Raw genomic sequence first — 56,370 nt, forward strand, 5'->3', positions numbered from 1 at the left:
CCCACCGATCCGAAAACCGGATGGGGTTCAAAAATTGGCATTGAACATAGTGCACGCTGTTGAGTTCTCAAGGAACGGACGCACCCGAGTTTCAGCCACATGGCCTGCCCTCAGGGCAACCTATCTACCGTACCACTTCAATCGCCGGACCCGATCACTCGGATTCACACGGCTGTTGCTCTCACAACAAGAACACGACTCGAGAGCCATGTTCGTTCTGAAGTGGGGGTTTCATCTTAGGCTTGAAATCACCGAGTCGCAATGCGACTTCGAGGCTATTTGGCTAAGAATCTCGCCGTCTCGGCCGGGAAGCCCTGATCTCTCAGCCGCTTCCCGCACCGCCGTGGCGATAAGTAAGAATTTACGCGGATCCCCGCACCCCGGCAAATCCGGCGTACATCCCGGGCGTGTCGCGCCGAAACACGGGGATCCGAAGCATCCGCTCAGTTCACGTCGTCAGGGTGCGAGCCCACCCGGCCCTCGCGCTCGAGCGCGGTGATCGCCTGCACCTCGGCCTCGCTCAGCTCGAAGTCGAAGACGTCGAAGTTCTCCGCCATGCGCTCGCGCCGATTCGACTTCGGGAAGACGATGTGGCCGCGCTGGATGTGCCATCGGATCACGACCTGCGCAGGACTCTTCCCGTGCGCGGCAGCAGCGTCGGCCACCTCCGGCAGCTCGAACAACGGGTACTTGCCCTGGCCGAGCGGCCCCCACGCCTCGATCGCGATGCCGTGCGCCTCGGCGAACGCGGTGGTCGCCGGCTGCTGGTGCGCGGGGTGCATTTCGATCTGGTCCACCGCAGGCACGACGTCGGTCTCGGCGAGCAGCCGCTCGAGATGCGGAACGAGGAAGTTCGAGACGCCGATCGAACGCACCCGGCCGCTCGCGCGGAGCTGCTCGAACGTCTTCCAGGTATCGACGTACCGGTCGTTCGCCGGTGCCGGCCAGTGGATCAGATACAGATCGAGGTAGTCGAGGCCGAGCCGCTCAAGGCTCGCGTCGAACGCGTCGAGCACCGATTGTGTGCCCTGGTCGTCGTTCCACAACTTGGTCGTGATGAAGAGCTCTTCACGCGGGATGCCGGAATCGGCGAGCGCGGCGCCGACTCCCGCCTCGTTGCCGTAGATGCGGGCGGTGTCGATGTGGCGGTAGCCGACCTCAAGCGCATCCGTCACGATGCGCTCGGTCTCCTTCGGGTCGACCTTGAAGACACCGAAGCCGAGCTGGGGAATCGAGTGGCCATCGTTGAGCTGGATGCGGGGAATAGAAGTCATGCTCCATCCCACCACGCCATCCGAAGCATGCGACAGACCGGTTCGCTGCCCGCGAATCACGCCGCAGCGTCTTCGTCGGCGGCGGGCGCAGCGAGCAGTGGATGCCTCGTGGCGAGCCGCTCCCCCGCGCGCAGTGCGACCGGCCAGCCGACGACCTCGGTGCCCTGCACCCGCCAGCGACCGGGCGCACCGGTGAATTCGACCACGACCTCGCTCACGCCGCATACGATGGAGGGCTGTGCTTGCTGCGATCACCTACCCCGCCGAGCTGCCCGTCTCCCGGCAGCGTGAGGAGATCGCGCGCGCCATCCGCGAGAACCAGGTCGTCATCGTCGCCGGCGCGACCGGCTCGGGCAAGACGACGCAGCTGCCGAAGATCTGCCTCGAGCTCGGCCGCGAGGCCATCGGCCACACCCAGCCACGACGGCTCGCCGCACGCACGATCGCCGAGCGCATCGCCGAGGAGCTCGGCGAAGAGGTCGGCGGGCTCGTCGGCTACCAGGTGCGATTCACCGACAAGGCGACGGCATCGACCCGCATCAAGCTGATGACCGACGGCATCCTGCTGAACGAGATGCACCACGACCGGATGCTGCGCCGATACGACACGATCATCATCGACGAGGCGCACGAGCGCAGCCTCAACATCGACTTCCTGCTCGGCTACCTCAAACAGCTGCTGCCGAAGCGACCCGACCTCAAGGTCATCGTCACGAGCGCGACGATCGACCCCGCGAGCTTCGCGAAGCATTTCGCGGATGCTTCGGGCGAGCCCGCCCCGATCATCGAAGTGTCCGGGCGCACGTATCCGGTCGAGATCCGGTACCGGCCGCTCGTCGCTGAAGATGCCGGGTCGGACGATCCGGACGACGACCCGGTGGTTTCGACAAGCTCAACCAGCAAAGGGGCAGGCTCAACCAGCAGCGGGGCTTCGACCGGCCCGCCCAGCGGGAAGGCCGACGACAAGGACTACCTGCAAGGCATCATCGAGGCGCTCGACGAACTCGATCGGGAGTCGCGTGGCGACGTGCTCGTGTTCCTGTCGGGTGAGAACGAGATCCGCGACGCCGAAGAGGCGGTTCGCGGCCACTACGCCGGCGGCGGGGCATCCGTCACCGAAGTGCTGCCGCTCTACGGCCGCCTGTCATCGGCCGACCAGCACCGCGTCTTCCAGCCCTCGACGGTCGCCGGTGTGCGCCGGCGCGTCGTGCTTGCGACGAACGTCGCCGAGACGAGCCTCACCGTGCCCGGCATCAAGTACGTCATCGACGCCGGAACCGCCCGCATCAGCCGCTACTCGGTGCGCTCGAAGGTGCAGCGGCTGCCGATCGAGGCGATCTCCCAGGCCTCGGCGAACCAGCGAGCGGGCCGCTCGGGGCGCACGAGCGACGGCATCGCGATCCGGCTCTACTCCGAAGACGACTTCACGAGGCGCCCGGAGTTCACCGAACCCGAAGTGCTGCGCACCAACCTCGCCGCCGTCATCCTGCAGATGATCTCCCTCGGTCTCGGCGACATCGAAGCGTTCCCGTTCCTGACACCACCCGACTCTCGCGGCGTCAAAGACGGCGTCGAGCTGTTGCGCGAGCTGGGAGCGGTCGCCCCTTCGACAAGCTCAGGGAGCGGATCGACCGGGTCAGGGAGCGGATCGACCGGGTCAGGGCGCGGATCGACCGCATCGGGAGCCGGGCCGCGGCTGACGAAGGTCGGTCGCGCACTCGCGAAACTGCCGATCGAACCACGTTTCGGTCGCATGGTCGTCGAGTCGAAGCAGCACGGCGTGAGCCGTGAGGTGCTCGCGATCGTCGCGGGTCTCACGATTCAAGACCCGCGGGAGCGACCGCTCGAACGGCGCCAGCAGGCCGATGAGCGCCATGCCCGGTTCGTCGACCCGACGAGCGACTTCATCACGCTGCTGAACCTCTGGAATCACCTCGAGACGCAGCAGCGCGAGCTCGGCTCGAGCGCGTTCCGGCGCATGTGCAAGAACGACTTCCTGAACTACCTGCGCGTGCGCGAGTGGAACGACGTCTATCGACAGCTGCGGCAGATGGCGAAGCCCCTCGGACTCACGATCGACGACCCTTCGACAGGCTCAGGGAGCACAACAGGCTCAGGGAGCACAACAGGCTCAGGGAGCACAACAGGCTCAGGGAGCACAACGGGCTCAGGGAGCACAACAGGCTCAGGGAGCACAACGGGCTCAGGGAGCACAACGGGCTCAGGGAGCACAACGGGCTCAGGGAGCACAGCCGATCTCATCCACAAGTCGCTGCTCGCGGGCCTGCTCAGCCACATCGGGCTGAAGGATGCCGCGGCGAGCACCCAGCAGCCGGCGACACGAGGCGGAGCGACATCCGCTGGCCGGAAGCTCAGGGGCGAATACCTCGGCGCCCGGCAGTCGCGGTTCCTGATCTTCCCGGGTTCGGCGCTCGCGAAGAAGCAGCCCGACGCGATCATGAGCGCCGAGCTCGTCGAGACCAGCAGACTCTTCGCCCGCATGAACGCGGCGATCGACCCCGCGTGGGCCGAACCGCTCGCGGGTTCGCTCGTCAAGCGCAGCCACAGCGAGCCGCACTGGGAGAAGCGGCAGGGATCCGCGGTCGCCTACGAGAAGGTCACGCTCTACGGTGTGCCGATCGTGCCGCGCCGGCGCATCCAGCTCGCGCGCATCGACCAGGCGTACGCCCGCGAGCTCTTCATCCGGCACGCGCTCGTCGACGGCGACTGGCCGAACGACATCCGCCGCGACCGGCTCTTCGACTTCGACCGGCAGAACCGCAAACTCCGCGCCGAGCTCGAAGCAGTCGAGGAGCGCAGCCGCCGCCGCGACATCCTCTTCGACGACGAAGCCGTCTTCGACTTCTACGACTCGCGCATCCCCGCCGACGTCACGTCGACGCGTCTGTTCGAGACGTGGTGGCGAGCGACGAAGCAGGAGTCGCCCGAATTGCTGACGATGACCGCCGAGACGCTCGCTCCCGATGACGCGCCGGCGATCGACGAAGCCGCGTTCCCGCCGACCTGGCGGCAAGACGACCAGACGCTCACGCTGCGCTACCGCTTCGAGCCCGGGGCATCCGACGACGGCGTGACCGTGCAGGTGCCGCTCGTGCTGCTCGCCCGGCTGCGGCCGGAGGGCTTCGACCGGCAGGTGCCGGGGCTCCGCACCGAGCTCGTCACCGCGATGATCAAGGCGCTGCCGAAGATGATCCGCCGAAACGTCGTGCCCGCTGCCGACTGGGCCGCGAAGATCGTCGCCGAGTTGGGCGAGACGGATGCCCCGGCGGGCATGTCGTTCGCCGACGAGGTCGCCGCCGTCATCAAACGCCTCACTCACACGCCAGTGACCGCCGCCGACTTCGCGATGGACCGCATCCCGCCGCACCTGCGGATGTCGTTCCGCGTCGTCGACGGCCGAGGCAAGCAGCTCGCCGTCGGCAAGGACCTTCGCGCGCTCCAGGCCCAGCTCGCAGAGAACACACGAGACGCGATCGCCGAGACGTTCGCGAATCCCTCCCGCGGCGAGCGCGGGCCCCGCGGGCCGAAGCCCGTCGACGGCACCGGCGGGGTCACGCCGGGCACGATCGCGGCAGCGGGCGAGGCGCCCGGCGCCGGCATCGAGCGCAGCGGCCTCACGAGCTGGGACTTCGCCGAGTTGCCCCGTTTCGTCGACACGACCGTCGGCGGCAATCGGGTGCGCGCCTACCCCGCCCTCATCGATGACGGCGCGGTCGTGAACATCAGGCTGCTCGCAACCCCCGAGGAGCAGGCGCGGGCGATGCCCGGCGGCATCCGTCGCCTGCTCATGCTCGCGACCCCTTCACCGGTGAACTACGTGCAACAGCACCTCACGGGCAACGAGAAGCTCATCCTCGCCACGAGCCCGTACCCGAGCACGGCCGCCCTGTTCGCCGACTGCCTCGTCGCCTGCGTCAACGACGTGCTCTACCGCGTCAAGGAAGACGGCATGCTCTTCACGAAAGTGGAGTTCGACACCGTGCGCGACCGCGTCTCGGGCGTCGTCATGGACACGATGTTCGAGACGGTCGGACTCGTCGCCGGCACCCTCGGCGCGCTCCGCACTGCCGAGAAAGCGGTGAAGTCGGCGACCAGCATGGCGCTGCTGCCCGCCCTCAGTGATGCGAAGGAGCAACTCGCCGGGCTCGTGTTCCCCGGCTTCGTCGCACGCACGGGGCTCGAGCGGCTGCGGCATGTGCCGCGCTACCTCGAGGGCGTCACGATGCGGGTCGGCAAGCTCGTCGACAACCCGGGGCGCGACCGGGTGTGGATGAACGAAGTGCAGACGGCGCTCGCACGGTTCGCCGACGCCGGTGGCACGATCCCGCTCTCCCCGGATGCCCCGGCGAACCTCGTTCGCGCGCGCTGGCTGATCGAGGAGCTGCGCATCAGCCTCTTCGCGCAAGAGTTGCGCGCTGCCGAGAGCGTCTCGCTGCAACGCATCACGAAGCTGCTCGCGGGCTGATCCCGCTCGCGGAGCACGGACCCGAACGCGGCATTCGAACTCGCCGCCGCGGCGTTCGCGAGCGACGCGATTCTCCTCCGAGGCAGGTGCCTCCGCGGCATCCGCCTCGATAGAGTGATCGCACCGTGGGAAGCTACTCCGATCTACTGAAGACCTCGGGCGTCGCTCGCATCATCGCCGCCCAGCTGACGGCACGATTCCCGTCGGGAATGCTCTCGCTCGCGTTCCTGCTGCACGTCGAACAGCAGACGGGCTCGTACGGTTACGCCGGACTCATGCTCGCGGCCGCCTCGATCGGCCAGGCGATCGCCGGTCCGCTGACGAGCCGGCTCATGGGACGACTCGGCATGCGACCCGTGCTCATCACAACCCTCATCGTCTGCGTCGCGGCCGTCGTCGCGATCGGCGTGCTGCCGCTCACGGTGCCCCTCTACATGGCGGTCGGCTTCGTCGCCGGCATCGCGACACCGCCGGTGCAGCCGGCCGTGCGCACGATCTACCCGAAGATGGTGAACTCCCGTCAGCTCACCCCGTTGTTCTCACTCGACGCGTCGGCACAAGAGATCATCTGGGTCGTCGGGCCCGTCGTCACGACCTTCGTCGCGACGCAGGTCGGCACGGTCTGGGCGATCCTCCTCGCCGCCGTGCTCATGGTGATCGGCGGCATCTGGTTCATCTCCTCTCCCGAACTCGGGCGCGTCCGCATCCCGCGTTCGAAGCGGCGATTCGGCGTCGTGCTCGGCCGGCCGGCCGTGCTGCTCGCGACGATCGTCGGCTTCCTCCTGATCGGAGCGACCGCGGCGGTCGAGGCCGGCGTCGTCGCCGTGTTCGGTCACGACGGCGCCGAAGCGGGCATCGTGCTCGCGATCTTCGCGCTGGGCTCGCTCGCGGGCGGCCTCTTCCTCGGGCACGTGCCGATCGGCCCCTGGTCGACCGCGCGCCGCATGTTCATCGTGTTCGCGGGCACGGCGCTCGCAGCCGGGCTCATGGACTTCTGGTGGCTCTCCGCCACCCTCTTCATCGCGGGCATCGGCATCGCGCCCGCGCTCGCCGTGCTCTTCGCGATCGTCTCGGCGAGCGTGAAGTTCTCCGACACCGCCGAAGCCTACGGCTGGGTCGGCACCGGCCAGCTCATCGGCGCCGCCCTCGGCTCGGCCCTCGCCGGATTCCTCATCGACGGCTACGGCGCGCAGGGCGCATTCTGGGCAGCCGCGGCGCTCGCGCTGCTCGGGTTCATCGTGCCGGTTCTCGGTCGGCGATGGCACCCCGACCTCAGGAACCGCGATGCGAGCCCGATTCCCGACACCGAGCCCGTTCCACTGCAACCCAGCTAGACCAATTCAGAGAGGCGCTCCAGATGCCGCAACCACTCCCTCCCGCACCGCGCGTGCCGCTCGCCGACGGTGCGAGCATCCCGCAACTCGGCTACGGCCTGTACAAGGTTCCGCCGACGGATGCCGCACGCCTCTGCCTCGACGCGATCGATGCGGGCTACCGGCATCTCGACACGGCCGCCTTCTACGGCAACGAGCGTGAGGTCGGTGAGGCGGTGCGCGCATCGAGTCTGCCTCGCGATGAGCTCTTCGTCACGACGAAGGTGTGGAAGGACGACAACGGGTTCGATCGGGCGTTGCGCGCGTTCGACGACTCGATGCAGCGTCTCGCGCTCGAGCAGCTCGATCTCCTGCTCATCCACTGGCCGGTGCCTTCGACCGACCTCTACGTCGACACGTGGCGCGCGCTCATCCGGTTGCGCGATGACGGACGGGTGAACTCGATCGGAGTCTCCAACTTCCACACGCACCACATCGAGCGGCTCGTCGAGGAGACCGGTGAGACCCCAGTCGTCAATCAGGTCGAACTGCACCCGTGGCTGCCGCAGACGGCGCTGCGAGAGTTCGATGCTGCGCGCGGCATCCGCACCGAGGCGTGGTCGCCGCTCGCACGCGGGCGGGTGCTCGGCACTCCCCTGCTCGACGACCTCGCGGCCAAGCACGGTCGCACGCCCGCGCAGATCGTGCTGCGTTGGCACGTGCAGCTCGGCAACCTCGTGATCCCGAAGGCGTCATCGCCCGAGCGCATCCGCGAGAACCTCGACGTGTTCGGCTTCGAGCTCGACGCCGACGATCTCGCTGCGATCGCCACGCTGGAGACGGGCGAACGCATCGGGCGCGACCCCGACGACGACTGAGTCGGTCGTTGAGCCCGAGGCGACCCGGGTCTCGTTGCGCCCCTTCGACAGGCTCAGGGGGCTTTTCACAAGCTCAGGGAGCGACTGAACGGGCGAACCGCGCCGAACGTTGTGGCCGCCCGATCATTCACAGCGAAGCGCAATCCGATCGTGATCCGACTCCCAGTGGGCTTCCAGACATCGGGTTCCGGCCGCGGAATACAGTGAGCGCATGAGACGACGACTCGCACCGACAGCGGCAGCAGCGGCAGCGCTCACGGCCCTCCTTCTCACCGGATGCAGCGCCACCGGCACCAGCAGCCAGAGCGCCGATCACGGCGTCTCGACGGGCGAACTCGCGCCGGTTCCCGACGCGCCCCAGTCGTTCGAGGGCGGCGACGCCGCGGCCGACGGCCCCACGCTCAAGGCCGAGGCCGAGCGCAGCGTCATCACGACCGGATGGATCTCGGTCACCGTCGACGACCCCATCGCGACGGCCGAAGACGCCGCCGGCATCGCCGAGCAGTCGGGCGGGCGGGTCGACAGCCGCACCGAGACGCCCGCCACCGACACCCAGCCGCCGAGCGCATCGCTCACGATGCGGGTGCCCTCCGACGAACTCGACGGCGTGGTGGCGAAGCTCCGCGAGCTCGGCTCCGTGAACTCCGTGTCGATGAACGCGTCGGATGTCACGCAGCAGCGCCAAGACCTCGACGCGCGAATCGACGCGCTCACGGCGTCGGTCGATCGGCTACGCGAGCTCCTCGGCACTGCCACCTCGATCACCGACCTCATCGAGATCGAGTCCGAGCTCACGACCCGGCAGGCCGAACTCGACAGCCTCACCCAACAACGCGACTGGCTCGTCGACCAGGTCGACTACTCGACGATCACCCTCGAGCTCATCACCGAGGATGTGGCTCCCGATGCGGCGCCCGGCGATTTCTGGAGCGGCTTCGTCGCCGGGTGGGGCGCACTCGTCGCGTTCGCATCGTGGATCGGCGTCGCGTTCGGCGTGCTCCTGCCCTGGCTCGTCACGGCGCTCGTCATCGCCGCGATCGTCGTGGCGATCGTCGTGGCCTCGACACGCGGCCGGCGCAACGGGCGAGCGGATGCCGCGGCATCCGTCGAGCCTGAAGCGGTCGTCGACGACTCCGCCGCCTCGCCCCCGCCGCCCCGGTCGGGCACCACCCCTGAGGCGTAGTCTGGCGGCGTGAGCGCCACGCCGGAGACCCCGAGACCCGAGACCCTGCTGCACGACGATCTGCTTGAAGGCTTCCGCGAACGCGCGGCCGGCTACGACCGTGAGAACGCGTTCTTCGACGAGGATCTCGCCGAACTCCGTGAGGCGGGCTATCTGACCGCACTTGTGCCTGTCGAGCTCGGCGGGCTCGGCTGGGGCTTCGCCGACGCCGTTCGCGGACAGATGCGACTCGCGGGCGCGGCACCGGCGACCGCCCTCGCAGTGAACATGCACCTCGTGTGGACGGGCGTCGCGAAAGTGCTCCGCGACCGCGGCGACGACTCGCTTGACTTCGTGCTCCGCGAGGCGGGCGCGGGCGAGATCTTCGGCTTCGGCATCAGCGAGGCCGGTAACGACCTCATGCTCTTCGGATCGCGCACCGACGCAGACCCGCAGGAGGGCGGCGGCTACCGGTACACCGGCCGCAAGATCTTCACGTCGCTCTCACCGGCATGGACCAAGCTCGGCACGATGGGCCTCGATACGACCTCGGCTGACGCGCCGAAGATCGTCTACGGCTTCATCGACCGCGAAGACCCCGACGTGCGCATCCTCGACGACTGGGACACGATGGGCATGCGAGCGAGCCAGAGCCGCACCACCGTGCTCGATGGCGCGTTCGCGGCAGCCGACCGCATCGTGCGCCGGCTCGACCCCGGACCGAACGCCGATCCGCTCATCTTCGGCATCTTCGCGAACTTCGAACTGCTGCTCGCCTCGGTCTACGCCGGCATCGGCGATCGCGCGCTGCAACTCGCCGTCGCGGCGGCGCACCGGCGCACCTCGATGAAGAACGACGGCAAGCCGCTCTCGCAAGATCCAGACATCCGGTGGCGCATCGCCGACGCGGCGCTCGCGCAAGAGGCGATCGAGCCCCAGCTCCTCGCGATCGCGCGCGATCTCGACGGACTCGTCGACCACGGCGGCTTCTGGTTCGCGAAGCTCGTCGGGGTCAAGGTGCGCGCGACCGAGACCGCCAAGCACGTGGTCGACCAGGCCGTGCGGGTGTCGGGAGGATCGACGTACTTCGCGGGCTCTGAGCTCGGCCGCCTCTACCGCGACGTGCTCGCGGGCATCTTCCACCCCTCCGACGACGAATCCGCCCACTCGACCGTCGCGAACGCATGGCTCGGCCCGCTCGAATCGTGACCCCGTCGGGCGCGCCGCCCGAACGATAGACTTGGGCGGGCGGTTCGGACCGCCACCGGAATTCTGGAGGTCGCTGTGAACGTCGTCGCCTTTCTCATCTCGATGGGACTCTTCATCTTCGGCCTGTGGCTCATGGGCACGGCGCCCGTCGCGACCGAATTCCAGGCGCCGCTGTTCTTCGGAGGCATCGTGAGCGTGTCGCTCGCGATCGGGATCCCGTTCCACGTGCTCGGTCGCAGCGACGGCGTCTGAGCCTCGAGTTGCTTCCCTCGCGCGATACCCGCATCACGTACGCCGACGGCGCCCTCGAGGCCGAGTCGTTGGTGCTCCATGTGGAGACCGCTGGTGACGGACTCCTCGCCGTCATCACCGAGACGACGAGCTTCCATCCCGTCGACGCGGCCTGGCCTGACCAGCCGGCCGACACGGGTGCGATTCTCGCGGGCGGCACCGAGTTCCCGATCGTCGACGCCGTTCTCGCCGCGACCGACGGCAGTACTCTCTTCCTCGGCACCGACATCCCCGTGCGCAAGGGCACTGAGGGCTGGGTGTTCCTCGTCGCGCACCTCGTACGCGACGATGCCGCGATCGGCGAGGGTGATGCGGTGACGGTGCGAGCGGATGCCGCGACGCGACGCGCCCTCTCGATCGGACACACCGCCTGCCACGCTGCCTCCCTCGCGTTGAATCACGCGCTCGCAGGGCACTGGTCGAAGCCCGCCCGCGAAGACGCACTCGGCAATCCCGACTTCGACGGCATCGCGATCACCTCGAGCCGCATCCTGCCCGACGGCTCGGTCGACGTCTACCGGCTGAACAAGTCGCTGCGCCGCGCCGGGTTCGACACCGGGGCGCTCGCGGCCGACGGGCTCGGCGAGCTCGCGGCATCCGTCACCGCCGCCATCGCGGACTGGGCCGACGCCGGCGTCGCGGTGCGCGTCGAACGCGAGGGCGATGGTCTCACCGACCGCCGGTTCTGGGTGGCCGGGCTTCCGGGCGGCGATGCCCGCATTCCGTGCGGCGGCACGCACGCCGAATCGCTCGCCGAGCTGGGCACGGTGACGGTCGAGCTCGAGGCCGGCGACGACGACGGCACCCCCGTGCTGACCATGCGCACGCACGCCGAATCGCGCGGCTGAGCGCGGCGGGCCGCGTCACCCTCGCGCGGGGTTACGATTGCGACGTGGGTATTCGCATCGAAAAAGTCGACCTGCCCGGGATCGGCATTCGTCACGACCTCGTCACCGAAGGTGGACGTCGGGTCAGTGTCGTGTCTCATCGTGACGGTGAGCGCGACCTCGGGCTCTTCGACGAAGACGACCCCGACGCATGCCGGTACTCGATACCGCTGAACGACGACGAGGCCGCTGCGCTCGCCGACGTGCTCGGCGCATCGGTCATGCTCAGCCGCCTCACGAGCCTCAGCGATGAGACCGCGGGGCTCTACACCGAGCAGATCGCGCTGCCGACCGACTCGCCGTACCTGAACCGCACGCTCGGTGCGACGAAGGCCCGCACTCGCACGCACGCCTCGATCGTGGCCATCGTTCGCGACGGCACGATCATCCCCTCACCCACGCCGGCAGAGATGCTGCGCGCGGGTGACGTCGTCGTCGTCGTCGGAACTCGTGAAGGACTCGACGGAGTAGCCCGCCTGCTCGCCAACGGCCCCGACTGAGGCCCGGCGTATGCACGAGACCACGCTGCTCCTCATCGAAGTCGGCGCGCTGCTTCTCGGCATGAGTCTGCTCGGTCGCCTTGCCAACGCGCTCGGCATCTCGCCGGTCCCGTTCTACCTGGTCGTCGGCCTCGCCTTCGGCAATGGCGGACTGATCCGACTCGACGCGAGCTCCGAGTTCTTCGAGACCGGCGCTGAGATCGGCGTCATCCTTCTGCTTGCACTGCTCGGTCTCGAGTACACCGCTTCCGAGCTGTTCGGGAGCCTGAAGTCGGCGCGCACCGCCGGCCTCCTCGATGCGGCGCTGAACGCCACACCGGGCGCCGTGCTCGCGCTGCTCCTCGGGTGGGGGCCGGTCGCCGCCGTCGCCATGGCGGGCGTGACCTGGGTGTCGTCATCGGGGGTCATCGCCAAGCTCCTCCGCGACCTCGGGCGTCTCTCGAACCGCGAGACCCCGTCGATCCTCGCGGTGCTCGTCATCGAGGACCTCGCGATGGCGTTCTACCTGCCGGTGCTCTCGGCGCTGGTCGTGGGAGTGAGCCTCTTGCAGGGATCCATCGCGGTCGCGATCGCCGTCGGAGTCGTCGCTCTGCTCCTCTACATCGCGCTGCGCCACGGGCACATCGTGTCGCGCCTGTTCCCGGCCGACCAGCACGAGCCGTTGCTGCTCGGCGTGTTGGGGCTCACGATGCTCGTCGCCGGCCTGGCCGCCGAGGTCAGCGTGTCCGCCGCGGTCGGCGCGTTCCTCGTGGGCATCGCGCTCTCGGGCCGAGTCGCGGCCAACGCGAGCCAGGTGCTCACGCCCCTCCGCGATCTGTTCGCCGCCATATTCTTCGTCTTCTTCGGTCTCACGACCGATTCGTCCGCGCTGCTGTCGATGCTGCCCGCAGCCCTGGCTCTCGCGCTCGTGACGATCATCACGAAGCTCATCACGGGCGCGTATGCGGCCCGACGCGCCGGAGTCGGCACGCTCGGCCAGTGGCGCGCCGGGCTCACCCTCGCACCCCGGGGCGAGTTCTCGATCGTCATCGCAGGGCTCGCGGTCGGCGCAGGGGTGGCGCCGGAGCTCGCGCCGCTCGCCACCGGCTATGTGCTCATCACGATCATCGCTGGCACGTTCCTCGCGAGGCTGCCCGAGGCGACGTGGTTCAGGGCAGCCGTGCGCAAACGGCGGCCGTCAGCGGCGTCAAGCGCCGCGCCACCTCCCGTGTGAGTGCCGAAGCGGGCTGCGGGTCGAGCCCGTGGAGACCTCGAGCGGGCGGTAGGGCCGGTTTCGACAGGCTCAACCGGCAGGGCCCGCCGGTTCAGTCGAGCGGCCGGTCGGCGGATGCCGCGGCATCCGCTCGATCTGCAGCACCGAGGTCAGCGACCGCCGCGAGTTCGGCATCGGCGGCATCGGCGCCGGCGAGGAGTTCGCGAACGCGCGGAACCACGTCGGTGGCGTACAGCTCGATGCTGTGCATCATCGCCTCGTGCCCCAGCCCGCCGTTGGAGTACTTGAGATCGAAGCGGGTCGCCCCGATCGAGCGCATCGCCCCGGCGATCTTCACGGCCACCTTCTCGGGTGAGCCCGCGTACAGCGCGCCGTTCGGGCCAGCCTCGTCTTCGAAGTGCTCACGACTGACCGGCCCCCAGCCGCGTTCGCGGCCGATGCGATCGATGATGATCTTGTAGTGCGGCCAGAGCGTGTCGAGCGCCTCGTCATCGCGGTCGGCGATGAAGCCGGGCGAGTGGATCGCGATCGGCTGCAGCGGATTGCCGAACTGTGCGAGGGCACGGCGGTAGAGGTCGGCGAGCGGGGCGAACCTGGCCGGGCTGCCGCCGATGATCGCGAGCACGAGCGGCAGGCCGTAGCGCGCAGCGCGGACGACCGATTCGGGGCTGCCGCCGACACCGATCCAGGTCTTCAGCCGGCCGTGCTCGACGCGTGGAAACACGAGTTGCTCGGTGAGCGGCGCTCGGAGATCGCCGTTCCAGGTGACGGGCTCCTGCGGGAGCAGCGCGGCGAAGAGGTCGAGCTTCTCGTCGAAGAGCTCTTGGTACTGGTTCAGCTCGAAACCGAAGAGCGGGAACGACTCGATGAACGAGCCGCGGCCGAGGATGACCTCCGCCCGCCCGCCCGAGACGCCGTCGAGGGTCGCGAAACGCTGGAAGACGCGCACGGGATCGTCGGAGCTCAGCACGGTGACGGCCGAGCCGAGGTGGATGCGCTCGGTGCGCCCCGCGATCGCGCCGAGCACGACCTCGGGCGCCGAGACGGCGAATTCCTCACGATGGTGCTCTCCGATGCCGAAGAAATCGAGGCCGAGCCGGTCGGCGAGCACCGCCTCCTCGACGACGTTCCGCAACACCTGCGCGTGCGGCAAGGGGGCCCCATCGGGCCCGATCGTGATGTCGCCGAAGGTGTCGAGTCCGAACTCGTAGCGCTCAGGCATCCTGTTCCCCTTCCGTGGTTCCATGCCTCTGCATGCACATGGCGGAACTCCCGTGAGGTCGAGACTATTCCCCGGATCCCCCGCGGTCACGCCGCGGGAATGCACTCCGCGCAGCGCACGTTCCATTCCATGACGACGCATCGATCGAATGCGCCGATGGATGGGAGAATCGAAGCGTGACGGATCGGCCGATCATCGGAATCTACGGCGCGGGCAAGGTGGGCACCGCTCTCGCCCGGCTGCTCGTCGCATCCGGCCACCGCGTGCTCATCGCCGGCTCGCCGCGCCAGACCGCCCTCGAGCTGCTGGTCGAAGTCGTCGCTCCCGGCGCCGAGGTCACCACGCCAGAGAATTTGGCACACACCGCCGACGTCATCATCGTCGCCGTGCCGTTCAGCAAGGCGGGCACCGTGCCGTGGCCCGAGTTCGACGGACGCATCGTGGTCGACGCCATGAACTACTGGCCCCCGGTCGACGGCAACATCGCCGAGATCGACGACGACCCGCGCACGACGAGCGAGATCAACGCCGCCCGCAACCCCCGCGCCCGCGTCGTCAAGTCCCTGAACCACCTCGGGTACCACGAGATGGAAGATGACACCATGGAAGCCGGCTCCCCGCTCCGTCGGGCTCTCGCGGTCGTCGGCGACGACCGCGAAGCACGCGCCGTCGTCGCCGCGATCATCGACGACCTCGGGTTCGATCCGGTCGACGGCGGCGACCTCATCCATGGCGTCGCCCTCGAGCCGGGCCACCCCGCCTTCGGCCGTGAACTCTCCGCCGGCGAGCTCGCGGCTCTCCTCACGCCCGCCGCCCATCTGGCCGCTTGAGGCACAGGGAGGGTGTGATGCACCCATCGCGAAGGAGCCTCCATGTCGCGCGCTGTCAGGCTCCGACCCGTCGCCGCGATCGTCGGATTCCTCGCGTTCGTGCCGAACTCGCGTTCTCAGACAGCCCTGTCGCCGAGGCATCCGCCGCCGTACGCTGATCCCCGAAGACGGGAGGCGTCGATGACGGATGCCGCGGGGCTGATCGCGACGCTCGAAGGGCTCGCGAGCGACGAAGAGCGTGAGAAGTACACGAAGTACTTCCCGCCCGACCCCGACGCGCCGTTCATCGGGGTGCGCATGGGCGCGGTGTTCGAGCTCGCCAAGTCGGCCCTCGAGCTCGCGCCGGAAGAGCTCGAGACGTTGCTCGAGCAACCGACGCACGAAGTGCGCGCGCTCGCCTGCAGCATCATGGGCAAGTCGGCTGCACGTGCAAAGACCCCCGAGGCCCGGCGCACCGAGCTGTACGAGCTCTACCTCCGGCGACACGACCGCATCGACCAGTGGGACCTCGTCGACCTCGCCGCTCGCGATGTCGTCGGCGGCTATCTGCTCGAACTTGATCGGGCGCCGCTCGACGGGCTCGCGGCATCCGCGTTCTGGCCCGAACGCCGCACCGCGCTCGTGGCGACCTTCGCCTTCCTCCGCCGCGGCGAACTCGACGATGCGTACCGGTTCGCCGAGATGCTGGCCGACGATGCGGAACCGTACGTTCAGAAGGCGCTCGGGTGGGTGCTCCGCGCGGCGGGCGACCTCGACCGGGCACGTCTCACCGCGTTCGTCGACGCGCACGCGGCGACGATGCCGCGTTCCGCACTTCGGGCGGCCATCGAACACTACGACAAGCCTGAACGCACTCGAATCCTCGCTCTCCGCTGAGGGGATCAGGCATTCGGGCGGTCGGGCATCTGCACGGTCAGCCGTCTGCGCGGTCAGGCCTCGCCGATGTCCGCTCCGCCGAGTGCGCTGCGCTGACGCCGACGCGCTCCGAGATCGGCCACGCCGATCGCGAAGGCGATCGCGACGAGAATGGCCACAGCGAGCATGCCCACGCCGTAGGCGTCGTGGTAGACGGCGAGGTCGGGATCGCCGTCGGACTCGCGGAAGATCGTCGAGTAGAAGAGCGAGAGCGTCACCGCCGTGCCGATCGCCGTGCCGATGCGCTGGCCGAGCTGACCGACCGAGCCGGCCAAGCCGCCCTGCTTCACCGGGATGTCCATGAGCGTGAGCGTCTGGTTCGGCGAGACGACGAGACCACCGCCCGCACCGCCGACCACCATCGCACCCGCCATCGCCCACGGCGTCACCTCAGGCGGCGTCACGATCGCGAACAGCACGAGCAGTCCGATGCCGACGAGGAGCAGCGCGAGGCCCCACACGACCAGCGGCCGCCCGAGGCGGTTCACGAGCGTGCCGCCGACCCATGACCCGACCGCGCTCATGAGCGCGAAGCCGATGCTGACCATGCCCGCGAAGACGGCTTCGAGCCCGAGCCCGAGCTGCAGGTAGAGGGTCGTGAGCAGGAACATCGACGGCATCGCGGCGAAGTACACGCTCGCGAGCGCCGTGCCGTTTCGAAACGAGCTCACGCCGAAGAGCGTGAGCGGCACGAGCGGGTGCTTGCCGGATGCCGTGTAGCGCCGCTCCCACGCGATGAAGGCCGTGATCGCGAAGACGAAGACGACGAGCACCCACCATCGGGCCGGGTCATCGCTCGGCGAGCCCGTCGTGAAGAGGAATGGCCACAAGAGCGAGATGACGGTCACCGCGAACAGCGCGAGCCCGACCGGATCGAGCGACAACGGCTTCGTCGACGGATGCCTCGTGACCGGCAGCAGCCAGATCGCGGCCGCGATCGCGGCGAGCGCGAGCGGCACGTTCATCCAGAAGATGCCGCGCCAGCCGTCTTCGGCGCCCCCGATCGCGATCGCGAGGCCACCGAGCGTCGGTCCGAACGCGGTCGCGAGGCCGATCGTCGCGCCGAACAGGCCGAATGCCTTGCCGCGCTCCTTGCCGGTGAAGAGCTCTTGGATGATGCCGAGCACCTGCGGCATCTGGATGCCGGCGGCGACGCCCTGCAACAGCCGGGCGACGAGGAGTACCGTGACGTTCGGTGCGAGCGCCGCAACGAGACTCGTGATCGTGAAGAGACTGAGACCCACGACGAAGAGGGTCTTGCGCGAACGCTGGTCGCCGATGCGCCCGGCCGGCACGAGCGTCAGCCCGAAGGTAAGCACGTAGCCGGCCACGATGAGCTGAAGCTCGGTGGAACCCGCGCCGAAGGCCTCCTCGATCGCCGGGAGGCCGACGTTCACCTTCGACAGGTCGAGGATCGTCAGCGCCGCGACGGCGACGCACACCCAGTACGCGCGCCACCGGTGCCCCTCGGGCAATGTGATCGACCGGGTCTCAGGCGCTTGCGACATCCGTTCCACCATATGCCCGGTGTGCTCCGGCCCGCGCTCGGAGCGCGCGCATCGCTGAGATCGCCCGACGATCGCGAATGGTTCGTCGGTACCGGGCACCGGCTCCATGGTGTTGGCACGGGCGCGCTCGAGGATCGCATCGAACGTCTGCCCCAGCACCGTGCCACTGCCGGAGACGGCAACAGCCCTGCCTCTCGAACGGGGCAGGGCTGTCGCTTCGGATTGGTGGACCCAGGGGGATTCGAACCCCCGACCTTCTCATTGCGAACGAGACGCGCTACCAACTGCGCCATGGGCCCGAGCGAGAAAGAGCTTATCATCTCGCGAGTGGCGACTCGGACCAGTGCGGCCGTCAGCCTGCCTGTCGACGGCGGCGCAGCACGGCATCGAGATCGTCGATTCCTGGTCGCGTGTCATCGACGATACCCATGCGGGCATACGGACTCGCGGGAGCGTTCTCACGCAGTGCCCCCGCTACCTGCCGAGCACGGTCAGCGGATGCCGCAGCCGGCGCGACCGGCCTGATGGCGGGCACCTCGGGCACGAGCTCGGCGGCCCTGCGCGCGATGTCATCGCCGGCCCCGGCGCGCTTCAACTCTGCTGCGGCTTCGATGGAGGCCATCGCCGTCGCAGCGATCGTGCCGCGTGAGAGGTGCAGCGGTCGCGGGAGCGGCTGAGGGGTCCAGCTCTCGGTGAGCGGCTCTGTTTCGGGCAGATCGATCGGTTCGAATGTCGCAGCTTCGACGGTACGCGCGGGTCGCGACGCGCCGGCGACGGCCGGGCGCACGCGAGCGAGTCGGGCGACACCGGCGATCGCGAGTACGACACCGAGGGCGCCGACGGCAGGCACGATGAGCGTCGCGCCGAACGCAGCGGCGATGCCGCCGGCGACGAGCGTGACGAGCGAGACCAGCAACACGAGCGAGCACAGCGCTCGTTTGCGCCGAAGCGCACGGCGGGCGGCTGCGCCGGTGCGGACCGTGCCGCGTTCGCTCGTCGACGACTTGGGCGCTTCTGCAGCGGCGTGCGTGACCACGGAGATCGGCTCGGTGACAGCGGCCCTGGTGGCGAGCGCCTCGACCGCACGACCGCGCGCGGCATCCGCTGCCTCTTCTGCTGCGCGGAACTCGGCGAGTGCCTGCTGCTCGGCTGCTTCGGCGGTCAGCCTGGCCGTGGCTTCACGCTGCTGGAGGATGCGCTGCTGGGTGGCGACCTCGCGGGCCGTCGCTTCGACTCGAACGGGTTCGGGCGTCTCTGCGGTCTCGGCGAGGATGCGGAGGGTCTGTTGGAGGCGAACGGCATTGCGCTCGGTCGCGAGGTATTGGCGGCGCCCCAGCCAGCTCGGCAGGAGGTACGCGATCCACAGCGCGGCTGCCACAGCCACGAGCAGTCCCCCACCGATCACGTCCATGGGACAACGCTAGATCACTGCATGCCTTCAGCCGTACTCGACGCCCGCGTGTTCATCGATCGGCGAGCGGCAGGGGGTGGGCGGATGCCGCGCGGTCCTCTGCGTTCACCCGCGCGACCCCTTCGGTCACCCGCCCTTCACGCCAGCGCCGCAGGACTCCCCGGGGTACCTCTTCGGACACGAGCGCGAACGCGAAATGGTCGCTCCATGCGCCATCGATGTGGATGAAGCGCCGCCGGAATCCCTCATAGCGGAAGCCGAGCTTCTCGACCACGCGCAGCGACGGACCGTTCTCGGGGCGGATGCAGATCTCCATGCGATGCAGGCGAAGCACGCCGAAGCAGTAGTCGGTCGCGAGCGCGACGGCCGTCGGCGTGATGCCTCGCCCCGCCACGTCTTGCGCGACCCAGTATCCGATCGCCGCCGAGGAGAGTGAACCGTACGTGATCGACGACACGTTCAGTTGGCCGACCATTTCACCCTCGAATTCGATGATGAACGCGAGGGCATGACCGGAACGGGTATGCGCCAGGAGATTTCGAATGCTCGAACGTGTGTCGATGACCGAGCCGCCGCCCGGATACGTCGCCTCCCACTGCCGCAGCCATCCGCGATTGGCCAGCAGCACCCGTTCGAGCGACTTCGCATCGCGAACTCGGATCGGGCGCAGCGTGACGTCTCCGTCGCGCAACGTGGGAACGGCGACTGCGGGCATGCTCAGACTGTATCGAGTCCTGCAGCGTACTCGACGAGCCATGGGCGCAGCTCGGGGCCGAGATCGTCACGATCCACGGCGAGCTGGATGACCGCCTTGATGTAATCGAGCTTGTCACCCGTGTCGTAGCGGCGCCCGCGGAAGATGACGCCGTAGACACCGCCGGTGCCCTCGACATCGTTCGCCATCGTCATGAGCGCGTCGGTCAGCTGGATCTCGCCGCCCTTGCCGGGCGGAGTCTGCTCGAGGATCGCGAACACCTCGGGCTTCAGCACGTACCGGCCGATGACGGCGAAGTTCGACGGTGCGACCTCCTTCGCGGGCTTCTCGACCATTCCGGTGATGCGCACGACGTCGGGATCGTCGGTGGGCTCGACGGCGGCAGCGCCGTAGAGGTGGATCGAATCGGGGTCGACCTCGAGCAACGCGACGATCGAGGCATCCCTCGCGACCTGCTCGTCGAGCATGCGGGTGAGCAGCGTGTCGCGGGCGTCGATGATGTCGTCACCGAGCAGCACGGCGAACGGCTGGTCTCCGACGTGCATGTGGGCGCGGAGCACCGCGTGGCCGAGACCGAGCGGGTCTCCCTGGCGCACGTAGTGCATGTCGGCCAGGTCGGTGGACTCGTTCACCTTCGCGAGCTTGGCCGTGTCGCCCTTCGCTTCGAGGGTCGCCTCGAGCTCCGCCACTCGGTCGAAGTGGTTCTCGAGCGCATTCTTGTTGCGCCCCGTCACCATGAGCACGTCGGTGAGTCCGGCTTCGACCGCCTCCTCGACGACGTACTGGATCGCGGGTTTGTCGACGACGGGCAGCATCTCTTTCGGCATGGCCTTGGTCGCGGGCAGGAAGCGGGTCCCCAGTCCGGCTGCGGGGATGACGGCCTTCGTGATGCGTGAGGTCATGCATTCGAGCGTAACGGTCGGGACCGCGTAGCACACGGGGCGCGGGGCGAGCGCAGCTGCATCCGCCTAGGATGTGTGCCATGCCCGAGGATCCGGATGTCCAGAAGCGCGTACTCCGCGCGGAACTCCGCGAACGCCGGCAGAACATGCCTGCGCATGAGCGCGAGCTTGCGACCGAAGGCTTCACCGCTCGGCTCGAAGAGCTGATCGGATCGACCGAGGCCGAGTCCATTTCGTGCTACCTCTCGATGCCGACCGAGCCCGACACCCGACCGTTCGTGAACTGGGCTGAGGCCCGTGGCATCCGCGTGCTGTTCCCGGTGACGCGCGAAGACGGCCTGCTCGACTGGACGGTCGGTGAGGAGGAGACCGAGACGCCCGGCCTCTACGGCATGCCGGAGGCCGTCGGTGAACTGCTCGGCCCGATGGCGATCAACGACGTCGACCTCATCATCGTGCCGGCAGCGGCGATCGATGCGACCGGCATGCGGCTCGGCTGGGGTCGGGGCTATTTCGACAAAACCCTCGGATCAATGGGAAAATGTCCTCCGGTGTACGCCGTCGTCTTCGACAGCGAGTTCATCGAGACCGTGCCACGCGAAGTGCACGACCAGCCCGTGAACGGCGTCGTGACGCCCACACGCATCATCGCGTTCTGACCGGCCCGGTGCCGGCGCGCGCCCAGAAATCGGAAGAAGCTCCATGCCCACGTATTCCTACCGTTGCACCGAGTGCGACAACGCCTTCGACATCCACCAGGCGTTCACCGACGACACGTTGAGCGTCTGCGAGGTCTGCGGCGGCAAACTGCGCAAGCTCTTCAACACGATCGGCGTGACGTTCAATGGATCGGGCTTCTACAGCACCGATTCGCGGAGCGATGGATCCGGGTCGGGTTCGAAGGCCGGCTCCGGCGGATCGAGCGGCTCGTCGGAGTCCGGCTCGGGCTCCGGCTCGTCGGGGTCCGGTTCGGGCGGCTCCGGCTCGTCGGGCTCGTCGGGCTCCGGCTCGTCGGGCTCCGGCTCGTCGGGCTCGTCGGGCTCCGGCTCGTCGGGCTCCGGTGGCGGGTCCTCCGCAAGCGGTTCCGGATCGTCATCATCGACGGGCGGCAACTCCTCCGCTAGCGTGGCCTGAAGGAGGCCACCCACGCGGCCTCGACTCCAGGAGGAACCATGCTCAAGGGTTTCAGGGATTTCATCACGCGAGGCAATGTCATCGACCTCGCCGTCGCGGTCGTCATCGGTGCCGCGTTCACCGCAGTCGTGAATGCGCTCGTCGACAGCCTCATCAATCCGCTCGTCGGACTCCTGTTCAACGCCGAGAGCCTCAATGACGCGATGATCGTCGCAGTCGGCGACGCGCAGCTCAAATTCGGCGCCGTCCTCGCCGCGATCATCACCTTCCTCGCGGTCGCACTCGTCGTCTATCTCGTCTTCGTACTCCCGATGAACACGTTCCGAGAGCGTCAGGCAGCGAAGGCAGCGGCCGGACAACCGACCGACGAGCCACTCACCGAGGCCGAGCTGCTGACGCAGATCCGCGACCTCCTCGCCGAGGCGCGGGGTGGCAGCGGAGCCCACCGCGACTGATCAGGTCTGCTTCCAGTGAGGCGGCCGGTCCCGCGTCAATCGTTCGTCATCGGATGACGCGGGGCCGGCCTTCTCCGTCTGGGTCGGCGCTGGTCCCTCAGGGCGGTCGACCGGCACCTCCGGCGACGGATCTGAGCCCGGTGCCGGCGTGAGCTTGGCACGGCGTGCCCGGCCCGCCGCACGTTCGACGCGCTGACGTGGTTCCTCGGTCATCGGTGCGCGGCTGCGGCATCCGTCGACTGCTCGGCCTCGGGCCGTCCGAGCAGTGACGCGACCCTCGAGGCGACCGCCTCGGGGTCGCCGAAGAGTTCGAAGCTGTGCACCCGCAGATAGTGCCAGCCGAGACGGCGCAACACGTCGGGGCGCAGCCGGAGCGACTCGCGAAGGCTGAGACCGGTGAGCGCGTCGTCGGTCTCGACGACGACAGCCTTGCCTGCGCTCGCGGCGGCGAGCGCCAGCCGGCCACGGTGACCGACGCTCACCCGGATACCGCGGCGCTCGAGTCTCGCCGCGAGATCGTGCAGCATCGATGGCGCGTCGCCGGTCTCGTCGGCTTCCGCCGCGCGCTCTTCGGTCTGCGTGAGTACGTTCGCGAGGGCGAGCACGCCGTGGCTCTGCCGGTCTTCGTCGATGTCGTCGGGGCGGAACGCCGAGACGAGGTCCATCGATCGCCTGGCGCGGGTCATGCCGACCGCGAGCAGGCGGTCTCCACCCGGTTCGCCGAGCGAGCCGAAGCTCGAGAGCAGGCGGCCGTGCGGTGTGCGACCGTAGCCGACCGAGAAGATCACCCGGTCACGGCTCTGCGCCACGGCCTGCTCGAGGGTGAGTACGGTGAACGGTTCCGCCCGATCTTTCAGGATGAAATCGGAGAGGTCGGTGCGCTTGGCGAACGCGGCGAGCACCGACTGGTGCACGCGGGCGGCATGCCTCGTGCTCGCTGTGATGACCATGAGCGATTCGCGCGGGCGCTTCACCGCATGCTCCATGACGAGCTCGACGACCTTCGCGACCTCGGAGTCGATCGACTCGACCGTGCCCGTCACCGAGTCGGGCAGGCCATTGCCCGAGACGTAGTGCAGAGCGAGGCTGCCGTGGCCGAGGAAGCTGCCGGCCCACGGCAACGACACGATGCGCCCCGCGTAGAAGCGGTTGTTGACGAGTTCGGCGAGGTCTGCGCCGCCCGCCCGGTAGCTGCGAGTGAGCGTGAGCGTGGGCAGCAGCTCGCCGAGGCGGGCGAGGGCGGAATCGGCGTGGAGGGCGTCGACGCCGTGCTCCGTCGCCGGCGCGCCCGACTGCTCGACGTCGTCGATACCGGTCTCGAAGACGGTCGGCGTCTGAGTCACGGGGTCGCCGAACGCGACGACCTGCTTCGCGCGGCGGATCGCACCGAGGTTCTCGGCGATGCTCGTAGCGCCGGCATCGACGAGGATGACCGTGTCGAATCCGATCGAGTCGTCGATCGCAGCGACGTCGTAGGGCGATGCGAGCCAGACGGGGGCCAGCGCGCGGAAGAGGTGCGGTGCGTCGGCCTGCAGGGCCTCGGGGCGTACACGATCGCCACGGAGCATCCGCTTCAATCGACCTGCCTCGTCGGGATGGTCGACGAGCGCGACCTTCCAGTTTTCGGCGAGCCGCCATGCGAGTTGCGGCCCGGCGGCGGAGGCATGGGCTTCGTCGACGAGCCGGAAATCGCTTTCGAGCCGGTCGAGCACCGTCGTGTTCGCACCGAGCAGGGCCTTCTCGCCGGCGAGCACCGATTCCAGCACCGACTGCCACCAGGCCAGGTCGAGCTCGGCCGCGACGGCCCGCTCGGGCACATGGCGCTTGGCGAGGTCGAGCAGCAGCGGGTCGAGACCCAGGTCGCGAAGGCGCCCGAGCACCGCAGTGCGTTCCTGCAGGTTGGTCAGCACCTCGGACTCGGCGGCGAGTCCGGCGAGGGTCGAGATCAGCTCGCGCACCGGTCGGGCGGCGAGCTGCCGCGGCGTGCCGACGATGCCGAGCGGGGCGTCGAGGGCTGCGAGATCGGTGGCGACGTGCTGGTAGGCGACGTGCACGTCGTCGATGCCGACCGGCACGCCGGGGATCGCCCCTGCCTCCGAGTAGCGCTGCCAGAGCGTGCGCTGTTGCTGGATGCCGCGGAGGGCGGAGTTCAGGTCGGTGACGTGCACGCCGGGGCGCACGTATTCGAGCGCGTGCCGGCGCAGACGCCGGCGATTCGCACCCGACATGCCTGGCGAGTCGCGCCGCGAAGACGTCGCGGCGATGAGTTCGCCGAGCGGACGGTCGAAGACGGCGGGCTGGAACCGGTCGAGCGTCTCGCGCACGTCGAGCAGCAGCCTGAGGAACACCCCGAGCTCGGCCACCGACTCGAACTCGCGCACGCGGGTCTGCGCGATGAGAGCGCGGCCGCGATCGAGCAGTCGCGGCAGGTCAGTCGCCGAGAGGCGCTTCGCGAGACCGTGCGCAGTGCTCGCCTCATCGGACGAGGTGAAGGAGGCGCCGTACCACGGCGAATCGCCTGGGCCGTAACGGAATTCGCCGAGCGCTGCCGCACGAGCGAGGTCGCGAGCGACTTCGTCACGGCCGTCGGCGATCGCGACGAGCGCGTGATGGTCGAGCCGCGCGGTGGTCGATGGCGACTCGGGCGCGAGCGCGAGACGCGCGAGCTCGCCGAGCGCTTCGAGCACTGAGACGTGCAGATCGGGGTCGCTGCGGGTGAGCGCCATTCGATAGTCGAGGAGCACCTTCCGCAGGCGAACGAGTGCGTCGTCGACGTCGGCGACTCTCGGTCGCTCGGCCTTCTCGTTGCGCGAGATCGACTGGATGAGTTCGCGGCGAAGGCCGGCGGTCGTCACCGCGGCGCCGCCCAGCCCGACCTGGCCGAGCCGGTGGGCGATGCCGTCGAGGCTCGCTCGGCGCGCTCCGACGACGAGCACGCGCTTGTCTTTCGCGACGAGTGCACCGATCGCGTTCACGATCGTCTGAGTGCCGCCGGTGCCGGGCAGGGTCTTCACGACGACCGAGTTGCCGGCCTCGATCTCGGCGACGGCCTGCTCCTGTTCGGGGTCGGCGTCGAGCAGCAGGGTGTCGGTCGACGGTGGGCGGGCATCCTGCGACACCGCGCGCACTCGTTCACCCGTCGCTGCGACGACGATCGCGCGAGCAGCGGGGTTGCCGGCGATCGCATCGATGACGGGGTGGTCGAGTTTCGCGGCATCCGCTGCCATCGACGGCCCGACCTCGGCGAACGAGGACACGACGAGCCGCGGGGCCACGTGGAACCAGGGCAGGTGGCTCGTGAGGCCCCGAAGCCGGTCGATCACCGGCTGCGGCTTGAACACGCCGTTGGTGATGGCGAGGGCGACGAAGGCTTCGGCGTCGAGCGTGATCTGGAACTGCTCGCGAAGCTCGCGGGCGAGGGCGGGGTTCAGGAATGGCTGGCCCTTGAGCTTCAGCTCGAAGTCACGGCCGTAACGACGGACGGCGAGCGGCCGCAGCAGCACCGGGGCGAGGTACTCTTCACCGGCGTTGCGCCACGACGCGAGCCCGATGGCCAGATGCACCGACTCGATGCCGCGCACGGAGCGCAACTCGATGCCCTTCTGGGTGATCTCGGCAGCGGCCAGTCGGGCGTTGCGGAGGGCCAGCTCGTCGCGGATCAGACTCGAGAGCAAGGTCGACTTGCCGGTGATGAACTGCGGCAGGCCCCCCGGATGCGTCGTCGAGAGCTCGATGCGAGTGCGCGGAGTGTCGATGAATCGGGCAAGCGGCGAGCGGCCGCCGACGCCGGCGAGCTCACTGTGCCAGCGACGCCACGCGGGCTCGGCGACATTGCCCGCGACGAGTTCGGGGTCGCCGAGGCTGAGGCCGTCAGGGCTGGTCAGGTCGTGTCGCATGGGATCCGGTGTGAGTTGTTCTGCGGCAGCATCGGTCTCGGAGTCGAGGATGTCCTCCTCGTCGTGATTTCGATCGAGCCGCCGCACACGGACACCATACGTGGTATCACGCGGAATCCATGGCAGCATCGCCGCAGCGCTGAGGACTGAGACCCCGGGTAACGTTGGATGGCACCCTCGCCGACCACTCCAGGAGCTCCGATGCGATCCGCCATTCCCCACGACGTGCACACGATCGCCGACGCCGTCATCCTCGATGTGCGCGAGCCGCACGAGCTGACACAGGCCCGCATCGATGGCACGCTCGACATCCCGCTCGGCGAGCTCGTCGACCGAGTCGGCGAAGTGCCTCGTGACACGACCGTCTACGTGATCTGCCATGTGGGCGGGCGCAGCGCGCAAGCCGTGGCGTACCTCGAGTCGCAGGGCGTCGACGCTGTGAACGTCGAGGGCGGCATCGTGGCGTGGCACCGGGCGGGCCTGCCGGTCACCCTCGACACTCCGTCGGTCTAGTGCACAGAGCCCCCGCCGGTCGAGAAGCGCGAAGCGCGTATCGAGCTCCGTCGGGTCGAGTAGCGCGAAGCGCGTATCGAGCTCCGCCGGTCGAGTGGCGCGAAGCGCGTATCGAGACCCCTCGCGAGGTCTCGATGCGACCCTGACGGGGGCTACTCGACCGCCGCGCAGGTCAGATCGACGCGAGTTCGAGTCCGTGCGCGGCGGCGACTCCCTCATTCGTCAGGCGGCCGGCCGTCGCGTTCAGCCCCTTGGCGAGCGCGGGGTCGGCGGCGAGCGCGGCCTCCCAGCCGAGGTCGGCGATCTTCAGCGTGTACGGCAGAGTCGCGTTCGTGAGCGCAGGCGTCGAAGTCGCGGGCACCGCACCGGGCATGTTGGCGACGCAGTAGTAGATCGCATCGTGCACGCGGAACGTCGGGTCGGCGTGCGTGGTCGGGCGCGAACCCTCGAAGCATCCGCCCTGGTCGATCGCGATATCGACGAGCACGGAGCCCGGCTTCATCGCGGCGACCATCTCGTCACTGACCACCTTCGGTGCCGCGGCGCCCGGCACGAGCACTGCGCCGACCACGAGGTCAGCGTCCCTCAGCTGGCGCGCGATCTCGTACGGCGACGACGCCAGCGTGTGGATGCGGTGGTCGTAGCGGGCGTCGATCTCGCGCAGCTTCGGCAGGGAGATGTCGAACACGGTGACGTCGGCGCCGAGGCCGAGTGCGGTCGCGGCTGCCTGCTCGCCAGCGACGCCCCCGCCGATGACGACGACCTTGGCGGGCGAGGTGCCAGGAACGCCCGCGAGGAGCACGCCGCGGCCGCCCCTCGAGGCAAGCAGCTCGGCGGCGCCGACCTGGGGCGCGAGGCGGCCCGCGACCTCACTCATGGGGGTGAGGAGCGGGAGCGACCGGTCGGCGAGCTGCACGGTCTCGTACGCGATCGCAGTGACGCCCGAGTCGAGGATCGCCCGAGTGAGCGGCAGGTCGGCCGCGAGGTGGAGGTAGGTGAAGAGCGTCAGGTCGTCGCGGAGGAAGCCGTACTCGGCGGCGATCGGCTCCTTGACCTTCAGCACGAGGTCGGCTGACCACGCCTCCGCGGCGGTCGCGACCATCGTGGCGCCCGCGGCGGCGTACTCGGCGTCGAGGCAACCGGCGCCCGTGCCGGCTCCGGCCTCGATCGCGACGTCGTGACCGCGCCCCGCGAGCGCGTGCACCCCGGCCGGCGTCATCGCGACGCGGAACTCGTTGTTCTTGATCTCTGCGGGCACGCCGATGCGCATGGGTTGCTCCGATAGCTGTGGGCCGAATGTCGTGATGGTGAGTGTCATCATTTTCGCTGGTTGTTCGACCGCCCGGAAGATCAACCGCACAGAATTCGGTAGAATCGATGTATCCGCTGCACTCATTCGAATCAAGGACGTCTCGATGCCCGATGCACCGCAGATCAGCGCACCCGGCGCCGAACCGACGCCGGTCGTGCTCGATGCTGTCGACCGTCAGATCATCGCCCGTTTGCACGAGAACGCCCGCACGCCGAACGTCGACCTCGCGCGCGCCGTCGGAATCTCCCCGTCGACCTGCCTCGCCCGGGTGCGGTCGCTGCGCGAGCGCGGGGTCATCGTGCGCTACACCGCCGAGATCGACCCCGCCGCGCTCGGCTACCACCTGCAGGCGCTCGTCAGCGTGCGCATCCGCCCTGGCGCCCGGCACCTCATGGAGCAGATCTCCGACGAGCTGCGCACCCAACCCGAGGTCGCGCAACTCTTCTTCCTCGGCGGGTCCGAAGACTTCCTCATTCACGTGCGCGTGCGTGACAGCGATCACGTGCGGCAGTTCGTGCTGAAGAACCTCTCGGCGAACCCGGCCGTCGCCCTCACCGAGACGAATCTCGTCTTCGAGCACCACACCGCGCTCTCCGCGGGGCTCCGCGCGGTGATCTGAGCCGCCCGCTCTCGCCAGCGGGCGCATCCGGTCATATCGTTGCCGCCCGGTGATCTGAGCCGCCCGCTCTCGCCAGCCGGCGCATCCGGTCATATCGTTGTCGGCATGGCGCCCAACGAGATCGTCGCTCCCATGCTCGCCAAGGCCGTGCCCACCGTGCCCGAGCCCGACTCCGTTGCCGGCGGTCTCGCCTACGAGCCGAAGTGGGACGGCTTTCGCGGCATCGTCGCTTTCGACGGCGAGCACGTCGAGATCGGCAGCCGCGGGGCGAAGCCGCTCACGCGGTACTTTCCCGAACTCGTGGAGGCGTTCACGCGCCTACTGCCCGGGCCGTGCGTGCTCGACGGCGAGATCGTGGTCGCCACCGGGCCGACCGGCAGCGCGCGCCTCGATTGGGAGGCGCTCTCGCAGCGCATCCACCCCGCCGCGAGCCGGGTCGAGCTGCTCTCCCACGAGACGCCTGCGATGTTCGTGGCCTTCGACCTGATCGAGGAGGGCGGCGTCTCGCTCATCGACGAGCCGTTCTCCGCACGCCGGGCCGCGCTCGAGCGACTCGTCGGCGAACTCGGCGACCCGATCAGCTTGACCCGCATCACGAGCGATGTCGCGCTCGCCCGTCGCTGGTTCGAGGAGTTCGAGGGCGCCGGGCTCGACGGTGTCGTCGCCAAGCCGCTCGCGGCACCGTACTCCCCCGGCAAGCGCGTGATGCTGAAGGCGAAGCACCACCGTACCGCCGACGTGGTCGCCCTCGGCTACCGCATCCATGCGTCGGGCAACGGAGTCGGATCCATACTCCTCGGTCTGTATGACGACTCGGGGCAGTTGCGCAACGTCGGCGGAATGTCGGCGTTCAGCAACGCGCGACGGCTCGAGCTCATCGACGAACTCGAGCCCTACGTCGTCCGCGGCGACGACGGCGGCGCGGTCACCGGCGAGACCGAGCGCAGCCGTTTCTCCTCCGGCCGCGATGTCTCTTTCGTACGCCTGCGCCCCGAGCTCGTCGCCGAGGTGCGCTTCGATCAGCTCGAGGGCGAGCGCTTCCGGCACACCGCCCAGTTCGAGCGCTGGCGCCCCGATCGCGAGCCGCGCTCCTGCACGTTCGAGCAGATCGATCGCCCGGTCGCGTACGATCTCGGCGAAGTGCTCGGCTGAACCGTCTCGGGCTGAACCGTCTCGGACTGAATCGGTTCGGGCTCACACCTGCGCGGGTAGCACGCACCCCTCGAAGGGTCAATCCCTTTCGGTACGGACCGTACGCGCGTAGCTTCGATGATGTCGGCCCGGATGCCGTAGCCGACTCGAACGAGGAGTACACACCGATGAGCGATCCCGCCCCTTCCGTATCGCGCCCGGAGGACGAACTCGACCAGGCCGTCGACGCCGTCGAGCAGCACCAGCAGGCCGAAGAAGACGCCGACCCGAACGAGCAGGTCGTCGTCCGCGACCCCGAGACGGGCCGCACGAGCGAGAAGGCCGCCCAATGAGCTCGATCCTCGACGACCCTGCGCACGACGAGCGCGCCCGGCGCTCGCACGGGCTTCCGCCGATCGGGCTCTGGTGGCCGATGCTCGAACGCCCGCTGCAGATGGAAGTGCTCGAGAACCTCGATGCACCGCTCCGAGCTGTCGTGGTTCGCCGCATCTTCGAGCTCTGCGAGCTCGAGCCCGGTCGCACGCCCCACCTCGGCGTGCGGCTCGGCGAGAACGAGCGTGCGTACATCGCCGGCTGGATGCACGCGGCCGACTGGGACTGACACAGAACAACGGCGGGTCGGATGCCGCGCGGCGCCCGCCCGCGGCAGACTCGTGCCGTGAGCGCGGCAGCAGAGCACGAGCGAACGTATCCACGGGATTCCGTCGAGTTCGCGCGAACCTTCGCGTTCCTCGACGCCGTCTACGCCATCGCACTGACCCTGCTCGTCGTGAACATCGACCCGCCCGCGGCATCCGATTGGGAGAGCCTGACGACCTTGCTCGACAGCGGGCTCGGCTGGCAGCTCCTCGGTTTCGGAATCAGCTTCGCGGTGATCGCGGTGTTCTGGCGGGCGAATCATCGCATCGCCGCCGGCTTCGACGCGATCACCTCGGCCACCATCGTGGTGAGTCTCGTGGCGATCGCCTTCGTCGTGCTGATCCCCTTCTCGACGCAGGGCATCAGCGACTCGGAAACCGCCGACCAGCCGCTCGCGGTGTCGGTATACGCGCTGAACATCAGTGTGGCGGTACTGGCCCAGGCCGCGGTCTTCTTCGTGGCGCGTCACGATGGCGTCGTGAAGGATCCCCTCCCGCGCCGCGCCGACACCGTCAAGCTGCTCGACACCCTGACGACCCCGGCGGTGTTCCTCGCCTCCATTCCCATCGCGTACCTGTTCGGCGCCGATTGGGCGCGGTACACGTGGGCGCTCCTCATCGTCATCGGTCCCCTCACCGGGCGGTGGGCGGCGCGTCGCATCGCGCACATCCAGGCCTCGGCGAGCGCGCATCCATCGGTTCGCGAGGGCCGTTGAGGGGCGTGGGCGAACCATGAGCGGCGGATGGTGTGCAGCGAGGCGCACGGCGATCTGTGCGGAGCCCATGGAGTAGCAGGTCGGGCAACGCGATGGCAGTCGCGGTACATCGGTGTCCGCGCAGGGTGCGACGATTGAAGGATGACCGTCGACACGTACCCGTTCGTGGAGGAGCTCGCGATCGCGAGATTCGTCGGTCCGCTGAACCTGAGTAGGGGGCGTACCGCCGAACGCGCCGGCGCCGTCGTCGCGCTCACCTGGGACCCCGCGCACTTCCGGCTGAGCGCCGACGTTCGCGGCACCGCGCCCGAGCCGTACCGCTCGAACGTGAAACTCGACCTCGGCATGCCGGGGCGTGCGACGATCCTCGCGGGCGCATGCACGTGCCCGGTCGGCCGCAACTGCAAGCACGTCGCCGCGACGCTGCTCGCTGCTGCCGAACACCACCGTCGTGCGCGATCCGAGGCCGCGGAGGCGGCGTCGCGCGATGCGGAGGGCGCGGCGGAAGACGGATGGCGCGGCGAGCTCGCGGCACTCGCGGGTGCAACCGGCGGGTCGGGCGAGATGGATGCCGCCGCTCCACGCCAGCCGCTGGCGCTGCAGTTCGAGCTGCGTGAGCGAGTCGCCCGTCGCGGCAGCGGTCGCCAGTCGGCTCGCGACGAGCCGGCGTCGTCTGCGGCATCCGTCGACCGTCTCGCGGTTCGCCCGGTCACGCGCGGTACGCGCGGTGGGTGGATCAAGGGAAACCTCACGTGGCAGAACGTCGGGTTCCAGGGCCACGCCGGCGGATTCGACCCGGCTCAGGCGAGATGGTTCGCCGAGTTCTCCCTACTCAAGGGCACGCGGCATTCCGCGTTCGCCGAGTTCGGGTCGGCGTGGATCTCGCTCGACGAGTACGAGAGTCACACTCTCTGGGCTTTGCTCGAGTCGGCGCCTCGCCTCGGCATCGAACTGGTCGGCACCACGGCGCGGGGCATCGTCAGTGTCGCGGGCGCCGCGGTGATCGGCCTCGATGCTCGTCGCGGCGAGCGCGAGCCCGCGCCTGCTGGCGGCCTCGATCTCGAGCCGGCATGCGCAGCCGGCCCGAAGCCCGAGCCCGATCTCGTGCTCACGCCCTCGGTCACCGTCGGCGAAGACGTGTACCCCACCGACCTGGTGCGACTCATCGGCGACCACGGCGTCTACGTGTACGACTTCGCCCGCGGCACGATCACGCTCGCGCCGCTCGCCGCGCCATTGACCCCCGCCGGGCGCGCGGCTGTGCGGCGCCGGTCGCCGATCGTGGTTCCGTCGGCCGAGGTCACGGCGTTCGTCGAGGAGCAGTACGCGCCACTCGCCCGTTCGATCAAGGTCGGCAGCGGCGACGGAAGCTTCGACCTGCCCGAGCTTCCGCCCGCGACGCTCGTCGTCACGATGCATCACGAGCCGCAGCACGTGGTACGGCTCGAGTGGGAATGGGAAGCCGACGGCGGGCGGCGATTCGCCCTCGACGCGCCCGACGCCGAGTTCCACGACCCCGAACGAGAGCGGCTCGTCGCGGCATCCGCTGCCGCTGTGCTCGCCGACGACCCGGCCGGGCTGCCTTCGGTGACGCCCGGTGCAGAACCTGCCCTTCGTGCCGGAGCGGTGCTCCGCGGCCTCGCGAGCGCCGAGTTCACGGCGCGGCTGCTGCCGCGGCTGCAAGAACTCGAGCAGCTGCGCGTCGACGTCGTCGGCGATCCACCGGCCTATCGCGAACTGGTCGAGGCGCCGAAGCTCACGGTCACGACCGTCGAGAGCGAGCGCACCGACTGGTTCGACCTCGGTGTGGTCGTCACCGTCGAGGGCAAGCGGGTGCCGTTCGGGCCGCTGTTCAGTGCGCTCGCCAAGGGGCGGGCGAAGCTCATGCTGATCGACGGCACCTACCTCTCGCTGAAGCAGCCCGTGTTCGACCCGTTGCGAGAGCTCATCGAAGAGGCCGGGTCGCTGCGCGAATGGGATGTCGGGCTGCGCATCAGCCGCTACCAGACGAGCCTCTGGGCGGAGTTCGAAGACCTCGCCGACGAGTCGGAGACGGCCGTCGCCTGGCGTGAGACGGTCGCGGGGCTCCGCGCGGCCGACCGGGTGGAAGAGATCGCGCCGCCCGCTGGGCTCGCCATGGAACTCCGGCCCTACCAGCTCGCGGGCTACCGCTGGCTCGCGTTCCTCCACCAGCACGGGCTCGGCGGCATCCTCGCCGATGACATGGGCCTCGGCAAGACCGCGCAGACACTCGCACTGATCGCGCACGTGCAAGAGACGAGCGACGAGGCCGCCCGCCGGCCGTTCCTCGTCGTCGCACCGACCTCCGTCGTCTCGAACTGGGAGATCGAAGCCGCGCGCTTCGTACCGGGCCTCCGAGTCGAGTCGGTCACAACGACGCAGGCGGCGAGCCGCACACGACTTGCGGATGTCGCGGCTCGCGCCGACATCGTGGTCACCAGTTACGCGATCCTGCGCCTCGACGCCCCCGAGTTCGCGGGCCTCGACTGGGCCGGCCTCGTGCTCGACGAGGCTCAGTTCGTGAAGAACCCGTCATCGAAGGCCAACGCGGCGGCCCGCGACATCCGTGCCCCCTTCAGGCTCGCAGTCACGGGCACGCCCGTCGAGAACAACCTCATGGAGCTGTGGGCGCTCCTGAAGATCGTCGCGCCCGGCCTGTTCCCCTCGGCTCCCGGGTTCGCGGAGCGGTTCGCTCGGCCGATCGAGAACGACCACAACGCCGAGCGGCTGGCGACGCTGCGCCGCCGCATCCGCCCGTTCATGCTGCGCCGCACGAAGGAGGTCGTCGCACCCGAGCTGCCGCCGAAGCAGGAACAGGTGCTGACGGTCTCGCTCGACGCCGAGCACCAGCGCATCTACGACGCGTTCCTGCAGCTCGAACGGCAGAAGCTGCTCGGACTCATCGAAGATCTCGACCGCAACCGGTTCACCGTGTTCCGGTCGCTGACGCTGCTGCGCATGCTGAGCCTGCACGCCGGGCTCATCGACCCCGAGCAGTACTCGGCCGTGCCCTCGGCGAAGCTCGACGCGCTGTTCGAGCAACTCGACGAGGTGGTCGCCGAGGGCCACCGCGCGCTCGTCTTCAGCCAGTTCACGTCATTCCTGCGACTGGCGGCTGCACGGCTCGAAGCCGCGGGGGTGCCGTACGCCTATCTCGACGGGTCGACGACGCGGCGAGCCGACGTCATCGCGAAGTTCCGCGAAGGCGACGCGCCGGTCTTCCTGATCAGCCTGAAGGCGGGCGGGTTCGGCTTGAACCTCACCGAGGCCGACTACGTCTTCCTCCTCGACCCGTGGTGGAACCCCGCGAGCGAGGCGCAAGCCGTCGACCGGGCGCATCGCATCGGCCAATCGAAATCGGTCAACGTCTACCGCATGGTCGCCGAGGGCACCATCGAAGAGAAGGTCATGGCGCTGAAGGCGCGCAAGGCGAAGCTCGTCTCCTCACTCATGGACGACGGCGAACTCTTCAGCGAGACGCTCACGGCCGACGACATCCGGGGGCTGCTCGGAGGCTGACGCGCCGACGGTGCCGCCTCCCCGACCGGGCCTAGCCCGCTGGATCGCATCGGGCTATCGTGGAGCCAGGGGGACGAGGGGCCCGTTGCGGGTTCCGCGGAGGGGGCTGGGCCATGCATGTACCCGATGGATTCCTGGACATACCGGTGTCGATCGCGACCGGAGTCGTTGCGGCGGGGGCGATCGGAATCGCACTCACGCGGGCACGCAGGGAGATCGTCGACGATCGCAAGGCCCCGATGGTGGGCATCGTCGCGACCGTCGTCTTCGCAGCGCAGATGATCAACTTCCCGGTCGGCGCCGGCACGAGCGGACACCTCATGGGCGGGGCGCTCGCCGCCGTGCTCGTCGGCCCATGGACGGGAGTGCTCTGTCTCAGCGTCGTACTCATCGTGCAGGCATTCCTCTTCGCCGATGGCGGCATCACGGCGCTCGGCACGAACATCACGCTCATGGGAGTGGTGACCGTGGCCGTCGGCTGGGGGGTGTTCCGCCTCATGATGCTGGTGCTGCCCGGCCGGCGATGGTCGGTCGCCGCCGCCGCGGGTCTCGGCGCCCTCGTCTCGGTTCCCGCGGCCGCTGCGGTGTTCGTCGGCCTGTTCGCGATCGGCGGCAACGTCGACGTGCCGCTCGGCGCCGTGTTCGGGGCGATGGTGGGTTGGCACACCGTCATCGGGTTGGGCGAAGCCGTGATCACGACGCTCATCGTCTCGGCTGTTCTGGCCACTCGCCCCGACCTCGTCTATGGTGCCCGATTCGCGCGTGCTGACGGTCGACCACTCGATCGGGTCACCTCTCCGAAGGGGGCGCCCGTATGAGCGGGCGCCGCATCTCCACTCGAGCGTTCACGATCGGCGCGGTCGCGTTCGCCGTGCTGCTGGCATGCATCGTGAGCCTGTGGGCCTCGAGTCACCCCGACGGCCTCGAGTTCGTCGCCGAGTCGAACGGATTCCTCGGCGCCGCCGAGGACAGCGCCACCACCGGCAGCGCGCTCGCCGACTACGGCGTCGCGGGCATCACCAACCCCTGGCTGTCGGTCGCGATCGCGGGCGCGGTCGGCTGCGCGGTCACCTTCGCCCTGGCCTGGCTGATCGGGCGGGCGTCGAAGCGACGTGCCGACTGACGTGGCCACTCCCACCGGCGTGGAATGGGGCTATCTGAACGGCAGCTCCCCGCTCCACCGAGCGACCGCACGCAGCAAGGTGCTCGCACTCATCGGCTTCGCCCTCATCGTGGTGGCGACCCCACGCGAGTGGTTCGCCGCGTTCGCCGTCTACGCCGGGGTGCTCACCGCGCTCGCCATCAGGGCACGGATCCCAGCCGGGTTCATCGCGCGGAAGCTCGTCTTCGAGGTGCCATTCGTGGTGTTCGCGCTGCTGATGCCGTTCATCGCGACCGGGCCGCGTGTCGAGATGCTCGGCCTGTCACTCTCGATCGGGGGGCTCTGGGGGGCATGGGCGCTGCTCGTGAAGGCCACCCTGGCGCTCCTCGCCTCCACCGTGCTGATCGCGACGACACCGCCGCGCAAGGTGATCCAGGCGTTCGAGCAACTGCGCCTTCCCCGTGCGCTGACCTCGATCATGGGGTTCATGCTGCGCTACCTCGACCTCATCATCGAAGAAGGGCGGCGCATGCGCACCGCACGGCTCTCGCGCGGCTTCGAGGCGACCGGCCCGGGGTCGTGGAAGGTCATCGCGCGCGGCGTCGGCAGTGGTTTCGTTCGGGCGCACGGCCGGGGCGAACGCGTGCACCTCGCGATGCTCGCCCGCGGCGGGGAGGGCGAGGCGTGAGTGCGATCTCGGTTCGCGGTCTCAGCTTCGCCTACCCCGACGGCACCGAGGTGCTGCGCGGCGTCGACCTCGAGGTCGAACCGCACGAACGCGTCGCCGTGCTCGGCCCGAACGGGGCGGGTAAGACGACCCTCATGCTGCACCTGAACGGCATCCACGCTGCACAGTCGGGTTCGGTCTCGATCGGCGGCCTCCCGATCGACCGCACCACGGTGCGCGAGGTGCGCCGGCGCGTCGGTCTCGTATTCCAGGATCCGGACGACCAGCTTTTCATGCCGTCCATCGGCGATGACGTCGCCTTCGGCCCGGCGAACTACGGCGTCACCGGCCCCGATCTCGAGATGAGGGTCGCCGCTGCGCTCGAGCGGGTGGGCCTCGCCGATCTCGCCGAGCGGGCGCCGCAGCACCTGTCGCTCGGCCAACGCCGGCGAGCCGCGATCGCCACGATCCTGTCGATGGACGTCGACGTCGTCGTGCTCGACGAGCCCACGTCGAACCTCGACCCCACGGCGCGGCGCGAACTGTCGACCGCGCTCGACGCGCTCTCGTCGACGATCCTCGTGGTAACGCACGATCTGCCCTACGCCCTCGAGCTGTGCCCCCGCGCCGTGATCCTCGACGGCGGCAGGATCATCGCGGACGGACCGACGAGAGAGATCATGGCCGATGCCGCGAGCATGGCCGCGCATGGCCTCGAGCTGCCGTACGGCTTCGACCCGACGGTCGCGCCGCCGCGGGCCTGACCGGTCGCGCTCTTGGGCGGATTCGCGTACGCGAACTGGGCGGCACCCAAGTGGCGCGCGACGAAGGCCCGCAAGGCGAAGCTCGTCTCCTCACTCATGGACGACGGCGAACTCTTCAGCGAGGCGCTCACGGCCGACGATATCCGGGGGCTGCTCGGCGGGTGAGCCGCATCGAGCAGATCTGAAGAAGCGGCCGCGAAGGCGGGCGAATAGCGTCACTGTCATGAACACACTCAAGACTCAGACGCTCATCGATTCGGTCACGCTCGAAGTCGCCGACGTCCCCGCCGCCGAGCGCATTCTCGCCGCCTTCGGACTCGGCACTCACGTACGCGTTCGCGCCTCGGATGCCCCGAGCACCGGGTTCCGCGGATTCACGCTGTCACTCATCGTGGCGCAGCCCTCCACCGTCACCAGCCTCTTCGAAGCAGCACTCGCCGCCGGCGCCACGACGCTGAAGCCCGTCGAGAAGTCCATGTGGGGCTACGGCGGCAGTCTCCAAGCCCCCGACGGAACGATCTGGAAGGTCGCGACGTCGGCGAAGAAGGACACCGGCCCGGCGACCCGGCAGATCGACCAGATCGCGCTGCTCCTGGCGGCCGAAGACGTGGCCGTGAGCAAGCGGTTCTACGTCGATCACGGCTTCACCGTCGGTAAGAGCTTCGGCAGCTACGTCGAGTTCGCCTCACCGGCCAGCGCCATCAAGCTGGGGCTCTACAAGCGCCGCGCCCTCGCCAAGGACGCCGGCGTCTCCCCCGACGGCACCGGCTCCCACCAGATCGCGATCGGCAGCGACGCCGGGCCGTTCACCGACCCCGACGGCTTCGTCTGGGAGGTCGCCTCGGTGTGAGCCAGCACTGCCAGCGTAAGAGAAACGATGCAGGTTGGAACGTCGAACATTCAGTGCTCGTGGCTGGACAAGGTCAGTCCGGCTTCACGTTGACGGAGGTCGGCGCGCTTCGAGGTGGCACAGGACGCGAGCCTTCTGAGGCTCGCCCTCGGGATTCATGAGCCGCGATCGCCAACTGCACACGGTTGTCGAGTGCGAGCTTCGCGAGCGAACTCGAGATGTGCGTCTTGACGCTGCCCATCGAGAGAAAGAGTCGCTGGGCGACCTCGGCATTGCTGAGACCGTCGGCGACGGCGAGCGCGACCTCGCGCTCGCGGGCAGTGAGCGGATCGAGTGGATCGATGGTGTCTGCACTCTCGCTCGCGACATGATCGATAAGCTGCCGCAGCACTCCGGGGGAGACAGTCGCTTCCCCGATCGCTGCCGCGCGGATGGCTGTCACGATGTGTTCGGGAGCGGTGTGTTTCAACAGGAACCCGGATGCTCCGTGGCGCAGGGCCTCAAGCACGACACTGTCGGTGTTGAAAGTCGTCAACATGATGATCGCGGGCTGCTCTCCCGGTCGCGAGCGGAGCTCTCGCAGGGCTGTGACACCATCCATTCGCGCCATTCGCACATCGAGAAGCACGACATCCGGGGCATACAGTGTCACCGCATCGCAGAGCTCGTCGCCATCCGAGGCCGAACCGACGACCTCGAGGGCGGGCGCGCCTCCGAGCAACAGTCGCAGGCCCGTGATGACGAGAGGATCGTCGTCGACGAGAAGTATCCGGATCGTCATCGTGGCACCGCCGGAAGGGTAGCGACGAGAGTGAAGCTGCCATCGGCCACTCCGGTCTCGAACGCGCCTCCGTCGATACGCACCCGTTCGTCGAGACCGACAAGCCCATTCCCGTGGGTCGCGACTTCGGTGCTCGTCGTGCCAGGCGGCAGAGGATTGGCCACGGTGACGATGACTGCATCGTCACGCTGCTCCACGCGAACAGACACTACCGCCAAGGTGGAGTGCTTGCGGGCGTTCGTCAACGCCTCCTGCACGACACGGAAGACCGTGCGCTCGGTGCTCTCCCGCACCTGACCGAGTTCGACGTCGCTCACGAATTCGACACGCTGTCCCGCCTCGTGAGCGTCCTGGATGAGTCCAGGCAGATCAGAGAGCCGGGGCTGCGGCATGCCAGTGCCGAAGGCATCATCGCTGCGCAGGAGCCCGAGAAGCTCGCGGAGATCCTCAACAGCCTCACTCGCATTGTGACGGATGACCCCGGTCGCCTCCCGGATCTCCTCGGGAGTCAGCGGTGTCGGCGAAGTGGCGCGGTATTCCAACGCCCCCGCGTGAACGGAGAGCAGTGACATCCGGTGCGCGAGAACATCGTGCATCTCTCTGGCGATGCGATCGCGTTCGTCGCGACGAGTTCGCGCGAGCTTGTCCTCATAACGCTGCCGATCGCGCACCCCTGTCTCCCGAAGGTTCACTATCAGCTGCCGACGGGCTCGTCCCAGTAAACCGATACAGAGGCTCAGCGAGTAGATGAGCGGGATGACGACGACCCACACCTCGCCCGGCAGCCCGGGCATCGGAGCAACAGCGTGGTAAGGGAGCGCGGTGACGATGTGCACGATCGTGATGGACACGGCGAGCCAAAGCCTGCCCAGCAGCCCCATGCGGTACACGGAAACCAACACTGGAACCGCGGAAGTGATCGCCAGTGCCCCTGGAACGATCATGATCGCCCCGATGGTGAGTGGGTAGCGCCTCGTCCACCAGATCAGGAGGCACGCGATCATCCCCATTACCCAGTCGAACGGCCACCACGAGTCGGAGATCTGGGGGTTGGTCATGGGCCGTCCGCTGAGATACCAGTTGACCAGAGCGATACCAAAGAAGACACTGTCTGTGACCCATTCGCCGGCCGTGCGATGGGCCGCCGGCGACAGTGCGCGAGCGAACGATCGCAGCAAGCGGCGCGCGCTTATGGCGTTGGGCATGATCCGATTCTAGGAACCGTCGTCGATTCTGCGCCGGGCCGCTGCTCACGAATGGCCATTCGGTCGCGATCGTAGCCAGATGGCTGATCCGCCGGGTGCGTCACCGATCCACGATGGAATCATGGATGCGACAACCACACCCCCGGGGACGCCAGCGCTCGAGTTCCGAGGACTACGGCGGGAGTTCGGTGACAAACTCGCCGTGAGCGATTTCGACCTGAGCGTGCCTGCCGGGTCGTTCTTTGGCATGGTCGGACCGAACGGCGCGGGCAAGACCACCGCGCTCTCGATGGCGGTGGGCCTGCTCAGGCCGTCGGCCGGGCAGGCCTTCGTGAGTGGAGTGGATGTCTGGGCAGATCCGGTCGAAGCGAAGCGGCGACTCGGGGTGCTTCCGGATGGCCTCGCCCTACCGGAGCGGCTTACGGGTGGGGAACTGCTCACCTACTGGGGGCGGTTCAGGGGCATCCCGAAAGACATCGTCGCTTCTCGCACCGAGGAGCTGCTGCGCCTCCTCGAACTTCAGGAGGCCGAACAACTCGGCACCCTCGTCGGTGAGTACTCGACCGGCATGCGCAAGAAGATCGGGCTCGCGACGGCTCTTCTGCACACGCCCAAGGTGCTCGTGCTCGACGAGCCCTACGAGGCCGTCGACCCGATCAGCGCGCGAGTGCTGACCCGTATCCTGCGGCGGTTTACGGCGACCGGGGGCTCGGTGATCATCTCGAGTCACGTTATGGCTCTCGTCGAACAGCTCTGCGACCGTGTGGCGATCGTTGCGCGCGGCCAGGTCGTCGCGAAAGGCACCCTGGACGAGGTGCGCGCAGGTTCGACGCTCGAGGATCGCTTTGTCGAACTCGTCGGGGCATCCGACTTCGAAGAGGAGGAGCTGTCATGGATCGGGGGATGATTTCACTCAAGTTCGCGATGCTGCGCAACTCCTCGGCGGGACTGCGCAAGGCAGGGTGGGTGATCGGTGCTCTGTTCGTCATCGGAACCTGGGAGGTTGCCGTCTTCGCGGCAAACGACGAGGCGCGCCACTCCGCGCTGACCCTCACCCTGTTGATCTGGGCGGTCGGAGGCATGTTTGGCCCCGTCATGATGAGTGGTGCAGGAGTACTGAGACCGGACTTCTTCTCGCTGCTCCCGATCTCGCGCGCGGCTCTTGGCAGGTCATTGCTTGTCACCGTGTTCGTCGGAGTCGCGTCGGCATACGTTCTCCTGGCGATGCTCTCGCCTGCCTGGCATGCTTGGCAGCTCGCTCCCGCCACCATTCCGCTGGCGATTGTCGGAGGCATCCTGACCTGGATCTTCGTCATCACCCTGTCGCGGCTGACCTACGGGCTTCTGGGAGCCGCCATGCAGTCGAAGCTGGGGATTGAGATCGCCGGAGTGCAGTTCGGGGTGATGTTCGCTGGAATGTTTGCGGGCTGGATCGTTGTCGCTGCGGCCATCCAAACGGTCCCGCAGCTCCTCACGAGCGGCCTCCCGGACGGTCCGATCACGGCAGTCATCGACGCGGTTCCCACCTCCTGGGGGGTTCTCGCGATCGAGTCCGCCGCGGACGGGAACCTCGTGCAAGCCCTCCTTCTGCTCGGTGCATTGCTGCTGGTGGATGCCGTGATGATCGTCGCGACGATTGCGCTGCTCGTTCCGCGTTCGCAGCGCACAGCTCGACGACGCGGTCGAGCGCGATCGACACGGCTTGTCGGCGGCGGTGGGCTTCTGCCCGCGACCCCGACCGGAGCGGTGGTCATGAAGGAGATCCGCCAGTGGCGTCGGGACCCGTGGCGCGCGCTCGAGTCGAGCACGGGGCTCTGGACCGGGGCCATGATCGGCCTGTTCTCGCTCGTGGGTGGCTACACGGCACCCGCGGCACCGTTCGCCGGTGTCATCGTGGCCGTCATGCTCGGTGTAGCGGGCTGCAATCTCTACGGTCAGGATGGAACGGCCGTCTGGCAGAACATCGTCGGCGAGAGTCGCGGCTCCGTGCGAGCGGATGTTCGGGGGCGCCAATGGGCCATGGCACTCATCTTTCTTCCCCGCGCGCTTATCGTCTCGGTGATATTCATCGCGATCAGCCAGGCGTGGTGGGCTATCCCCTTCGTGATCGCGTCGATTCCCGTCGCGATCGGAGCCGGCACGGGTGCCGCAGTGCTGACCTCCGCGATCGGGGTCTCGCCCGGTGTCGACCCTCGTCGCAGGAGCGGACCGAACGATGCGAACGGCAACATTGCTGTGCACTTCTGGGTGGTTCTCACCGCCATGGCTATCGTCATGGTCCCGACAGTTGGCGCGATCATCTGGGCCGCCGGAAGCGGGTCGATGGCAATCGCGGTGGTCGCCGCCGTCATCGGTATCGCCAACGGCTTCTTCGCGGCCTGGCTGCTCGGGCGGATCGCCATCGGCTTTCTGTCCACCCGCATGGTCGACGTGTTCAGCCGCATCCGGTATGGCCGCATCTTCCGGGATGCCGGGTCCGGCGTGCTGGGCTGGATCGAGTCGAGCACCCTCCAGGGGGAGCAGGAGATGCTCGCCGCCAAGCAGAAGGAACGGGACCGCAAGATCGCGAAGGCGAGCGCGCAGTAAGTTCAGCACGAACGTCGAACATTCAGTGCCCCTGGAGGGATTCGAACCCCCAACCTGCTCCTTAGGACGGAGTTGCTCTTCCATTGAGCTACAGAGGCTGGCCGCATCAGAGTCTACCCGGCCCGCGGTAGCGTGTTCAGCGGCGCGCGTGCGCCTTGGCGAACAGCGGCGGGGCCGCAGAATGGGGGCGGCATGAGCGAGTCGACGGGCACGAGGTTCTGGGTGGGCGCTTCGACGACCGGCATGCTGGGGTCGGCGGCACGAGGCATCCGGCCGCTGGATGTCGCGGCCGACGGCCGGGCGACGCTCGGCGAACCCGTCGACGTGGGTCCGAACCCCATGTACCTCGCCCTCTCCCCCGCGACCGGCGTGCTCGGCATCGTGCACGAGCTCACCGACGGCCTCGTCTCGACGTGGATGCTCGAAAGCGACGGCCCCGTGCCGTTCGGCCGGCCGGGAGCCACTGGCGTCGCGGGCCCCTGCCATCTCGCCTTCGACGAGTCGGGCGGCCTCATCTTCGTCGCGAACTACTCGGGCGCCCGGCTCTCGGTGCACCAGGCGACGTGGGATGCCGCGGCAGACGTCGTCGTCGCTGCCGACTTCACCGGCACGGGCCCGAATCACGATCGGCAGCAGTCGTCGCACCCGCACCAGGCCGTGCTCGACTCGGTGCGCGACCACCTGCTCGTACCGGATCTCGGCACCGACCGCATCCGCGTGCTCGGCCTCGGCGGGCTTCCCACGAGCCTCGAGCACGACAACGCCGACGACATCGTGCTGCACGCCGGCGCCGGCCCCCGCCATCTCGTCATCGACGGCGACCTCGCGATCACCGCGAACGAACTCGACCGCACTGCGAGCATCATCGACCTCGTCGCGGGTCGTGAGGTGGCGTGGTTCTCGATCGGCGACGACGTCGAGCCAAGAGGCCTCGGTTGCTCGGCGATCCGGTTGACGCGCGGCGGCATCGTGCTCATCGGCGACCGCGACGCCGACGCGCTGCGCGCGTTGCGCTTCGATGCAGCGGCGCACACCCTCGAGCTCGTGGCGACGGTGAAGACCGGCGGGCGGCATCCGCGCGACCTGAACGTGACCCACGACGAGCGATTCGCGCTCGTCGCCGATCAGGGTTCGGACTCGATCGCGGTGATCGCGCTTGACGCGAGGGGCGTGCCGACCGAGGTCGTCGGTGTCGTCAAGACGCCGGCGCCGGCGTGCTTGGCTCGGGTGTAGGTCTCGATACGGCCCTGGCGGGCCTACTCGACCAGCGGAGCGACGGCCCTGGCGGGCCCTACTCGACCAGCGGAGCGACGGCCCTGGCGGGCCTCCTCGACCAGCGGAAGGAGTCAGGCCGGCGGGTACAGGTACAGGGCCTCGCTGATCTGGATCGTGCGCCGATGGTACGAGTGGTCGGAGTTCTGGTTGTACTCCTCGATGTTCACGGTGCCGTCGCCATTGACCGACTGCACGTAAGCCACATGGTTGTAGGGGAACCAGGCGACCGCGCCGACGACGGGTTCGCTCGAGGTCGGCCAGCCGCGGCTCGCCCACTCGTCGGCCCATGCATAGGCGCTACCCGACGCAAGGTTGCTCCAGTCCCACTTCCAGGGGGCACTCGTCACGCCGGCATCGCGATTCATGCGCCAGGCGACGAAGTCGACGCACTCGCGGAAGAAGTACCGCAGCGGCGACAGCCCTCCGCCGTAGTCGTCGGGCGTCTGGTCCCACCAGGGGTAGTCGTCGCCCTCGGCCTTGACCGTGTAGACCGCGTACTCGCCGGTGCCGCGCGAAGCGAGGTTCGCCGCCCACGCCGCCTTGTCGAGAGCCTCCTGATCGACGCGAGCCGCCTCGATCTCGGCCTTCGTCGTGACCGCATACGAATCGCCCGAGAGCGGTGCGCCACTCGCGAGCGAGGAGACCTCGATGTCTTGTGCCTCGGCCTTCGACAGGCTGAAGGTTCCGGATGTACCGAACGTCTCACCGCCCGGCATGAATGCGTATGCCGGCAGTGCCACGGTGCCCACGATCGCGGGCACCACGAGCACGGTCGCGAAGACGCGCATCGGCCCGTTGCGGCGAGTGGTGCGCGGAGCATGAGCCACGGCTTTCGCGACGTCGGCGGCCGGAGTCGAACGATTCGTTTGCACTGCGACGGATGCCGCGGCATCCGTTCTGCCCTGACTCCGCCGTTTCGGCGCCTTGGCGGCGCTTCGTCGCGCTCGACCGCGGTCGGCCGACCGACGCACTGAGCGGGGGCGCTCGTGTGCGTCGTTCGTCTCGTCACCGTTCAACAGCTGGACCTCCGGGCACCGTGTCGAGGCCGCAATGCAGCCTGGTTACGGAGTGGCTTCTCGGGTAGCGGCGACCTGTGGGCCGCCGGACTCGTACCACAATAGGGCACGTGGCGTGCCTTTGTCACGACTCGATCACGCGGCTGTCGCGAGGTATTCGTCCCACTGCGGCAGTGGGCGCTCGAAGCCGCGGGCCGCCCAGCCTCGCCCATTGGGCCGGCCCGGCCTGATGCGCAGCTCCCAGCCCATTTCGGCGGGAGTACGGTCGCTCTTCGTGTTGTTGCAGCGCAGGCAGCAGGCGACGAGATTCTCCCACGTGTCCCGGCCACCTCGCGATCGAGGCAGCACATGGTCGATCGTTGCGGCGGATCTGCCGCAGTAGGCGCAACGGTGATCATCGCGGCGCAGCACGCCTCGCCGGCTCACCGGCGCCTGGTTCGCGCGTGGGGCACGCACGTACCGGGTGAGCAGGATGACGCTCGGCCGTTGCCACGAACCGCTCGCCGCGCACACGGGGTTGCCCTCTTCGTGCTGGATGACGGTGGCCTTGTGGTTCATGACGAGGAGCAGCGCCCGCTTGAAGGAGACGATGGCGAGGGGCTCATAGCCCGCGTTGAGCACGAGTGTGCGCATGGAGTGCCTTTCGATCGGTGCTGGATGGCTTCCAGCCGCGTGAACGGTTCGGCGTTCCGAGAAAGTGGTCGGGTCGGGTCTGCACCGCCGGAACTCGGCGGATCGAACTGCCCGGAGAACAGAGAACGGGCACCGTCGTGGTGACAGTGCCCGTCGGAGCGTTCGCCCAGTTCGTGCTCGATTGACTACTGCGCCGTTGGTCGACGGACGCGCGCGCACCCGCGGAATGGATGCTGCGCGACTTGACCAACGGCTTCCCCTGCCCGGTTTTCTCGGATCGTCAGGGTTTCAGGTTAGAACACGAATGGCGCACCGGGAACTTCCGGCGCGCCATTCACGTGTCGAGTCACGCGATGTTCAACGATCAGATGCCGATGCGAACGATGTAGTAGTCGCTCGACCAGATGGGCTGAACACGAACGGATGCCCCTTCGTAGGGCGCGTGCAAGATCATGCCGTTGCCCGCGTAGAAACCGTCGTGGCCCGGCATGATGACGAGGTCGCCGGGCTGCGCGTCGGCCTCGGAGATGCGGGTGCCCATGGCGCCCTGACCGTTCGAGGAGTGGGGCATGCCGACGCCGAACTGCGCATACACGTACATCACGAAGCCCGAGCAGTCGAAGCCGGCCGGGGTCGCGCCGCCGTACACGTACGGCGTGCCGATGTACTGCGTCGCGACGTTGTAGACGCTCGCGAGGTCGAAGGTCGGGTACGGCGGGTTGGCGAGGAAATCGCCGACCGACGGGCCGGAGTACGACTCGGCGTACGAGGTCATCGCCGTCTCTGCCGCGACACGGGCCGCCTCGGCCTCTGCTGCGGCCTGCGCGGCAGCCTGGATCTCGGCGCCCGAGACTGCGGCGTAGCCGTCTTTCGTCATGGGCGCGGCGATGACGTCATCGGTCACCTCGACGGACTGCGCCTGCGCCTTCGTGAGCTTCGTCTCATCGGTCTGGGCGAACTGAGGGCCGCCGCTGCCCGGAGCGAACGCGTACGCCGGAATGGCGAGCGTGCCCACGATGCCGGCAGCGACCGTCATGACGAGCACGTTCGCAAGCCGGCCGCGACGCAGCCGACGAGTCGACGGCAACCTCGACGCGGCGACGCGGGCCGCCGCATCCGGCTGTGGAGCGGCAGGGGAAACGGGAGGCTTCGAGGCGATGACCGCCTTCGTAGCGGCCCCGCGAGCGTGGTTGCTGGTGAACCGACGCCGAGAGAATCGAGCCAAAATGTGTACCTCCGTCGCCTCTCGACATCAGATGTCACCCCACCGGGTGCGCGCAGCGGCGCTTTCGGGTACTTGATCGAGCGGTGGGCTTGGGAGGCGTCTCGACCCTGGTCCTCCGACTGGCTTCTTGCCGGCGGACTCGAATGAGACTACGCCAGCCGTGCCCGAATGTCACATTCTGATCACGGCGCGGCTCTGATCGGGCCTATTCCGCGATGAAGATATGGCCGGCGACTTCGCTCGGCAGCTCGAGTCCGCCTTCGACTCCATCGACCTCGACGAGCACGTACCCACCGACGCGGCTGAACGACGCCGTGGCGCCGGGCATCACACCGGCCTGCTTGAGCTGACCGAGGAGCTCGGGGTCGAACTGCACGGGTTCTGCGAGGCGGCGAACCACGCCGCGCACCGGGGTCTCACTCGCATCGACGGCCTCGACGACGTTGACGACGCCCGACATGAACGCATCTGCTGCGGGGAGACCGAGCTCTTCGAGGCCCGGGATGGGGTTGCCGTACGGCGATTCGCGCGGGCTGCCGAGGATCTCGATGAGGCGACGCTCGACCTGTTCGCTCATCACGTGCTCCCAGCGGCATGCCTCGACGTGCACGAACTCCCACTCGAGCCCGATGACGTCGGCGAGGAGCCGCTCGGCGAGTCGGTGCTTGCGCATGACGTGCACGGCCTTGGAGCGCCCCTCGGGAGTGAGCTCGAGATGCCGGTCGCCGGAGACGACCACGAGTCCGTCGCGCTCCATGCGGGCCACGGTCTGCGAGACCGTCGGTCCGGAGTGACCGAGTCGTTCGGAGATGCGTGCCCGAAGGGGCACGATGTTCTCCTCCTCGAGGTCGAGGATCGTGCGGAGATACATCTCCGTGGTGTCGATCAAGTCCGTCACGCGCGCCATCCTCCCGTTGTCACAGCCCGTCGTCCAGCCTACCGGGCGGCGCCCCATCGCTAGACTCGACCGCATGCCGAGCATCGTGATTCCCCGTGACCTGCTGCCCGCCGACGGGCGTTTCGGTTGCGGTCCGTCCAAGGTTCGGCCCGAGCAGCTCGCCCACCTCGCCGAGGTGGGCCCATCGGTACTCGGCACCTCGCACCGCCAGGCACCTGTCAAGCAACTCGTCGGTCGGATCCGCAGTGGGCTGAGCGATCTCTTCGCCCTGCCCGACGGCTACGAGGTCGTGCTCGGCAACGGCGGATCGACAGCGTTCTGGGATGCCGCGGCATTCGGCCTCATCGAGCAGCGCGCCCAGCTCGCATCGTTCGGCGAGTTCGGCGCCAAGTTCGCCGCTGCGGCCGCCGCACCGTGGCTCACCGCCCCCGACGTGCGCAAGGCCGATCCGGGCTCGCGGGCGGAGCTCTCGCCACTCGAGGGTGTCGACGTCTACGCCTGGCCGCAGAACGAGACCTCCACCGGCGTCATGGCGCCGGTCACCCGCATAGCCGGCGACGAAGGCGCACTCACGGTGATCGACGCGACGAGTGCCGCGGGCGGCATCCACGTCGACCCCACGCAGTTCGACGTCTACTACTTCGCTCCGCAGAAGAACTTCGCCTCCGACGGTGGCATCTGGTTCGCCCTCCTCTCGCCGACGGCGATCGAGCGCGTCGAGCGCGTCGCAGCGAGCGGTCGATACATCCCCGAGTTCCTGTCGCTGAAGAACGCCGTCGACAATTCTCGACTCGACCAGACCTTGAACACCCCGGCTCTCGCCACCCTGCTTCTGCTCGAGAACCAGCTCGAGTGGATGAACGCCTCAGGTGGTCTGACGTGGGCCGACGCCCGCACACGAGAGTCGTCGTCCGTGCTCTACGACTGGGCCGCGCGCACCCCGGTCGCCACCCCGTTCGTCGTCGACCCGGCGCACAGATCGCAGGTGGTCGTCACGATCGATTTCGACGAGTCGACGGATGCTGCGGCGCTCGCGTCGGTGCTCCGCGAGAACGGCATCGTCGATACCGAGCCGTATCGCAAGCTCGGACGCAACCAACTGCGCGTCGCGACTTTCACCGCCATCGAGCCCGACGATGTGCGTGCACTCACTGCCTCGATCGACTACGTGCTCGCTCAGATCGGCTGACCCGGCGTGCGATTCTGGCTCAGCGACGACGAACGGCGCCCGGATCCTGCGCCCGCCCGCGCCGACGCCCGCAAGGCGGTTGTCGCCGGCACTGCCGGGTGGGTGCTCGCACTCATCGCCTGCCTCGTGTTCCGCGAACCGCTCGAGTCGGCGGGGCTCGGCTGGTTCACGGCCGCCACGATCACCGGCGTCGTGCTCGGCGTCATCGGCCTCGCGGTCGTGCAGCTGATCCGCCGGCGGGACGTTCAGTCGACGGGGCGCTCCTCGACCTGATCGTCGTCGTCCTCGTCGTCGGAGTCAGCGTCCTCGTCGTCGGATTCAGCATCCTCGTCGTCGGATTCAGCATCCTCGTCGTCGGATTCAGCGTCCTCGTCGTCGGAGTCGTCGTCATCTGACTCGTCGAGTGCATCGATGTCGATTCCATCGAACTCGTCGTCGTGGTCGTGGTCGTCGACATCCTCGTCGTCGTGTTCGTCGTCGTCATCATCGAGATCATCGTCGTCATCGAGATCGTCGTCGTCGAGGTCGTCATCGCCCCCGTCGTCGGACCCCTCGGTGCCGTCGGCATCGCCTGATTCTCGGGCAGCGGCGGCCAGGGCGTCTTGTGCTGCACGGTAGTCGGCCAGGCGTTCCGACCACGGCACCCAGTCGGGCGCGAGCAAGGCCGTCTCTCCGGGCATGAGCTCGGTCTCGAGCACTGTCGGCTCGGCCTCGCCGTCGACTCGCGAGAGCGTGACGCTCCACCGCCAGCCGGGGTAGCCGCTGAGGTCGGAGGCGAAGAGCAGCGTGAGCACGTGCTCACCCTCGACGAGGTGTCCGACCACCGACCCGATCGTCTCGGGCGGGGTCACCTCGAGAAGCGCCCGCCGGGCGAGGTCTGCCGACGCCAAGAGCACGTCATCGGGCGCGCCGACGGGTGCGTCGACATTCACCTCGACGGGGGCGCTATCGGGTTCGGTCGACTCAGGCATCCAGATCGTCTGCCACCTTGCGCAGCACCGCGGAGACGGTACGTGCCTTCGACTTCTCGGGGTAGCGGCCGCGACGGAGATCTGAACCGATGCCATCGAGCACCTTCACGACGTCTTCGACGATGATCGCCATGTCGTCGGCTGGCATGCGATTGATCTTGGTGAGGCTCACCGGCGTGTCGAGCACGCGCACCGAGAGAGCCTGCGCGCCGCGCTTGCCCTCTGCGACACCGAACTCCAGGCGGCTGCCCGCGCGCACGGTCGCGCCGGCGGGAAGAGCGGATGCATGGAGGAAGACCTCTTGGCCGTCATCGGAGCTGATGAAGCCGAATCCCTTCTCCTCGTCGTAGAACTTGACCTTGCCGGTGGGCATCGTGGAAACCTCGCTCATGTCTGCAGGCGCGCTCAAACGCTGCGCCGTCCACCGCCCAGTCTAGGGCTCCGGGGCACCCGCGAGTGGGTCGCCTGGCCTATTCTGGACCCGTGAGCGATTCCGGCCCCATCATCGACAATCGCGCCGAGCGCGTCCTCGCCTATATGTTCGCCGCCGTGGTCGGCCTTTCGATCATCTGCTTCTTCGCCGTCATGATCGGCACGTTCTCCGGCGTCACGCGCGAAGAGATGGGCTCGGGCTTCTGGGCCGTCGTCACGATGCTGCCCTGGTTCGGCCTGCCGATCGCCTTCCTCCTCCTGATCGCCCTCCTCATCATCAACGGCGTCCGCCGGGCCCGCACCTCACGAGCCGAATCGAGCTGACCGGAGACGATGCTCGAGCTCGCCGCACGACTCCGCGAGCTGTCGCGAGACTCTCTCGCGGCAGCACTGCAGTCGCGCGAGTTCGAGCCGTCGGGCGTGCGCGACCTCTTCGACCTCGCCGAGGCCGTTCTCACCCCCGACTCGATCGACCACGCGGTCGGCCGCCTCGACCGTCGCAGGCTCGCGGTGCTCGCAACCACGGTCGACCTCGCCGCGGGCGGCGACAGCACGGCCGAGGCCGTACGCGACGAACTGGCGCGTCACGCGGCATCCGCAGAGCTGTCGGATGCCGCGGGCGAACTGCTCGACGTGCTCGACTCGCTCCTGCTCGTGGTGCACGTCGACGGCCGCGTGCACGTTCCTGCAGCGATCATCGCGCGGGTCGCGCCGAGACTCGGCGTCGACCTGCCCACAGTGGCCGAGCTGGCGGAGCCCGCACCGCCGGTGCTCGTCTCCGGCGACGAGATCGACCGCACGATCCTCGAGCGACGTGCGGCCGAGACCGCGTACGCGACTGTGGCGGCGACAGCCGAGGTGCTCGCTGCACTCGGCACCCAACCGGCACGCGAACTCGCGAAAGGCGGGCTCGCACTGCCCGACTCCAAGCGCCTCGCCGAGGCGAGCGGCACGGCGCTCGACGCGTTGCCTCGACTCTTCCACCGCGCCGACGAAGCCGGTCTCGTCGTGCGCGAAGGTGCGTTCTGGCTCGAATCCGAGAACGGAGCCGCGTGGGCGCTCGAGTCGGCCGAGGGCCGGTGGCGACGTCTCGCGGAGTGCTGGCGCGACCGCATCCCCGAGGCTCTGCGAGAACTCGTGGCGCGACGCAGTGAGTCGCTCACCGCGAGCACCCTTCGTGACGACGTGCGCTGGTTCTACCCCGCGGGCGGGCGATGGCTCGATGAAGGGCTCGAGCGACTCATCGGCGAAGCCGAGGCGCTCGGGCTGGCGGTCGCCGGCGAACCGGGCACGATCGCACTCCTCGTGCTCGGGGGCGAGCTCGACCAGGCCGCAGCTCGACTCGCGGCGCATTTCCCCGCCCAAGTCGACAAGGTGTACCTGCAGCACGATCTCTCGATCGTCTCGCCCGGACCGCTCGAACCCTCGCTCGATGCCCGACTCCGAGGCTTCGCCGACGTCGAGGGTCGAGACCTGGCCTCGACGTACCGCGTCAGCGCGGCATCCGTCAATCGCGGGCTCGCCGCCGGCGAGACAGCCGACTCGATCCTCGCGTTCCTCGGCGGACTCTCGCTCACCGGCATCCCCCAGCCCCTCTCGTACCTCGTGGGCGAGGCGGCCGCCCGCTTCGGCTCGCTGCGGGTCGCCGTCGCGGCCGAGACGGATGCCCCGGCGCGCGCCGCGATCCGCTCCGATGACGAGCAACTCGTGCGCACGCTCGCCGTCGACCAGTCGCTCGCACCGATCGGCCTGAGACAGACCGGGACCCACCGTTTGCTCTCCCGGTTCGCCCCCGAAGTCGTGTTCTGGGCCCTCTCCGACGCCCGCTATCCCGTGGCTGCGGAAGACGCTGCCGGTAACATCATCCGACTCCGCCGGCACCACCTCGCGTCGGTGCCCGACCCCGCTCCGAGAGCCGACCCCATCGAGGCCCTGCTCGATCTCGTCCTCGCCGAGGGCGAGGCCGGCGCGACCGAACAGGCGTGGCTCGCGCGGCAGCTCGAGGCGGCGGCGCGGTCGAAAGAGACCCTCACGGTCACCGTGCGCATGCCGGGCGGCGACACCGCCGACTACCTCCTCGCCCCCGCGAGCGTCGCCAACGGCCGACTGCGTGCGCGCGACCGCAAGGCCGACATCGAGCGCACCCTTCCGCTGTCGGCGATCGCGGCTGTCTCCCCGGCGCCCGCCGGCACCTGACCGGTGCGCCTTCTCCGACCGGCCCAACGGCCCTGGCGATCCTGACCGGAAACAGGACGAACACGCCGCCGCGGCGACGAGAACAGGCGCGGTGTGGGCGTATGCGGCGGCGCTGCCTGTTCTCGTCGCCATGGCCACGCGGCCGTCCTCCCATGAACCGGGCGTAGACTCGACGGCTATGTCAGACGGCCCACTCATCGTGCAGAGCGACCGAACCGTCCTCCTCGAGGTCGCCCATCCGCTCGCCGAAGATGCGCGTCACGATCTGGCGGTGTTCGCCGAGCTCGAGCGGGCCCCAGAGCACGTGCACACCTACCGCATCACGAGGCTCGGACTGTGGAACGCCAGGGCAGCCGGCCACGACGCCGCAGACATGCTCGCGACCCTCGAACGGTACGCGAAGTTCCCGGTGCCGCAGACGGTCGCGGTCGACATGCGCGAGACGGTCGGCCGTTACGGCCGGCTCGTCGTCGATCGCACGGACGACGGCGCCCTGCGCCTGCACAGCGACGACGCCGCGGTGCTCACCGAAGTGGCCGGCGCCAGGCGCATCGCACCGCTCCTGACCGAACGCATCGACGAGCGGAGCTTCCTCGTCGCCGCGTGGGCACGAGGCGCCCTCAAGCAAGAGCTGGTGAAGCTCGGTTGGCCGGCTGAAGACCTCGCCGGTTACACCCCCGGCACACCGCACCAGATCGACCTCGATCAGGCCGACTGGCACTTGCGCGACTACCAGCAGAAGGCCATCGACAACTTCTTCGACGGCGGATCGGGCGTCGTCGTGCTGCCGTGCGGTGCCGGCAAGACCCTCGTCGGCGCCGGCGCGATGGCGACCGCGAAGACGACGACGCTCATCCTCGTGACGAACACCGTCTCTGCGCGCCAATGGCGCGCCGAACTGCTGAAGCGCACGAGCCTCACCGCCGACGAGATCGGCGAGTACTCGGGGCAGGTCAAAGAGGTCAAGCCCGTCACGATCGCCACGTACCAGATCCTCACCGCGAAGCGGAAGGGCGAGTACGCGCACCTCGCGCTCCTCGACGCGCTCGACTGGGGACTCGTGGTCTACGACGAGGTGCACCTGCTGCCCGCGCCCGTGTTCAAGCTCACCGCCGAGCTGCAGGCACGCCGCCGGCTCGGCCTCACCGCGACGCTCGTGCGTGAAGACGGTCGCGAAGGCGACGTGTTCAGCCTCATCGGCCCGAAGCGCTTCGACGCGCCGTGGAAGGAGATCGAGGCCCAGGGCTTCATCTCCCCGGCCGCCTGCTACGAGGTGCGCATCGACCTGCCGCAGTCCGAGCGGCTCACGTACGCGGCATCCGCCGACGACGAGCGCTATCGGCTCGCCGCCACCGCTCCCGCGAAGCTCGGCGTGGTGAAGGAGTTGGTCGCCAAGCATGCCGGCGAGCGCATCCTCGTGATCGGGCAGTACCTCGACCAGATCGACGAACTGGCCGATGCGCTCGGCGCCCCGAAGCTCACGGGAGCGACGCCGGTCGATGAACGCGAGCGGCTCTACCAGGAGTTCCGCGACGGGCGCACGCCCGTGCTCGTGGTCTCGAAGGTCGCGAACTTCTCGGTCGACCTGCCCGAGGCGACGGTTGCCATCCAGGTGTCGGGGTCGTTCGGCTCACGCCAGGAGGAGGCACAGCGACTCGGTCGCCTGCTGCGGCCGAAGGAGTCGGGCCTGTCGGCGAACTTCTACACCCTCGTGGCCCGAGACACCGTCGACCAGGACTTCGCGCAGAACCGCCAGCGGTTCCTCGCGGAGCAGGGCTACAGCTATACGATCCTCGACGCGCACTCGCTCGAAGCTGCGTGACCCGGCGGGGCGCGAAGCGACGTTCCAGGTCACGAAAGGCGGAGCAGGAGCGTGAAGGGACGAAGTCGCTTCACGCGTGCTCGGCAGATTCGAGAAGGTGACTCCCGCCCTCAGCCACGCGAGTAGCGCAAGAGCAGGAGGTCGCCTGCGGGGATCGCGTGCACGAGGTGCATGCGCCGCTCGAACTCGGGGGTGCCGCGCACGATGCGACCCGCGGCTCCTCCGACCAGCAGCGGACTGAGCGAGAGGCAGAGCTCGTCGACGACGTCTGCCTCGAGCAGCGATCCGAACAGGAGCGGACCGCCCTCGCAGAGCACCTGCCGGAGCCCGCGCTCGGCGAGCACGTCGAGCATGGCGCGCACATCGACGGCGCGTTCGCCGACCACGACGACCTCGGCGACCTGCGCGAGCGCCTCGCGGCGCGCAACGGGAGACGCCGCGTGAGTCACGACGATCGGACGGGTCACGGCCGCCGTGAAGAACGCGGCATCGGGATCGAGCTCGAGCGAAGAGGAGACCACGGCGACCCTCGGCTGCTGCGGCAGCCCGTGCGCGACGCGCCACGCGGCATCCGTCTCGCCGACCGCCAGCCCGCCGTAGCCTTCGGTGCGCACCGTGCCCGCGCCGACCAGCACGACATCGGCGAGCGCGCGCAACACCTGCATCGTGAGACGGTCGTTTGCATCGCCGAGGCCGCCGCTGCGACCCTCGACCGTCGCCGCACCGTCGAGGCTCGCCACGAAGTTCATGCGCACCGCTCGCACTTCGCGATCGGATATCGCGTTCGCCGCGAAGAGCTCATCGCGGTCGAGAGCCTGCCCTGCGCCACTCATCGGTTGTGCTCCAGGAACACCGGCTCGCGCCACCCCTCGATCGCCCCGATCATGCGCATCGCATCGACCGTCTCGCGCACGTTGTGCACCCGCACGATGCGCGCGCCCTGCATGACGCAGTACACGGCGGCGGCGATCGAACCCTCGATGCGCTGTTCGCGAGAGCGGCCGAGGCTCTCGCCGACGAAGTCCTTGTTCGAGAGCGCCACGAGTGTCGGATAGCCGAGCGCGGTGATCTCACCGAGGCGGCGAGTGAGCTCGAGCGAGTGCAGCGTGTGCTTGTTGAGGTCATGGCCCGGGTCGACGATGATGCGATCGGATGCCACACCTCGCGACTCCGCGAGGGCCACCCGCTCGGCGAGGAACGCCGACACCTCGGCGACGACATCGCCGTACTGCGGCGAGGGATACGGCGTGCGCGGCTTCGCGAGGCTGTGGGTGACGACGATCGTCGCCCCGGTCTCGGCGACGACGTCGGCCATGGCCGGGTCGTGGATGCCCGTCGTGTCGTTGACGACGTGGGCGCCCGCCGCGATCGCGGCCCGAGCCACCTCAGGATGGAACGTGTCGACCGAGATCACGGCATCTGATCCCGCGAGTGCGGCCACGACCGGCACCACGCGCTCGATCTCTTCGGCGGGCGGGATCGGCGGCCCCGGCGCGAACTTCGCACCGCCGACGTCGATCCAATCGGCGCCGAGTTCGATCGCCCGGTTCGCCGCATCGACGGCCGCCGCGAGCGCCTCCGTGCGGCCTCGGTCGTAGAACGAGTCCGGTGTGCGGTTGACGATCGCCATGACGGCGACCTCACGTGCGAAGTCGAATTCGCGAGGGCCGATGCGCCGGATCACCTGTGTTCGACTGGCCATGCTGCCGAGTCTTCCACGTCGCGGGCTGCCCGGCGCGCGCGGCATCCGACACCCCAAATTCGCGACCCTCGAAGAATGTTCAGGAAAGTTCCAGCCGATGCGCAGAGAATCATCACATGAGCGACGGACCACGAATTCTCATCGTCGACGACGAGCCCAACATCCGCGACCTTCTCACAACGAGCCTTCGCTTCGCCGGTTTCGCCGTGCGTGCAGTCAGCAATGGCGCGCAGACCATCTCCGCGGTGCTCGAAGAGGAACCCGATCTCATCATCCTCGACGTCATGCTGCCGGATATGAACGGCTTCGGCGTGACCAAGCGCCTGCGCTCGGCCGGCTACACCGCGCCGATCCTCTTCCTCACC

General features: G+C 68.6%; 55 protein-coding genes and 2 tRNA genes (1 of these 57 only partly in view). 36 read left to right on the forward strand and 21 right to left on the reverse strand.

The window, feature by feature from the left end:
- Positions 1-443: 443 nt before the first annotated feature.
- Together AC1C2U_RS15960 and AC1C2U_RS15965 are read right to left on the reverse strand one after the other, a co-directional pair.
- The gene (locus tag AC1C2U_RS15960) at positions 444-1,274 is read right to left on the reverse strand and encodes an aldo/keto reductase (protein WP_495362765.1); all 831 of its coding nucleotides are present in this window, start codon (positions 1,272-1,274) and stop codon (positions 444-446) included.
- Between the two features lie 56 nt (positions 1,275-1,330).
- The gene (locus AC1C2U_RS15965) at positions 1,331-1,492 is read right to left on the reverse strand and encodes a hypothetical protein (protein WP_495362766.1); all 162 of its coding nucleotides are present in this window, start codon (positions 1,490-1,492) and stop codon (positions 1,331-1,333) included.
- Between the two features lie 20 nt (positions 1,493-1,512).
- Between AC1C2U_RS15965 and AC1C2U_RS15970 the strand changes: the two genes are divergently transcribed.
- The 9 genes from AC1C2U_RS15970 to AC1C2U_RS16010 all read left to right on the forward strand — a co-directional run bounded on the left by AC1C2U_RS15970 (position 1,513) and on the right by AC1C2U_RS16010 (position 13,213).
- Positions 1,513-5,760, forward strand: a complete 4,248-nt coding sequence (locus AC1C2U_RS15970) for a DUF3418 domain-containing protein (protein ID WP_495362767.1) — start codon at positions 1,513-1,515, stop codon at positions 5,758-5,760.
- A 125-nt stretch (positions 5,761-5,885) separates the two neighbouring features.
- Complete coding sequence (locus AC1C2U_RS15975) at positions 5,886-7,094, forward strand: MFS transporter (RefSeq protein ID WP_495362768.1); 1,209 nt, start codon at positions 5,886-5,888, stop codon at positions 7,092-7,094.
- Between the two features lie 23 nt (positions 7,095-7,117).
- Positions 7,118-7,951 (forward strand): aldo/keto reductase, encoded by an 834-nt coding sequence (locus AC1C2U_RS15980; protein WP_495362769.1) that lies wholly within the window; start codon positions 7,118-7,120, stop codon positions 7,949-7,951.
- A gap of 211 nt (positions 7,952-8,162) precedes the next feature.
- Positions 8,163-9,134: a DUF4349 domain-containing protein gene (locus AC1C2U_RS15985; RefSeq protein WP_495362770.1), complete on the forward strand. Its 972-nt coding sequence runs from the start codon at positions 8,163-8,165 to the stop codon at positions 9,132-9,134.
- Positions 9,135-9,143: 9 nt separating this feature from the next.
- Positions 9,144-10,322, forward strand: coding sequence for an acyl-CoA dehydrogenase family protein (locus AC1C2U_RS15990; protein ID WP_495362771.1), 1,179 nt, complete (start codon positions 9,144-9,146; stop codon positions 10,320-10,322).
- 75 nt (positions 10,323-10,397) lie between these two features.
- The gene (locus AC1C2U_RS15995) at positions 10,398-10,574 is read left to right on the forward strand and encodes a hypothetical protein (RefSeq protein ID WP_495362772.1); all 177 of its coding nucleotides are present in this window, start codon (positions 10,398-10,400) and stop codon (positions 10,572-10,574) included.
- Positions 10,575-10,582: 8 nt separating this feature from the next.
- Complete coding sequence (locus tag AC1C2U_RS16000) at positions 10,583-11,461, forward strand: alanyl-tRNA editing protein (protein ID WP_495362773.1); 879 nt, start codon at positions 10,583-10,585, stop codon at positions 11,459-11,461.
- A gap of 44 nt (positions 11,462-11,505) precedes the next feature.
- Complete coding sequence (locus AC1C2U_RS16005; protein WP_495362774.1) at positions 11,506-12,000, forward strand: cation:proton antiporter regulatory subunit; 495 nt, start codon at positions 11,506-11,508, stop codon at positions 11,998-12,000.
- A gap of 10 nt (positions 12,001-12,010) precedes the next feature.
- Positions 12,011-13,213: a cation:proton antiporter gene (locus AC1C2U_RS16010; RefSeq protein ID WP_495362775.1), complete on the forward strand. Its 1,203-nt coding sequence runs from the start codon at positions 12,011-12,013 to the stop codon at positions 13,211-13,213.
- A 91-nt stretch (positions 13,214-13,304) separates the two neighbouring features.
- Here the strand turns inward: AC1C2U_RS16010 and AC1C2U_RS16015 are convergent, their stop codons facing one another.
- Entirely contained in the window at positions 13,305-14,435 is a 1,131-nt protein-coding gene (locus tag AC1C2U_RS16015) for an LLM class flavin-dependent oxidoreductase (RefSeq protein ID WP_495362776.1), read from the reverse strand.
- Positions 14,436-14,611: 176 nt separating this feature from the next.
- On the opposite strand from AC1C2U_RS16015, the gene AC1C2U_RS16020 reads away from it, so the two are divergent.
- Together AC1C2U_RS16020 and AC1C2U_RS16025 are read left to right on the forward strand one after the other, a co-directional pair.
- Positions 14,612-15,265, forward strand: coding sequence for an NADPH-dependent F420 reductase (locus AC1C2U_RS16020; RefSeq protein WP_495362777.1), 654 nt, complete (start codon positions 14,612-14,614; stop codon positions 15,263-15,265).
- A 42-nt stretch (positions 15,266-15,307) separates the two neighbouring features.
- Positions 15,308-16,141, forward strand: a complete 834-nt coding sequence (locus tag AC1C2U_RS16025) for a DNA alkylation repair protein (RefSeq protein ID WP_495362778.1) — start codon at positions 15,308-15,310, stop codon at positions 16,139-16,141.
- Between the two features lie 53 nt (positions 16,142-16,194).
- On the opposite strand, the gene AC1C2U_RS16030 is transcribed toward AC1C2U_RS16025, so the two are convergent.
- The 5 genes from AC1C2U_RS16030 to galU form a co-directional block, all read right to left on the reverse strand.
- A complete protein-coding gene (locus AC1C2U_RS16030; RefSeq protein ID WP_495362779.1) occupies positions 16,195-17,688 on the reverse strand; it encodes an MFS transporter in 1,494 nt (497 codons plus the stop codon).
- 223 nt (positions 17,689-17,911) lie between these two features.
- Positions 17,912-17,987 (reverse strand) — tRNA-Ala (locus AC1C2U_RS16035).
- A 53-nt stretch (positions 17,988-18,040) separates the two neighbouring features.
- A complete protein-coding gene (locus AC1C2U_RS16040) occupies positions 18,041-19,099 on the reverse strand; it encodes a hypothetical protein (protein WP_495362780.1) in 1,059 nt (352 codons plus the stop codon).
- Positions 19,100-19,151: 52 nt separating this feature from the next.
- Positions 19,152-19,814, reverse strand: a complete 663-nt coding sequence (locus AC1C2U_RS16045; protein ID WP_495362781.1) for a GNAT family N-acetyltransferase — start codon at positions 19,812-19,814, stop codon at positions 19,152-19,154.
- A 2-nt stretch (positions 19,815-19,816) separates the two neighbouring features.
- On the reverse strand, positions 19,817-20,716 hold the full coding sequence (gene galU, locus AC1C2U_RS16050) for a UTP--glucose-1-phosphate uridylyltransferase GalU (RefSeq protein ID WP_495362782.1): 900 nt from the start codon (positions 20,714-20,716) through the stop codon (positions 19,817-19,819).
- Positions 20,717-20,796: 80 nt separating this feature from the next.
- Between galU and AC1C2U_RS16055 the strand changes: the two genes are divergently transcribed.
- From AC1C2U_RS16055 to mscL, 3 genes are read left to right on the forward strand one after another with little or no spacing between them, the layout of a single operon-like run.
- Complete coding sequence (locus tag AC1C2U_RS16055; RefSeq protein ID WP_495362783.1) at positions 20,797-21,375, forward strand: 5-formyltetrahydrofolate cyclo-ligase; 579 nt, start codon at positions 20,797-20,799, stop codon at positions 21,373-21,375.
- A gap of 43 nt (positions 21,376-21,418) precedes the next feature.
- Complete coding sequence (locus AC1C2U_RS16060) at positions 21,419-21,850, forward strand: FmdB family zinc ribbon protein (RefSeq protein ID WP_495362784.1); 432 nt, start codon at positions 21,419-21,421, stop codon at positions 21,848-21,850.
- Between the two features lie 38 nt (positions 21,851-21,888).
- Positions 21,889-22,305 carry a large conductance mechanosensitive channel protein MscL gene (gene mscL, locus AC1C2U_RS16065; protein ID WP_495362785.1) on the forward strand — a complete coding sequence of 139 codons (417 nt, stop codon included), beginning with the start codon at positions 21,889-21,891 and terminating at the stop codon, positions 22,303-22,305.
- A gap of 209 nt (positions 22,306-22,514) precedes the next feature.
- Here the strand turns inward: mscL and AC1C2U_RS16070 are convergent, their stop codons facing one another.
- Positions 22,515-26,288: an AAA family ATPase gene (locus AC1C2U_RS16070; protein ID WP_495362786.1), complete on the reverse strand. Its 3,774-nt coding sequence runs from the start codon at positions 26,286-26,288 to the stop codon at positions 22,515-22,517.
- A gap of 114 nt (positions 26,289-26,402) precedes the next feature.
- Here AC1C2U_RS16070 and AC1C2U_RS16075 point away from each other — a divergent pair, with 114 nt between their 5' ends.
- Positions 26,403-26,714, forward strand: a complete 312-nt coding sequence (locus tag AC1C2U_RS16075; protein WP_495362787.1) for a rhodanese-like domain-containing protein — start codon at positions 26,403-26,405, stop codon at positions 26,712-26,714.
- 172 nt (positions 26,715-26,886) lie between these two features.
- On the opposite strand, the gene ald is transcribed toward AC1C2U_RS16075, so the two are convergent.
- Positions 26,887-27,984, reverse strand: a complete 1,098-nt coding sequence (ald, locus tag AC1C2U_RS16080) for an alanine dehydrogenase (RefSeq protein WP_495362788.1) — start codon at positions 27,982-27,984, stop codon at positions 26,887-26,889.
- Between the two features lie 145 nt (positions 27,985-28,129).
- Here ald and AC1C2U_RS16085 point away from each other — a divergent pair, with 145 nt between their 5' ends.
- The 12 genes from AC1C2U_RS16085 (at position 28,130) to AC1C2U_RS16140 (ending at position 38,074) form a co-directional block, all read left to right on the forward strand.
- Entirely contained in the window at positions 28,130-28,645 is a 516-nt protein-coding gene (locus tag AC1C2U_RS16085) for an Lrp/AsnC family transcriptional regulator (protein WP_495353133.1), read from the forward strand.
- A gap of 105 nt (positions 28,646-28,750) precedes the next feature.
- Entirely contained in the window at positions 28,751-29,797 is a 1,047-nt protein-coding gene (locus tag AC1C2U_RS16090) for an ATP-dependent DNA ligase (RefSeq protein WP_495362789.1), read from the forward strand.
- Positions 29,798-29,964: 167 nt separating this feature from the next.
- Entirely contained in the window at positions 29,965-30,129 is a 165-nt protein-coding gene (locus AC1C2U_RS16095; RefSeq protein WP_495362790.1) for a hypothetical protein, read from the forward strand.
- Positions 30,126-30,398 carry a hypothetical protein gene (locus tag AC1C2U_RS16100; RefSeq protein ID WP_495362791.1) on the forward strand — a complete coding sequence of 91 codons (273 nt, stop codon included), beginning with the start codon at positions 30,126-30,128 and terminating at the stop codon, positions 30,396-30,398. Before AC1C2U_RS16095 ends, AC1C2U_RS16100 begins: the two co-directional genes overlap by 4 nt.
- Before the next feature lie 57 nt (positions 30,399-30,455).
- Complete coding sequence (locus AC1C2U_RS16105; RefSeq protein ID WP_495362792.1) at positions 30,456-31,151, forward strand: TMEM175 family protein; 696 nt, start codon at positions 30,456-30,458, stop codon at positions 31,149-31,151.
- Between the two features lie 141 nt (positions 31,152-31,292).
- Positions 31,293-34,691 carry an SNF2-related protein gene (locus AC1C2U_RS16110; RefSeq protein WP_495362793.1) on the forward strand — a complete coding sequence of 1,133 codons (3,399 nt, stop codon included), beginning with the start codon at positions 31,293-31,295 and terminating at the stop codon, positions 34,689-34,691.
- A gap of 113 nt (positions 34,692-34,804) precedes the next feature.
- Complete coding sequence (locus AC1C2U_RS16115; RefSeq protein WP_495362794.1) at positions 34,805-35,509, forward strand: energy-coupling factor ABC transporter permease; 705 nt, start codon at positions 34,805-34,807, stop codon at positions 35,507-35,509.
- Positions 35,506-35,814, forward strand: a complete 309-nt coding sequence (locus AC1C2U_RS16120; RefSeq protein ID WP_495362795.1) for a PDGLE domain-containing protein — start codon at positions 35,506-35,508, stop codon at positions 35,812-35,814. The genes AC1C2U_RS16115 and AC1C2U_RS16120 overlap by 4 nt, the downstream gene beginning before the upstream one ends.
- Before the next feature lies 1 nt (position 35,815).
- The gene (gene cbiQ / locus AC1C2U_RS16125) at positions 35,816-36,481 is read left to right on the forward strand and encodes a cobalt ECF transporter T component CbiQ (protein WP_495362796.1); all 666 of its coding nucleotides are present in this window, start codon (positions 35,816-35,818) and stop codon (positions 36,479-36,481) included.
- The gene (locus tag AC1C2U_RS16130) at positions 36,478-37,224 is read left to right on the forward strand and encodes an energy-coupling factor ABC transporter ATP-binding protein (RefSeq protein ID WP_495362797.1); all 747 of its coding nucleotides are present in this window, start codon (positions 36,478-36,480) and stop codon (positions 37,222-37,224) included. Before cbiQ ends, AC1C2U_RS16130 begins: the two co-directional genes overlap by 4 nt.
- Positions 37,225-37,236: 12 nt before the next feature.
- Positions 37,237-37,389, forward strand: a complete 153-nt coding sequence (locus tag AC1C2U_RS16135) for a hypothetical protein (protein WP_495362798.1) — start codon at positions 37,237-37,239, stop codon at positions 37,387-37,389.
- Positions 37,390-37,447: 58 nt separating this feature from the next.
- The gene (locus AC1C2U_RS16140; protein WP_495362799.1) at positions 37,448-38,074 is read left to right on the forward strand and encodes a VOC family protein; all 627 of its coding nucleotides are present in this window, start codon (positions 37,448-37,450) and stop codon (positions 38,072-38,074) included.
- 73 nt (positions 38,075-38,147) lie between these two features.
- Here the strand turns inward: AC1C2U_RS16140 and AC1C2U_RS16145 are convergent, their stop codons facing one another.
- A complete protein-coding gene (locus tag AC1C2U_RS16145) occupies positions 38,148-38,855 on the reverse strand; it encodes a response regulator (protein WP_495362800.1) in 708 nt (235 codons plus the stop codon).
- Complete coding sequence (locus tag AC1C2U_RS16150) at positions 38,852-40,060, reverse strand: sensor histidine kinase (protein ID WP_495362801.1); 1,209 nt, start codon at positions 40,058-40,060, stop codon at positions 38,852-38,854. The genes AC1C2U_RS16145 and AC1C2U_RS16150 overlap by 4 nt, the downstream gene beginning before the upstream one ends.
- A gap of 121 nt (positions 40,061-40,181) precedes the next feature.
- On the opposite strand from AC1C2U_RS16150, the gene AC1C2U_RS16155 reads away from it, so the two are divergent.
- Positions 40,182-40,967 carry an ABC transporter ATP-binding protein gene (locus AC1C2U_RS16155; RefSeq protein ID WP_495362802.1) on the forward strand — a complete coding sequence of 262 codons (786 nt, stop codon included), beginning with the start codon at positions 40,182-40,184 and terminating at the stop codon, positions 40,965-40,967.
- Positions 40,964-42,646: a hypothetical protein gene (locus AC1C2U_RS16160; protein ID WP_495362803.1), complete on the forward strand. Its 1,683-nt coding sequence runs from the start codon at positions 40,964-40,966 to the stop codon at positions 42,644-42,646. The genes AC1C2U_RS16155 and AC1C2U_RS16160 overlap by 4 nt, the downstream gene beginning before the upstream one ends.
- Positions 42,647-42,672: 26 nt before the next feature.
- Here AC1C2U_RS16160 and AC1C2U_RS16165 read toward each other — a convergent pair.
- Positions 42,673-42,744: transfer RNA gene (locus AC1C2U_RS16165), tRNA-Arg, on the reverse strand.
- A 94-nt stretch (positions 42,745-42,838) separates the two neighbouring features.
- Between AC1C2U_RS16165 and AC1C2U_RS16170 the strand changes: the two genes are divergently transcribed.
- Entirely contained in the window at positions 42,839-43,879 is a 1,041-nt protein-coding gene (locus AC1C2U_RS16170) for a lactonase family protein (RefSeq protein ID WP_495362804.1), read from the forward strand.
- Positions 43,880-43,992: 113 nt separating this feature from the next.
- Here the strand turns inward: AC1C2U_RS16170 and AC1C2U_RS16175 are convergent, their stop codons facing one another.
- The 4 genes from AC1C2U_RS16175 to AC1C2U_RS16190 all read right to left on the reverse strand — a co-directional run bounded on the left by AC1C2U_RS16175 (position 43,993) and on the right by AC1C2U_RS16190 (position 47,693).
- The gene (locus AC1C2U_RS16175) at positions 43,993-44,937 is read right to left on the reverse strand and encodes a CHAP domain-containing protein (protein WP_495362805.1); all 945 of its coding nucleotides are present in this window, start codon (positions 44,935-44,937) and stop codon (positions 43,993-43,995) included.
- 135 nt (positions 44,938-45,072) lie between these two features.
- Entirely contained in the window at positions 45,073-45,570 is a 498-nt protein-coding gene (locus AC1C2U_RS16180; protein ID WP_495362806.1) for an HNH endonuclease, read from the reverse strand.
- A 364-nt stretch (positions 45,571-45,934) separates the two neighbouring features.
- Entirely contained in the window at positions 45,935-46,606 is a 672-nt protein-coding gene (locus tag AC1C2U_RS16185; protein WP_495362807.1) for a C40 family peptidase, read from the reverse strand.
- Between the two features lie 394 nt (positions 46,607-47,000).
- A complete protein-coding gene (locus AC1C2U_RS16190) occupies positions 47,001-47,693 on the reverse strand; it encodes an iron-dependent transcriptional repressor DtxR (RefSeq protein ID WP_495362808.1) in 693 nt (230 codons plus the stop codon).
- A 73-nt stretch (positions 47,694-47,766) separates the two neighbouring features.
- On the opposite strand from AC1C2U_RS16190, the gene serC reads away from it, so the two are divergent.
- A complete protein-coding gene (gene serC, locus AC1C2U_RS16195; RefSeq protein ID WP_495362809.1) occupies positions 47,767-48,882 on the forward strand; it encodes a phosphoserine transaminase in 1,116 nt (371 codons plus the stop codon).
- A gap of 6 nt (positions 48,883-48,888) precedes the next feature.
- Positions 48,889-49,155 (forward strand): DUF2530 domain-containing protein, encoded by a 267-nt coding sequence (locus AC1C2U_RS16200; protein WP_495362810.1) that lies wholly within the window; start codon positions 48,889-48,891, stop codon positions 49,153-49,155.
- Here AC1C2U_RS16200 and AC1C2U_RS16205 read toward each other — a convergent pair.
- The gene (locus tag AC1C2U_RS16205; RefSeq protein WP_495362811.1) at positions 49,128-49,853 is read right to left on the reverse strand and encodes a DUF3027 domain-containing protein; all 726 of its coding nucleotides are present in this window, start codon (positions 49,851-49,853) and stop codon (positions 49,128-49,130) included. The two genes, AC1C2U_RS16200 and AC1C2U_RS16205, sit on opposite strands and share 28 nt — an antisense overlap.
- Positions 49,846-50,226, reverse strand: a complete 381-nt coding sequence (locus AC1C2U_RS16210) for a cold-shock protein (RefSeq protein ID WP_495363107.1) — start codon at positions 50,224-50,226, stop codon at positions 49,846-49,848. Before AC1C2U_RS16210 ends, AC1C2U_RS16205 begins: the two co-directional genes overlap by 8 nt.
- A gap of 110 nt (positions 50,227-50,336) precedes the next feature.
- Here AC1C2U_RS16210 and AC1C2U_RS16215 point away from each other — a divergent pair, with 110 nt between their 5' ends.
- From AC1C2U_RS16215 to AC1C2U_RS16225, 3 genes are all read left to right on the forward strand, one after another.
- The gene (locus AC1C2U_RS16215) at positions 50,337-50,609 is read left to right on the forward strand and encodes a multidrug ABC transporter ATPase (RefSeq protein WP_495362812.1); all 273 of its coding nucleotides are present in this window, start codon (positions 50,337-50,339) and stop codon (positions 50,607-50,609) included.
- A gap of 9 nt (positions 50,610-50,618) precedes the next feature.
- The gene (locus tag AC1C2U_RS16220) at positions 50,619-52,481 is read left to right on the forward strand and encodes a helicase-associated domain-containing protein (RefSeq protein WP_495362813.1); all 1,863 of its coding nucleotides are present in this window, start codon (positions 50,619-50,621) and stop codon (positions 52,479-52,481) included.
- A 178-nt stretch (positions 52,482-52,659) separates the two neighbouring features.
- Positions 52,660-54,303: a DNA repair helicase XPB gene (locus tag AC1C2U_RS16225; protein ID WP_495362814.1), complete on the forward strand. Its 1,644-nt coding sequence runs from the start codon at positions 52,660-52,662 to the stop codon at positions 54,301-54,303.
- 110 nt (positions 54,304-54,413) lie between these two features.
- On the opposite strand, the gene AC1C2U_RS16230 is transcribed toward AC1C2U_RS16225, so the two are convergent.
- Positions 54,414-55,136: a pyrimidine reductase family protein gene (locus AC1C2U_RS16230; RefSeq protein WP_495362815.1), complete on the reverse strand. Its 723-nt coding sequence runs from the start codon at positions 55,134-55,136 to the stop codon at positions 54,414-54,416.
- Positions 55,133-56,005, reverse strand: a complete 873-nt coding sequence (gene folP, locus AC1C2U_RS16235; RefSeq protein WP_495362816.1) for a dihydropteroate synthase — start codon at positions 56,003-56,005, stop codon at positions 55,133-55,135. The genes AC1C2U_RS16230 and folP overlap by 4 nt, the downstream gene beginning before the upstream one ends.
- A gap of 116 nt (positions 56,006-56,121) precedes the next feature.
- On the opposite strand from folP, the gene AC1C2U_RS16240 reads away from it, so the two are divergent.
- Positions 56,122-56,370 carry the 5' end (the start) of a response regulator transcription factor gene (locus AC1C2U_RS16240; protein WP_495362817.1) on the forward strand. It continues 444 nt past the right edge of the window, so only the first 249 of its 693 coding nucleotides appear in the window; the start codon lies at positions 56,122-56,124; its stop codon lies off the right edge, out of view.

Source organism: Agromyces sp. Y575, assembly GCF_059445445.1.

Excerpts from the sequence above, each read along its gene's own strand:
- AC1C2U_RS16185 (WP_495362807.1), bottom strand. The coding sequence starts at position 46,606 with ATGACGGTCGCTGCCGGCATCGTGGGCACGCTCGCCATTCCGGCGTAC.
- AC1C2U_RS16090 (WP_495362789.1), top strand. The coding sequence starts at position 28,751 with ATGGCGCCCAACGAGATCGTCGCTCCCATGCTCGCCAAGGCCGTGCCC.
- AC1C2U_RS16160 (WP_495362803.1), top strand. The coding sequence starts at position 40,964 with ATGATTTCACTCAAGTTCGCGATGCTGCGCAACTCCTCGGCGGGACTG.
- AC1C2U_RS16145 (WP_495362800.1), bottom strand. The coding sequence starts at position 38,855 with ATGACGATCCGGATACTTCTCGTCGACGACGATCCTCTCGTCATCACG.
- serC (WP_495362809.1), top strand. The coding sequence starts at position 47,767 with ATGCCGAGCATCGTGATTCCCCGTGACCTGCTGCCCGCCGACGGGCGT.
- AC1C2U_RS16220 (WP_495362813.1), top strand. The coding sequence starts at position 50,619 with ATGCTCGAGCTCGCCGCACGACTCCGCGAGCTGTCGCGAGACTCTCTC.
- AC1C2U_RS16030 (WP_495362779.1), bottom strand. The coding sequence starts at position 17,688 with ATGTCGCAAGCGCCTGAGACCCGGTCGATCACATTGCCCGAGGGGCAC.
- AC1C2U_RS16085 (WP_495353133.1), top strand. The coding sequence starts at position 28,130 with ATGCCCGATGCACCGCAGATCAGCGCACCCGGCGCCGAACCGACGCCG.
- AC1C2U_RS16045 (WP_495362781.1), bottom strand. The coding sequence starts at position 19,814 with ATGCCCGCAGTCGCCGTTCCCACGTTGCGCGACGGAGACGTCACGCTG.
- AC1C2U_RS16055 (WP_495362783.1), top strand. The coding sequence starts at position 20,797 with ATGCCCGAGGATCCGGATGTCCAGAAGCGCGTACTCCGCGCGGAACTC.
- AC1C2U_RS16140 (WP_495362799.1), top strand. The coding sequence starts at position 37,448 with ATGAACACACTCAAGACTCAGACGCTCATCGATTCGGTCACGCTCGAA.
- AC1C2U_RS16025 (WP_495362778.1), top strand. The coding sequence starts at position 15,308 with ATGTCGCGCGCTGTCAGGCTCCGACCCGTCGCCGCGATCGTCGGATTC.
- ald (WP_495362788.1), bottom strand. The coding sequence starts at position 27,984 with ATGCGCATCGGCGTGCCCGCAGAGATCAAGAACAACGAGTTCCGCGTC.
- AC1C2U_RS16180 (WP_495362806.1), bottom strand. The coding sequence starts at position 45,570 with ATGCGCACACTCGTGCTCAACGCGGGCTATGAGCCCCTCGCCATCGTC.
- AC1C2U_RS16120 (WP_495362795.1), top strand. The coding sequence starts at position 35,506 with ATGAGCGGGCGCCGCATCTCCACTCGAGCGTTCACGATCGGCGCGGTC.
- AC1C2U_RS16075 (WP_495362787.1), top strand. The coding sequence starts at position 26,403 with ATGCGATCCGCCATTCCCCACGACGTGCACACGATCGCCGACGCCGTC.
- AC1C2U_RS16230 (WP_495362815.1), bottom strand. The coding sequence starts at position 55,136 with ATGAGTGGCGCAGGGCAGGCTCTCGACCGCGATGAGCTCTTCGCGGCG.
- AC1C2U_RS16110 (WP_495362793.1), top strand. The coding sequence starts at position 31,293 with ATGACCGTCGACACGTACCCGTTCGTGGAGGAGCTCGCGATCGCGAGA.
- AC1C2U_RS16060 (WP_495362784.1), top strand. The coding sequence starts at position 21,419 with ATGCCCACGTATTCCTACCGTTGCACCGAGTGCGACAACGCCTTCGAC.
- mscL (WP_495362785.1), top strand. The coding sequence starts at position 21,889 with ATGCTCAAGGGTTTCAGGGATTTCATCACGCGAGGCAATGTCATCGAC.
- AC1C2U_RS16170 (WP_495362804.1), top strand. The coding sequence starts at position 42,839 with ATGAGCGAGTCGACGGGCACGAGGTTCTGGGTGGGCGCTTCGACGACC.
- AC1C2U_RS16210 (WP_495363107.1), bottom strand. The coding sequence starts at position 50,226 with ATGCCCACCGGCAAGGTCAAGTTCTACGACGAGGAGAAGGGATTCGGC.
- AC1C2U_RS15985 (WP_495362770.1), top strand. The coding sequence starts at position 8,163 with ATGAGACGACGACTCGCACCGACAGCGGCAGCAGCGGCAGCGCTCACG.
- AC1C2U_RS16225 (WP_495362814.1), top strand. The coding sequence starts at position 52,660 with ATGTCAGACGGCCCACTCATCGTGCAGAGCGACCGAACCGTCCTCCTC.
- AC1C2U_RS15960 (WP_495362765.1), bottom strand. The coding sequence starts at position 1,274 with ATGACTTCTATTCCCCGCATCCAGCTCAACGATGGCCACTCGATTCCC.
- AC1C2U_RS16155 (WP_495362802.1), top strand. The coding sequence starts at position 40,182 with ATGGATGCGACAACCACACCCCCGGGGACGCCAGCGCTCGAGTTCCGA.
- AC1C2U_RS16115 (WP_495362794.1), top strand. The coding sequence starts at position 34,805 with ATGCATGTACCCGATGGATTCCTGGACATACCGGTGTCGATCGCGACC.
- AC1C2U_RS16100 (WP_495362791.1), top strand. The coding sequence starts at position 30,126 with ATGAGCTCGATCCTCGACGACCCTGCGCACGACGAGCGCGCCCGGCGC.
- AC1C2U_RS16040 (WP_495362780.1), bottom strand. The coding sequence starts at position 19,099 with ATGGACGTGATCGGTGGGGGACTGCTCGTGGCTGTGGCAGCCGCGCTG.
- AC1C2U_RS16015 (WP_495362776.1), bottom strand. The coding sequence starts at position 14,435 with ATGCCTGAGCGCTACGAGTTCGGACTCGACACCTTCGGCGACATCACG.
- AC1C2U_RS15980 (WP_495362769.1), top strand. The coding sequence starts at position 7,118 with ATGCCGCAACCACTCCCTCCCGCACCGCGCGTGCCGCTCGCCGACGGT.
- folP (WP_495362816.1), bottom strand. The coding sequence starts at position 56,005 with ATGGCCAGTCGAACACAGGTGATCCGGCGCATCGGCCCTCGCGAATTC.
- AC1C2U_RS16010 (WP_495362775.1), top strand. The coding sequence starts at position 12,011 with ATGCACGAGACCACGCTGCTCCTCATCGAAGTCGGCGCGCTGCTTCTC.
- galU (WP_495362782.1), bottom strand. The coding sequence starts at position 20,716 with ATGACCTCACGCATCACGAAGGCCGTCATCCCCGCAGCCGGACTGGGG.
- AC1C2U_RS16205 (WP_495362811.1), bottom strand. The coding sequence starts at position 49,853 with ATGCCTGAGTCGACCGAACCCGATAGCGCCCCCGTCGAGGTGAATGTC.
- AC1C2U_RS16150 (WP_495362801.1), bottom strand. The coding sequence starts at position 40,060 with ATGCCCAACGCCATAAGCGCGCGCCGCTTGCTGCGATCGTTCGCTCGC.
- AC1C2U_RS16095 (WP_495362790.1), top strand. The coding sequence starts at position 29,965 with ATGAGCGATCCCGCCCCTTCCGTATCGCGCCCGGAGGACGAACTCGAC.